Origin of the sequence: Limosilactobacillus alvi, from assembly GCF_016900115.1 — a bacterium.
GTDB lineage: Bacteria > Bacillota > Bacilli > Lactobacillales > Lactobacillaceae > Limosilactobacillus > Limosilactobacillus alvi.
In genome coordinates, this window is the sequence record NZ_JACJJQ010000012.1 from 1 (window position 1) to 47,278 (window position 47,278).

Genomic DNA, 47,278 nt, shown 5'->3' on the forward strand with positions numbered 1-47,278 from the left:
AAGTAAGGTAGCACTATTAATTACTACTCTAGGAACTAATGACCTAGGTACCATTCTAATTAACAATTGCAGCGCAGTTCTTGAATATAAACAGATGCCAGCTGAAATGAGCGGTACTAATGCTAGCGATAAGCTTGAAGGCTACTACAATTTGCCGATAATTAAAATTAATGGTGAATTGGCTGGTATGAACAAAGACAATGCCAAGCAAGTAACCTATGAGTATCGTAATGGTAATACTGTATTAACTGGTAGCGCAAAGCTTAAATGGCAGGGAAATAGCTCGACTGCATGGAATAAGAAAGGGTATAGGTTGCAACCGTTCACGGATAATACTTTTACTAAAAAAGAAAAAGTGCAGTTTATTCCTTCTTGGTCTCCAACCAGTAAGATTAATCTTAAAGCATACTATACAGATGGACTATTATCTCGTGATGTTGTCAATGCTAATATTGGCGCAAATATTGCTTCTACTAATTTTTCATTACCAAACGATCTAAAACAAGAAGATAATTTTGGCTTTATTGATGGTTTTCCAATCGTGTTAATCTTTAACAACGAATTTGAAGGAATTTATTCTTTTAATACTGCAAGATCAGATTTCGACTACGTTAAGTACGGAATCATGGGAAACGGTTATACAAATGTCACGCACTTTACTTCTACTAACAAGACTGATGTGAAGTTAGACGGTTCGGACTTTGAGAGTCTTAATCCGGAAACCGTCACAGATGATGAAAAGAGCGCAGTGGGCGATCTAGTCACATGGGTAGCTACCAGTACCGATGAAAACTTCAAGGCTGACTTTGAGAAGCATTTAGACCTAAAAACAACGATAGATTACTTCATTCTAGGCAATCTCTTAGCTAGCGTTGATAGTTTTGGCAAAAATCAAATTTATCTTAGCTGGGACGGTCAGAAGTGGTTTATGCAAGCATATGATCTGGACACTACTTTCGGCATTAGCTGGGAAGGCAAGGAGCAAAGCCTCCCGACTGGATTAATTGGTACGGAAAATAATCTGTTTAACCGTTTATCTAAATTGTTTAGTGCAGAAATATCAGCTCGGTATGCAGAGTTGAGGATTTGGTTAACGCCAGCTTATGTGCTTGATAAATATAAGAAGCGTATTAACACAATTGGAGTAGGTAACTACAAGCTAGAGTTTGCAAAGTGGCAAAATCCAAGTAAAGATTTTGCTACTTATAAGCAACTCAAAGGTGCGGTTAACCATCAATTTAGTCTTTTAGACCAGTTTTGGTTGAAAAAATAGCTAAGTCAAATACAGTTTCCAGTCGCCTAAGAAATACACAGTACATAAATAAGCCTCACTCAAACGAGCGGGGCTTTTGTTATGGGCGGCTGTTAATAACTGAAAAAATAGTATACTTTATTTACAAATCTTTAGTAAATAAGGTGAATAATAATGATTGTTAGTGGTACGAATGTATTGTTTCTAGGATTAGAAATAGGTAGTTGGGCTGAATGGGTTGGCTCTTTTATGACATTCGTTGCAGTGTGTGTTTCATTAGCATTAGCTAGTAGAAAGCCAAGCTTAAATTTGAAATTTGAAATAGAAATTGACACTGGCTGGATACTTATTAATTTGAAAAATTATTCGGTAATGCCAGTTTTCTTGGAAGTCTTAGATGAAAAAGGAGTCATTCCTGTAAGTCCAGTTATTAAGGGGAGATCTGGAACAGAAATAAGTAAAGGAGACATTGCAATTAAAGGAGACCTTGTAATTAATGGAGATGAATCTAAGGGAAGGTTTAAAATAACAGTACGTGATTTAATTAGTAAACGCAAATTAACTCTTTTGTTAAAGAAAAAATGTAATACGCTTGTTTTATATAAGACTTTTTGGGGTATTAATATCAGAAAATTAGCTTCTTTGAATTTAAATAAAGATTAAATTAATTATTAAGCGTCCTTCGGGGCGTTTTTCTTTTGCACAAATTTAGGGGGTGAGCAAAGAATGCAATTATTATCTGCACCACCAGTTCCATATCATCAGTTGTACTTAATGCATTTCCAAAACATGGAAGATAATCGTTTGATTTGGCTATTTGTTTGGGCGGTCATTGTTGATATCATTACTGGATTCGCAAAGAGCCTAGTTACTAAGCGAACAACATCAACTAAGGGGACTACGGGGTTAATCAAACACGGTGTTTTAATCTTAGTTATTTTGACACTATATCCAATGCTTGATGTAAATGGTATGGAAAGTGCTGGTGATGCATTTGTATCGTTTTACGTATTGTATTATGCTGTTTCAATTTTAGAAAACTGGGGACAAATGGGATTACCACTTCCCAGGTGGGTTAAACCCTATATCTATAAATTGAGTGATGATTACAAGAAAGGAAAAAATCACGATGAACGAAATTATTAACGCAGTTCCATCATATTTAATTACGGTTACCGCTTCGGTAGCCTTTTTTGTTGCACTGAAAATTATGCATAACTTTGTTGAACATAAGATTGTGACTGCAAAGACGCAACAAGCCAAGGAACGTTGGATTTACGTTCAACAGTTAGCTGATACAGCGGTTAACTCGCTGGTTGGCAAAGATATTGCCGGTCATGAAAAGTTTGTTCAAGCAACCGCAATTGTTCAATCAGCCCTGGAAAAGCAAGGTATCAAGAATGTTGATTTGAAAGCCATTGAAGCAGCTATTCAATCAGCTTACGAAAAGTCACCACTGACGCCTAGCACAATTTCAGTAACTAATCCGGACAGCTTGGGACAAAAAGTACCCGAAGTTGTCCAAAAAGATAACGTAAACAATACTCAACCAGGAGGTAATAACTAATGACATTAAAAGTAGTAGATGTTTATTCCGGTTCACCTCGTTCATATGCAACAGACCCGAATGCTGATGCAATTATTGTTAAGGCTACCCAAGGAACTGGGTATGTAAACCCGTTCTGTGATATTGACTACCAAGCAGCTAAGAAAGCTGGCAAGTTGCTTGGCGTATATCACTATGCCGCTGGTGGTGACCCAATTTCAGAAGCTAATTATTTCTTGAAGAACGTTAAAGGATATATCCATGAAGCTATTCTTGGCCTTGATTGGGAATCAGCACAAAATACTTCATGGGAAAATACAAACTGGTGTCGGCAATTCGTTAATGAAGTCCACCGACAAACTGGTGTCTGGCCAATTATTTATGTGCAGTTCTCTGCCGTTTGGCAAGTAGCCAATTGTGCTAGTGATTGTGGACTTTGGGGTGCTGGTTATCCTTGGTACACTAATTCTTGGACTATTCCACCATTCTTAGCTAGTTATCACTTTGCCCCTTGGAAGGCTCTTACTGGTTGGCAATTTACCGGAAATACTGAAGACCGTTCTTTATTCTACGTTGACGCTAATGGTTGGCGTGCAATTGCCAAGGGTGATAGTTCAGCGGTTACCCATGTTGCTCAACCAGCACCACAAAATGAAGAGAAAACTTCTAACGTTCCATCGTATGCCGGCACAACTTGGCAAGATTCCCTTGGTGTAACTTGGCACGCTGAGAACGGTAAGTTTACCGCTAACACTGACTTACACCTTCGCTGGGGTGCTACACCATCAAGTTCTGTAATTGCTGTATTACACGCTGGAGATGTAGTGAAGTACGATGCCTGGGCACGGACTAACGGTTTCGTCTATGTTCGTCAACCACGTGACAATGGTCAGTATGGCTACGTAGCTGTCCGCAACGCCTACACGCACGAGGCCTACGGGTCTTTTAAATAACTAATTCTTCTGATATAATAACTGTGCTATAGTCTTGCACCCTCACTTCGGTGGGGGTGTTTTTTTACATAAAAAGCCCCGGCACGGGGCAGGAGCTTAATTCAAATCTGGTAGTAAGTTGGCAGTGTCACTTAGTAGCTTGCATAGTGACGGACGACTGCTAAACTTGAAGCTTAATTCTTGCATGTGGTCAAAGTCGAAAGGTACCACATGCTGCTCAAAGTCGGGGTCAGCAGTTTCAAGGACGTAAGCGAACCCGGTATCGTATGATTCCAAGTCCTTAAGAATTTCTTTTAAGTCCTCATCATCCCCGGTAAGCGTACGCTCGCCTTCGGATGATTGCAGGTCGTCAATCACGATGGCACGAAGTTCCCTGACGGGGTAGATCTTACTTAACATGACGCCATCAGCACTCCCACTTTCGATGAAGCGGATAGCTTTTCCCATTTCATCGTAGAAGTACTTTTGAGCCACCTTAGAAAGCTTCTCGGCCATTTTAAGGCTCATTGATTCGACTTCGATCATTCCATTCCGATAGTTCCCAAGTAACTGCTGAGATACCCCAGAATCCTTTGAGATGCGGTAGGCAGTGATATTTCTATTGTTTAGCATCCATTCAATTTTATTTACATCAATTATCATTGATTTTCCCTCTATTAAGTTTTACACTAGTCTTAGTTCCTCACGTTAGTGGGGGTGTTGCGGATAGCGTTTTCAGAAATGCGCAACCTTTATATTCTTCCCTACGTCAGTGGGGGTAAGGTGCCATTGCTTGGCGCCTTTTTTTATTTTGCTGAAGCCAGCTCATTGACCTTAGCTTCTTGGTTTTTAAGATAGTCAATGTCAAGCCCCTTTAGCAAGCCATCTTCAATCGCCTGCTTAATTGTCGAGTTATTTACCATCAGCTTGGGGTAGCCATCTTGATCGTAAATCGCCTTGAACCGCATTGGATAACCAAGGTACTTTGCATTAATCTCACTGACAATTGCAGTGATTAATACATAATTTTTAGTTGATACTGAAACCTTAAAATAAGTCTTGGTAAGTGGTGCTACTAGATCAAGGATCGCTTTTCCACTAGCAGTGTTAGCAATTTGACAGAAAAGATCACGTGCTTTCTTGAGTTCCGCTTCCTCGTCTTCATCAAACATTACTTCTTCTGCGTAATCTTCGATAAGTGCATCACTTCCGATTACATCAAATACAGGGACAAACTTTTCTTTCCCGTATGCGTAGATAAAGAGATCAGTATCCTTAGTATCGGTAACTGCTTTACCGGTTGCTTCAAACTCTTCCTTAAGATCAGAGCTCATCATCTCAACATCTTGCTTTGTCAAGATGATTTCGGAAACCCCCATCTTTTGCTTCAAGTTTTCCTTCGCGAGTACCATTGCGCCGTATTTCAATTCATTTTTCATGATTAAATTCCTCCTTCATTTGATTACATGTTTATAGTACTACTAAATTATAGTTTAGTAAAGTGTAATTTAGTATCTTCTGAAAAAAGATTGCCTTATTTTTTTGATGCACACAAACTGCACACAAGATGTTCTAAAACATTGATATATCAATGTTTTAAACGCCGTATGTGGGGGTGTTGGTGAAACCTAAAGTTCTGGAAGCAAAAACTAAAAGGGTATAGAGGGGGAACGATAATGAAGGTTAAAGTATTAGATCGGTTCGATTTAGGAACTGACCATTTTTTAATTTTGCAAGGGAATTCATTTTATGGGAAAGCATCTCTAAAGAATGACCAAGGCGATCGAACAAATGTAATTTTCAAAACTATGGCTTCTGTTGAAGGAGAGAAGAAGAAAATTAAAACCGTCAAAGTCGATACCCCTATTTTGGGTCAAGAACTGGAACTTGTAAATTAGATGGTATTATGAGCAACAATGATTTTTTCGCGGTGGCATCCAAAATTCTCAGTTACCAGAATGGTGCTATGAAAATGGTAAGCAACCGGATCCAGACATGCTGAATTCAAATTAGACATTTTACCCACCAGTTATTCTCCATAATTATTAAATTTTGCAATCGTTTTACTAGCTTTATTGGTACCTTTTAGGCGATAATTTAAACATACAAAATCTTCTAATGAGGTATTTCAAATGCGTAACCATTACAAGGAACACTATAAGTTATACAAATCGGGAAAACTATGGGTAACAGCGATGCTTGCGACCGGGGCACTGGTTACTACCACCACCGTCGCTAAGGCTGACACCATAACGAACTCACAAGCCGCCCAAACTCCAAACGCTGCGGTTGTGAGTTCAGATACTAATCGCGATGGCAAAACTTCAGCTACTAGTAATTATGCCCTTAGTGCTAGTGCGGCATCAGCCAATGATGAATCAAATGTTCAAACTGAAAAAGCCACACCTAGTGACGGTACCACCACGGCCCTGAGTAGTAATCAGGTTCCTCAGTCTGAAAGTCAGGCTTCAGCAACGCCAAATACGCTTGCGAGCGCTCAACCCAGTCAAGCCTTGAAGGCCACCGCAAGCAACCATGCTCCCCAAGCTTTAAGTAGTGACTTAGAGCAAAAACTACTAGCCGTTACCACAAATGACTTACAAACGAAGTACCCCGTAAACACCGGAACCAATGTGGTCTTGAGCGATAACTGGTCCCAAATGAGTAATGACCAAAAAGTAGCCTTGGCCCAAGCGTTTTTAGGCAGTGATAACAGCATTGATCAGACAACGATTGATCCGACCGATTTAGCGATGACGCTGAATTACTTTGATCGCCTATACAACTTTACCATTGGGAGTGTCAACGTTCGGGATCTTATCTTGCGTGATCGGCGAAAAATTGGCAGTACCGCCACAGCTGCGGACCTGCTGGCAGCAATTCAATCCCAGGCCAATCAGACCAGCAAGCAATTACTTAGTGGGAACAATAGTGCCACCTTCTTTAACCAAAAGTTAGCGCCACTCTTGAATACCAAAGATTTACCAACCACGATTGAAGCATGGATTGACCAATTTGATCCCCAATATCAAGGGAAATATAATCAGTGGTTTGCTGACACCTTTGCGGGTGTGGTGGTTGATACCGCCCCAATCGAATCATTAGCCGGGTTGGATTTTTCAGCCTGGGCGAATGCTAAACGGGTTAATAACGGCAATATTATTTTACCCCTGTTAACCAAGGGCAATGAACACACGTATCTCGCTGGGATTCCAATGCAACTGGTAGTTGGTTCAATGGCTAATTACACGAGTGACTTTAGTGCGGAGAGTAAAGCAAAATTTAAGCAAAAAATTCAAAATTGGGCGAGCGGAATGCGATCCTATTTCAATACCTGGACTAAGATCAACCCGCCATCTGTGAGTGCAATTAAGAGTAAAATTGGGATGTCAGTTGATTCTAACGGGAGCCAGACCGCCACAACCGCCACTGATCCCACAATTCGGAATTTTTATAATCTGGCAAACATTATTGTGCAAAGTAGTGCTTCGGCCTTTTTAATGGGCGGGATCTGTTCATCGTAAAGGCCCATCTTCTGGATAGCGGTCGTTTATATAGCCATGAATACACCCATGTGATTGACCAATCGGTCCTGATGAACGGCTTAGGCCGGCGGGCCAATGCCGGAGCTGAAACTTTTGCGATTGGGATGTTCGAGCAGTACTTTACGGATGGAAATTTAGATGTTAACTTGAGCACCAACTTTGATAAAAGTAAATTAATCTCCACAAATTGGACCCCTGAACGGGTTAACTCACCCGAAAAATTCCAAGACTTTTATCATAAGCTATTCCAAGTTCTGGATCTGCTTGATTACTTACAAGGGCAAGCCTTCCTCAAGCTTGATCAAACAACGCAAAGTTTTGTTGGCCGCCTTAATTCTGGAAATACACCGAGTTATGATCCTAATTATCCGGGGAAGGTTCGGGTCTTTGAACGGTTATCACCAGCGAAGTACGCGGGGATAATTCAGCAACCAACCTCGCTGGCCGATTTGATCAATGATAAATTGGGGATGTATCCAGGAGAAGATCGGATAACGGCCGTTAAGCGCAATGACTACTCATCACCAAGTATTTATGATGCCAACTGGTATGAAGGTCATTACGACGCGGGAGTTGCTGATTCATTGGCCGTGCAGTATATGGCCTTTCAAATGGCGGGTGAAGCCGGTTATCAAGATGGGATGTTAAAGGTTATCACCGGTAACCGCACTGATTTAGAATTACTGCGGGAAATTACTGGTGACCCGACCATGACCTTCGCCAAGTTTAAGGAACAACGTTATCAGGCTACGCAGGCGATGCTTGATAATCCATCCTTGGGCTTGGACGAGGAAGTGCTGATTAATAAATTTGTTCAAGCAATGCAGAATGATAAAAACAACCGGCAATTTAACAACCTGCCGGAAACTAATCAGCTCCGCCGGAATCTCTACTACATGCTTAAGCGGGTTACTAACGACTTTACCGGGGACTTAGTTAATAATTCATATCAAGTGACTGTTAATACGGCTCAAGAATTAATTAACGCCATTAATCAAGATCCCTATGCCGATATCGTGATCAATCAAGATCTCGATTTTAGCCAAGTTAAGCCAAATTCGTCGGTTTATACAACTCTAGGGACTTTTAGTGGCCGCTTGGATGGACAAAACCATACCATTATCAATTTGAGTAAACCACTATTCAATAAATTGAGTTTGGCTTATGTGAAAAATCTAAACATTAATGATGGAAAAAGCGATGGTCAAGACGCATCGGCAAAATTAGTGGCGCAAGCAAAGCCAAGTGCTATTTTTGCCAACGTTTTATCGACTACCCAGACGCCAACGACCCAGCAAACATTTACGCTGAATTATGTTGATGTCGATAATGATAATCAAGTGGTGCATACGACAACAGTCCGCGGCAAAGTTGGTGAAAAAGTCACTGTCCCAAATGAGGTACCAACGGGCTATGTGGCGCTAGACCAAGTCCCAGCTGAGTATACCTTTACCAGTGATAATCAGTCAGTTACGGTGCGGTTAAAACATGATACGAAGCAAAGTACTGATCAGCAGGACATCACCCGCAAGATTAACATTACTAATCCACAGACGGGTGAGGTGACCACGGAGCAACAGACCGTAACCTTGACCCGGCAGGGCACCACCGATTTAGTAACCGGTCACACGACATACGGCGATTGGAGTACCGGCAGGCTGGCGGCTTTCCAGGTACCAGCCTTCGTTGGCTATACGCCGGTAATTATGGTGAATGGACAAGTAGTTAAGGCGATTGATGAAGTTGCTGTTGATTACACCACCGCACCAATCACGGTGGCTGTGACTTACACGGCAATTGCTCAAGAAACTCCGCAAACAACGGAAATTCGTTATCTTGACGATGACCAAAATGGCCAACTGGTAAAAGTAACATCCTTGAAAGGGAAAGTTGATGAAACGGTTGCGGTGACAATTGATGTACCGACTAATTATCAATTAGTGGGCAACGTGCCAACCTCATACACTTTTAAAGCCACCGATAATCAACCGTTAGCGATCCACTTAATCCACAAGCACCAACAAGCGCAAGCAACTAAAACGATAACGCGCCAGCTGGAATTGCTAGATCCGCGGACGAATACCAAGACCCAGCAACAACAAAAGGCTACCTTAACCTTAACTAAGGATACTGACTTGGTAACGGGCAAGACTACTGAGGCTTGGACGACCGGAGAATGGCCGGCCTACCAAGTTCCCAAGCTTGATGGTTATACGGCTAACTTAGATCAAGTAGTAGCTTCAACGGTCGACCATACCATGGAAGATCAGACAGTTTTGATCAGGTATGAAGCTAATCCGCAGACGAGTTACATTGAGTACATCGATAATGATCAAAGTGCACCGGCTAAGCCGGTTGTTTTGACGCTTCCTTTGTCAGGCGTAACAGGGCAAACCGTTGAAGTTCACTATCAGACGCTGACTAACTACATTGTCGAAAATCCGGCAGCTGCCGTTCCAACCTATACCTTTAGTACGCACAACCTCCCAATTAGGATTTACTTGAAACATCAAATTAGCGAAATTGTAAAGACAAAAGCGGTTACGCGGACCATTAACATTGCAATGCCCGACCAACAGCAACGGGTGGTTAAGCAAACCGTTACGTTTAAGCGAACTGATCATCAAGACTTAGTGACCAAAGTAACTACGGAAGGTGATTGGCAGGTTGATCAAGTAGCCGCATGGTCAGCTTACACCATTCCCGAAATCCCAGGCTATGAAGCCAACTTAACTTCGCTACCAGCGGTTGTGGTAACGCCGACGACTGCCGATCAGACGGTTAACGTGGCTTATCAGCTTAAGCAACAAACCGTTGAAGTTTGGTATCAAGATATTGATAATGATAATTCAGTGGTGCGAGTAAATACCCTTCAAGGAACGATGGGTGAGACGGTTAAAGTTCCAATTAGTGTCCCAGCACACTTTGATTTGGTTGGAACCGTTCCAGGTACCTACACGTTTAAGCTTGAAAATAATGACCCAATTCGGATTCAGGTTAAGCACCACAAGCGGATTAAGCAAGTAGTCGGTGAAGCGACCCGGACAATTTATGTGAACTATCCGGATGGGCATCGTGATACGATCACTCAAGTTACGAATCCAAAGTGGACCGAAGTTTATGATGAAGCAACGGGACGCACAACGCAGGAGGACCGGCAAAATGGGGAATGGGCGGCCTTTCAAGCTCCTGAAATTCCAGGTTATGTTGCCTCCACGCCATTAATTCCGCAAGTGGCGGTCTTCCCCCAAGAAGGTGATGTCGTGGCAACTATCACTTACACGGCCGCCCCGCAGAGCGTCACCTTGGTTTACGTTGATGATCAAACTGGCAAGACCGTGCAGACCGAAAACTTGGCCAGTCAGACCGGGCAAGTAGTGGCAGTCAAAGTTAACATTCCAGAAAATTATCGTTACCAGGGTGGGGTACCGGATACCTATCTTTTAAAGGTGGAGAATAATGCGCCGATTATTATTCATTTACAACACCAAACGAAAGTTATTTTAGAAACACACGTTGCCAACCGGACAATTACGATTGTCTTCCCAGACGGGACAACGCACACGATGCAAGATCAACAGACAATTCAGCGGGAGAATGTTCAAGATCTGGTTACCGGAAAAGTTACGCCCGGACACTGGAGTAAAGCTAATTGGGCAGCTGTCACCATTCCCGTAGTAGCTGACTACACGGCTTCCCAAACAACAGTGCCGAGTGAAGCAATCTTGCCGACGACGCCGGATCAAGAAATTACCATTACCTACACGGCTAATCAAAAACCACTTACGCACCAAGTGGTTACTGTCCAGTATCAAGATACGGTTACTGGAAAGCTCATCAAAACGGCAGAACTCACAGGAAAAGTTGGGGAGACCGTTGCCATCTCCATTAATCTGCCACAAGGTTATCTAGTTCAAGGAACGGTGCCAACTAGTTATACCTTTACTGATCAAAATGAAGTGATCGTTATCAAGCTTGGTCACCAAACCCAGGCTAGTGCCGAGACTAAAACCGTTACCCGGACGATTAAGCTGACTTTACCGGATCACCGTGAGCAAGTAGTCCCGCAAGTCGTCACCTTAACGCGGATCAAAACCACGGACCAGGTAACTGGTGAAGAAACGTTTGGACCGTGGAGTACGGCAACATGGACGGCCTACCAAATTCCAACAATACCTGGTTTTGAGGCTAGTTTGACCCAAGCACCAAAACAAGTGGTTACTGCGCTAACTGATAATCAAACCTTATCAGTAACTTACCAAGCTATCCCGCAAGCAACAATCATCCAATATATTGATCAAACTACGGGAGCGGTAATTGCGACGACTAGCTTAAACGGAAAGACTGGGGAAACGGTTGCGATTATGCCAGTCGCCCCAACGGGTTATCAGCTCGTTGGGACGGTGCCGGCCACTTACACTTTTAATGCTGCGGATAACCCAGCGGTAATGATCAAGGTAGCAGCTAAGGACCAGTCAGCAACCACTAATCCGAATGGTCAAGCCACCCCAACTGATAATGCAACTACATCGGAACCAACGAAGCCAAATCAAGATGGGATGGTGCATCAGTCAGGGGTTGACCAAAAACAATCCGCAACGGTCAAGGGAGCTAACCAAATTGCGCAGAGCACAGGGCAACCAGTTATGGATACCACCCCAGAGATAACGGGACTTGGAGTAAGTGATAATCATGTAGCTGATCAGACTGGTAATTCAAAGCCAGATAACGGCTTACCACAAACGGGCAACAATCCCCAGGTTAAGCTTACCGTAGTTGGTTTGATCTTCGCCTCGCTGAGTGTGCTTCTTGGCTTCGGAAGAAAGCTAACCCGAAAACACTAACTAAAGTCACACGCTGTTAAGAACGACGCTACAATATTGGGTACTGATAGGGTTAAAATCCTAGCAGTACCTTTTATTTTAGGTTGAAATGAAAAAACAAATGAGATGCAGATGGAACGGGCTACAAATTGTCCTTTCCATAAATCTATGTGAATTGGAATAATTCATTTGCTGTATTTTGTGTTCTTTACAACTATGGTGAGTTCAGTTGTCATTGCAATCTGTTGGGCAATATCTCACCGGTAAAATAAAAAAGCCTTGCAATAGCAAGACACAGCCAAAATGCACAACAATGCAAAACCAATACTGAGAGAGGTTGGGAAAAAAGCTCCTTGACGGCCTGGTTGGGATAAGAAGGACGAAGGTTGATTCATTAGAATCGGCCTTTCGTTCGCACTTATCCGCTAAGGCCGTGCTTTTTGGCCTTAGTTACTGAGTAACATTCGGAAATGAAAGAGGGGCTGGGAAGAAACGTGAGTTTCTTCCCAGCCCCTTTTTCTGTAAATACGATAGCGGCATTCTGAAATCAATTGTTTCACAATTAATGATTATATTATGTATCAATATAAATAGCTAAAAGCGTTGATATATCTACGAAAATAAACTAAGAGTTACGATCATTACATGATAATTCAAGCTGAACATCATTTTGAAAAGATTCATCGTAAGAAAACGAATAATAGCGAACGGAAAAAACTGTCAAATCAAGGGTTAATGAGCAAAATTATAAAGATGAGTAGAGATCACTATAGATCTTTATATGTTAATAAGGTATAATATACGGCGTAGATGAGATGAGGAGTCGCGACCTTATCAATAAGCTACAGCGTTCCGGAAGTGATTCCCTAAATCCGGAAAGGGGATGATCTGATGGATAATGAGAATCTCCGGAAAGTGGTTGCCGATTATCGCACTGACAATTTGGCTATTGTCGGTAGCTGCGATTAACTTCGCAAAAGCTTACGCGATAATAAAAAAAGCTAATCGCAAGTAGCGACTAGCTGGCAAATCTATTTCCGGAACGCAAAGGGACGAGAGGTTAGAGGCTCTTGTCCTTTTGCATATACAGTATACCATATTAACAAAGAAAGGTCGATAATCTTGGTTAGCAATGCACAGAAGCGAGCAAAGAAGAAGTGGGACGATAAGAATAAGGATAAGAACCGTATATATCGTTACCGCTCATACGCTCGTAAATTTATCCGTGACTTAGCTACTGATGACGACTTAAAAGAGCTACGCAAGATGATTGATGAAAGACTGAGCTAAATGATATTTCTTCCTTAATTCACTTGACTGTAATACGATAAAGTAGTATTATGATAAGCGAAAGGAGGATATGGATATGTCAAAGCATAAGAAAAAGGAAAGGCAAAACAACAAAACAGAAGCTACCAAATGGGCGGCAATAGCCGCTTGGGCAGTACCTGCTTATCCGATTGCTGAAACAATCAAAATAGTTGTTAAGCATTTCCTGAAGTAAACTAATAACAAAGGGTTAAGGTGAAAGCCTTGCCCGCTTTGTCATATTCTATTTTATCATGAGTAGAGAAGAAAAAAAGTATCGTAAGAGTATCAAGCTTGCATTGGTTACTGGAGTTGTTGCTTGGGTAGTTTATGGAGTAGTAAAAGCATGGTTAGGATAGATTTAAATGATCCTAACATTATGGATGCGAAAGAAGCTTCAAAAATATGGGGGCACGCAGAAAACTACGTTCGTTTGTTCATTAAGCAGAATCCAAATAAATTTCCTGAAGGGACGATCCGCAAGTTTGGGAAGCAATGGGTTGTGACTACAGAAGGAATGGAAGCTATTACTGGGGTTCCTGATCCTAGAAAAAATAAAGATAATTAAGGCGATGGCATAACGGTCACCGCCTTTTATTATGCAGTAAATACATATACAAAACTAAATGGAGGTGGGTGAGATGATGTGAAATTAACAACTAAGCAACGGTTATTCGCCGATGAATATATTAAGAGTGGCAACGCCACAGAAGCCTATATAAAAGCTGGTTATAGTGTTAAAACTAATAGTTCTGCAAAAGCGGCTTCTAGCAGATTGTTAACTAATGTTAACCTCAAACATTATATTGACGCTAAAATGGCTGAAATTGAGTCGCATAAAATTGCAGACGCAAAGGAAGTCTTGCAGTTCTACGCTCGAGTCCTTCGTGAAGAAGAAACTGAGGAAGTAGCATTACCAGTTGGTGATGGTGTAGTAACGGTTGAAAAGAAGCTGAGCCTGAAAGATCGCATAACTGTAGCCAAAGAGATTCTTAAACGTTATCCCCTTGCTGATCCATGAGCTGAAGCCGAAGTTAAGAAGCTGATGGCTGAAGCTAAGGTAGCAGAATGGAAAGCCGGCGAGCTGACGGGTAAAAATAAAGCACAAGATCAAACAGTGCTGATCGATGATATTGGAGGTGATGAGAGTGGCCAAAAGACAGATTAAGTTGTCGAGAATGGTTAATCCTCATTTTTTCCCAATGTGGCGCACTAATAAGCCTTATATCATCGCTAAGGGTGGTCGTGGCTCGTTTAAATCATCGGTAATCTCATTAAAGCTGGTAACGATGATGAAGCAATGGACTCAGTTAAACAAGCGTGTGAATATCATTGCGATTCGAGAGAACGCCAGTTATTTGCATGATAGTGTCTATAATCAGATCATGTGGGCTTTAAACATGTTGGACTTGAATACTGAATTTAATTACTTCAAATCGCCACTAAGGATTGTCCATAAGCGCACGGGATCGACCTTTTATTTTTATGGTGGTGACGATCCAATGAAACTCAAATCCAATATCGTTGATAATGTGATTGCCGTTTGGTACGAAGAAGCAGCTAACTTTAAAAGTTACGATGTTTTTGATCAAGCAAACCCAACTTTTATTCGGCAGAAGCCATCATTTTTGGATCACGTAACGGTGTTTTACAGTTACAATCCACCCAAGAATCCCTATGACTGGATTAACGAGTGGATTTCACAACAAGAAGCTGATCCCGATTGTTTTGTTGATACCTCAACCTATCTTGATGATAAGTGGGGGTTCACGACTGACCAACAGCTTAGGATGATTGAACGCTATAAGCAGAATGACCCTGACTATTATCGATGGTTGTATTTAGGTGAAGTTGTTGGGCTTGGCACGAATATCTATAACATGGAACTGTTTAAATCGCTTAAAGAACTTCCTGGGGATGACTACATTACCAATGTTTATTATGCAGTCGATACAGGACATGAAGTATCAGCTACGACTTGTGGAGCTTACGGTTTAACTAAAAAGGGTAATTTAATCTTGCTTGATACCTATTACTATTCACCACAAGGTAAAAGTCATAAAAAGCCACCTTCGGAATTAAGTCGTGACTTAAAGCAGTTTATCGATAAGATAACCGATTGGCTTAATATGGAACCAACAAAGATGACCATCGATTCGGTTGAAGGGGCTTTGGATAATCAGTTTTACAATGATTACGGTGTTCACTGGCATAAGGTAGCCAAGCTAAAGAAAGTTGATATGATCGACCGCGTGCAGGACTTACTAGCGCAAGGTCGTTTTTATTATCTCAAAAAACCAAGTAATGAGATCTTCATTGAAGAACACCGTAAGTACCAGTGGGACGAAAAGACATTGGAAAGTGCCGATCCTAAGGTTATCAAAGTAGACGACCATACGTGTGATCAGCTGCAATATCTGGTCCACGATAATGAACGTGATCTGGGATTGCGTTACTAGGAGGTGATGAGATGGGTTTGCTAACAACAATTCGTAATTGGTTTTGGAAAGGAGGGGTAAAGCTAGGCATGACTAAAAGTTTGACTAATATCACAGATGATTCACGGGTAGCAATTGATCCATCTGAATATGACCGGATTCAAATTGCTAAGAGTTACTACAAGGATGATTTACCGGCTGTCTGGTTTCGGAACAGTTATGGACAACGGCATCATCGGCCATTAAGTAGTTTAAACGTCACTAAGTTAGCAGCTAAGCGCATGGCTTCGATTATTTACAATGAACAGTCAGAACTATCGGTTGATGATAATCAATTAAATGAACTGGTTAACCAAGTGATTGAAACTAACCATTTTAATCTTCAATTTGAACAACATCTGGAAACTCGGATTGCTTTAGGTGGTTTAGCGGCGCGTCCTTATGTTGATGACCAGAATCAAATTCGAATTGCATGGGCTAACGCGGATCAGTTTTATCCTCTACAAAACAATACCGATAATATTAGTGAATGTGTCTTTGCTAGTCGGTCCACTAAGATTGAAAATGATCGTCCTATCTATTACACGCTACTTGAATTTCATCAATGGTCTGATTCAACCACATATGAAATCACTAATGAATTGTATCGATCAGATAATCGGGATCGAGTTGGTGATCAAGTGCCATTATCAATCTTGTATCCGAATATGAATGAGAAAGTTACCTTTAACGGGACTTTAAAGCGACCACTCTTTGCTTATTTCCGCGCACCAGGTGCTAATAATAAGGATCTCGATAGCCCACTTGGTGTGGGATTAGTTGATAGCTCTCGTAATATCATTGATGCCATTAATCACACTCACGATGAATTCGTTCATGAAATCAAAATGGGAAAACGGCGGATTGCGGTGCCACGGGAGATGTTACGGCCGGGTAATAACTTTGGTACGAACATCAACCGAGATGAAGTACATCCACCAATGTTCGATACAGATATGGACGTTTATGAAGCCTTCTACGGCTCTGATGAAATGAAAATCACAGACTTAACTTCTGATATTAGAACGGATCAGTACAAAGCCGCGATTGATTACTTCTTACGTGAATTTGAAGAGCAAACTGGTTTTTCTGCTGGCACCTTCTCATTTGATGGCCAAGGTGTTAAGACTGCTACGGAAGTTGTATCTGAAAACTCAACTACTTATCAGACTCGATCAAGCTATTTAACTCAGGTCGAACTTTTTCTTAATCAGCTCGTGTTTGCCATTCTAGAAGTCGCAAGTACACCTGAATTCTTCAGTGATGGTAAAGCCCGTTGTTCATTTGATGTTGAAAAAGGCTTCGAACTGTCAGTTCACTTTGATGATGGGGTGTTTGTTGATAAAGATAAGCAACAGGCCGATGAATTAGCATTGGTATCTGCAGGTGTCATGCCAAAGAAACAGTTCCTCATCCGTAACTTTGGATTGAGTGAAGAGGAAGCCGAGGAATGGTTAAACCAAGTTGCTGAGGAGCAACCGGAAATGTCGACAGGTGGCTTTGAGGAAACTTCTGATCCGAATGATTTCGGGGATGATGAAGTAGGAGCTGATTAATCATGGGTACTAGAGAGCAGTTTCAAAGAGCTGCTGGATCAATTGCGAATACTTATTCTGCCTTAGAGCAACAGATTTACCGCTTAATCATCAACATTTTAAAAGATGGTGACTATGAGCACGTTGATCAAAGTGACGTCGTAATGTGGCAAGTGCAACAATTGCGAAAGATTGGACAATTAAATCAAGAAGCGGTCAAATTAATGGCACAAGCTGATGGATTAAGCGAACAGGCCATTACTGATATGATTAAATTCCATGGAATGCAAATTGTTAATGAGGTTGATCAAGAGCTTCAAGATCTCACAGGAAGCTATCAGAACGTTTCTGACGAGGTTAACTTAATGATGATGGGAATTGCCCATCAAACATGGACTGACCTTCAAAACAACGTTAACGAGTCGCTAGTGAGTCGTAATTATCAGCACTCAGCAGTTACGAAAGCTTATCGTCAAGTACTAACTGAATCGACGATTGCAACCGTATCTGGTTATATGACCCACGACAATGCCGTTAAGAGCGCTATGTATCGGTTAGTGGATCGCGGCTTGCCAACAAAGCTAACTGATAAGGCAGGGCGGAATTGGAGCATTGAAGGTTATACGCGGATGGTAGTTAATACAACGGTCCATCGAACCTATAACGAAGTTCGTTTGCAAAGAATGCATGATTTTGGTGTTAATCTAGCGTTAATGAGTAGCCACCCGAACAGTCGCGAAGCTTGTGCTTGGATTCAAGGGCACGTGGTAAACTTAGTTCCACCAGACAGTCCAAACTACAATGAAAAGTACGACAGCATTTACAATCACGGTTATGGGACACCGGCAGGAACTCAAGGCATTAATTGCTCTCACGTTTTGTGGCCTTTTGACCCAGACAAGAATAGCAACCACCAACCGCAATATGACCCCAAAGAAGCAATCAAGAATGGCAAGCTGGTTCAACAGCAACGGGCAAGAGAGCGAGCCATTCGGGACGCTAAGAAGCGATTGAAAGTGGCTGAAGAACTTGGCGACCAAGAAATGGTTTCCAAGACCAAGACGTTAATTGCGGCACGCCAGAAGAAACTACGTGAATTCATTAAGGCAAGTAATACTGACAAGTCACATCCGGTGTTAGTCCGAGATTATGCACGGGAACAGGTGGTTACTGGTAGTAGTAAACAACGGCAATACATTAATAATTACCGAGAAAAGGAACTCGAAAGTTTGAAAAAGAAGTACGGTCATTATGGGTTTCCTAAAACACCCCAAGAGTATCGACGTTTGTTGTATAATAATGACACCGGACAAGCCATGCATGCTTACGTACAAGCGCGAAAGTATCACACAGTGGAGCCTGTTGTTAATTACAAGGATTATATTCATGCAAAACAGCGTCTTGACAAAGAAGTTGTTGGTACGACAACATCCAGCGGCCAAGTGATTAAATCATATTCAGATCATTCTTTTGATCGTATTTATGGTGTTCGCAAAGATTCACACGGCAAACGGCGAATTGGTGTTTCGATTGATCAAATCAAGACTGCATTGCAATCCTCGAGGTACCTTAAAAGTAAGAAGCGCAATAGTGAAACGTATATTACCAACCACGTTCGTGTAATTGTAAATAAAAAAGGTAATATAGTGACGCTGATTCCAAGAAGGGAGAAATAAGAAATGGCCAGACCTTTGAAATTTAAACTTAAAGACTATGATTTTATTTCTCATAAATTCCCAAAGTATCACGATTTGTTAGTTTCTAGAGCTTTTCAGCACGGTAATGAAATGTGGATAGAAATAAAAAACGAGTCAGATTATGATAGCCTGCTAGATAATTTGTGTTTAGAATTGGGTGATGCTCTTAATGATAATGGTGAGCTGAATGCTGATGGTCTACGTTTTGAAGAAGCGTGGGATTATGCGGATCGAGAGGGTGTTCCATTTGGCGAAAAATGATTATTTTGTTGTAATGTATCGTCTTATGATGTACTTGTATAATTGTTTAAAGAATGATCAGCAGGTAGACCTCAGTAAAATAACATCTTCGTATTTAGGAATTAATGAAAGATATTTTCAATATATTTTGACTAATCTAGTTAATGACGGATATCTAATGGCCGATTCAACATATGAAGACATGAATGGTTTACATGTTATGGAATCTATAATGATTAGCCCTAAGGGAATTGCCTATTTACATGAGAATAGCACTATCGCTAAGGTGAAAAGTTCTGTTAAAGGTTTATCAGACATTATTGGAAATGTTACACCACTATAAGCACTAGCTAACAGCTGGTGCTTTTTTAGTACAAATGATTCGACCCGGACACGTCGTAAAACTGTCTTTTTGTTATGCAATCAATTCTCGGGGTTCGTGACCCCGTCAACAAATAACGTAAGGAGAGATCGCAATGAAGCGTGAAGATTTAAAAGAACTCGGACTTAACGATGACCAGATTTCAAGTGTCATGGCGAACTATGGTAAGAGTATCAACGAATACAAAGAACAGGTTGCCAACCTTACTAGTGAACGTGACGCATTGAAGGGACAGATTACCGATCGTGATGGCCAATTGGAAACCTTGAAGAAATCTGCTGGTAAAGATAATGACGATCTCAAACAGCAGATTAAAGATCTTCAAGATGCCAATAAGGCCAACAAGGAAAAGTATCAACAGCAAATAGCATCCCAGGCGAAGTCATTCAAGATTGAAGGGGCTTTGCGTGATGCAAAAGCTAGAAATGTTAAGACTGTGCTTGCGCTAATTGACACTGATAAGGTTAGCGTTGGAGATGACGGTAAGTTAGTCGGTCTAAATGATCAAATTGAAGCTGCTAAGAGGTCGGATGGCTATCTATTTGCTGAAACATCAAAGCCGAAGGTTGAAATTAATAATGGTTTCAAATTGAGTTTATTAAAGAGATGATGCCGGGAAGCCACATCAATTGCGGGCATGTGATGATGCAAGGGAATAAATAGTTAGAACGAATATAAGTACTGAGGAAAAGGGATTTATTTAGCATGCCTACAATAAGGTTCTAAGAAACAACAGCAACATATTTACAGTTCAATAAACTCGGTGGTCGTTATCAGTATGCTGATCTTAATCGTCCGGTGGGATATTATCTTAGTAAGAGTGGTACTGTAAAAGGCAGAACATCTCGTATTAAGATCTATCAGAGCCAAAAAGGATATCATGCTGTACCAGCAAAGTCGAGGGAAATGTTGAAGAATGAAGATAAAACCCAAAGTAGTCTTACTGATGTTTTAAACGCTTATGAAAGATCGTGGGTAATTGTTCATATGAAAGATGGACGAGATTTACATCTCTATATTATTGACGTTGATGATGAGTATCAACGTAATGACGAAGGACCAGAATTATATGCCATTGTATACAACATGACTCGTAGTAATTCTTATGGAAATGGAATTCCGTTTGAAGATATTGATAGCATTGAATTATCAGATAAGCACTAGCATTTTGCTGGTACTTTTTTCTTAATGTCTTTAGACCTAGTTGAGTGCGTGAGCGGAGCGAGTGCACGAAACGAAAAATCACCTGCTATGTAGGTGGGCAAAGACCTCTTTTGCCTTAAGATGTAGGTGTTCAAGCCAAAATCAATAAGGGAAAAGAGGTAATAACAATATGGCTAATAAACTAAATAGTTTAGCCCTTACAAAATGGTTATGTAAGTACCATATCGTATTCATTCCAAAGTATAGACGGAAAATTATATATAATTAATATCGAAGGGATTTACGAGATTATATAAAACTTTTGTGTAAGTTTAAAGGTGTAACAATCATTGAAGGACATATGATGCCAGATCACGTCCATTTATTAGTGAGTATACCGCCAAAATTAAGTATTTCTCAGTTTATGGGATATTTAAAAGGGAAAAGCGCCTTAATGATGTTTGATCGCCATGCAAATTTAAAGTATAAATTTGGAAATCGACATTTCTGGGCAGAAGGATATTACGTAAGTACGGTTGGATTAAACGAATCCACAATTAAGAAGTATATCCGAGATCAAGAGAAACATGATATAGCTATCGATAAACTAACAAGTACAGAAATACTCAGACCCTTTTAAGGGTAAGCGAAGTAATACAAACACTGCTTAAAGCAGTGGCAAAGTAGTTAGAGCATTTTAGCTTGAGCAAAGTGAAAGCCAGCGCTTTGAGACGCTGGCTTTTCTAATCGGCTTATAGCCGATGTACAAACCACTCGTTTGACGGGTGGTTATGATTGTAGACTCATTTTTATTCTTGGACACGCCCTTGAGCTTTTAAAATAATGTGTTGGTGTTGGTAATAATTAAGTGCGGTTGGGTCAAGATGAAGTTTTGCCTCTAATTCCCGTTCGCTGAGCTTTGGCTGGGTTTCAAGAATGTAGTATACATAACTTTGAAAAAGAAAGCGGGGAGCTAGGCGCATCCCTAATTTTGCTTCAGCGGGTTTTAAAAATTTATGCAAGCCAGCGTTACTAAGGCGCGGCTGGGCTTGGTTGACGCGGAGCTTTAAAAAAGGATCGTGGCAAGCCTGCTTTTCAGCTAATGGTTGCCAAAAAGTTTTAAATGCAACTAAGAAGTCTCTTTCTGCTTTGGTCCGGCCAGCCAATTTGGCAAAGGTTTCGCCAAATCCCGGTTGTAAGAATTCACTAACTTGATAACCATGGGCGGTTAGCAAGAGGGTCAGCCGCACATAAAAATGGAGTTCATCATTGGCTAAGAGATCATCTAGATGTTTAATCCATCGAATTGTTAATGGTTGTTCAACTTTTGGTAAGGCTCCGTGGAGGGGAAGGGTTGGGTAAGTAGTAATCAACTGGTGCATTAGCAGGTAACGAAAGTAACGATTTAAATAAGAAAGAAGTTTGTTATAAGTACTGAGGGTAATGCCGATTTCGGCTTGAAGAGCATTGAAAAAAGCCCGTAAATCGGCTTCCGTAATTTCTTTGACGTTAGGTTCATCATCTTTTTGGTCGGCTAGAAAAGCAAAGAAGCGCGTTAAATTATCGTGATAACCCTGAATTGTGGAGGGCGCTAGTCCTTGCTCACGTAAATTAGCTTCAAAGGCAGTTTGGTAAGGGTAATCCATCATTATCATTCCTTTATTTGGTAGTTATCAAATATTTACTTTAACTTTATCACAACATAAAAACTAAACCAAGAAATTTAAGCAAACCAGCCAAATATGTTGATAAAATTTGGTAAAATGAAACAGATACGAAAAAGAAGGATGATTAAAATGCCAAGTGAAAGTTTTCGGGTTCAACATTTACCAGCGATTTTTGAACCAGCCCGTCCAATCTTAGCAACGATTGAAAAGGCTGGCTTTGAAGCTTATTTTGTTGGTGGATGTGTGCGCGATACCATCTTAAATGATCCAATTCACGATATTGATATTGCCACTTCAGCATATCCAGCAGAAGTAAAACAGCTTTTTAAACGGACAGTTGATACCGGAATCGAGCACGGAACGGTGATGATTCTAGATCATGGGACTGGTTATGAAACGACAACTTTTCGAACAGAATCAGGATACCAAGATTATCGGCGTCCAGATTCAGTAACTTTTGTTCGTTCGCTCGAAGAAGATCTGAAACGGCGGGACTTCACAATAAATGCTTTAGCAATGAAAGAAAATGGGGCGGTTGTTGACTTATTCGATGGTCAAGGTGATTTAAAACGGCATTTGATCCGAGCAGTCGGTGATCCCAATGAGCGTTTCTTAGAAGATGCTCTTCGGATGATGCGGGCAGTTCGTTTTGCTAGTAAATTAGATTTTACAATTGATCCGCAAACGCTTGCTGGGATTAAGGATCATGCTCCGCTATTAGCGAAGATTGCCGTTGAACGGGTCCAAGTGGAATTTGAAAAACTGCTATTGGGGCAAAATCCAGCTCGGGGGTTAGCCGGGTTAATTTCAACCGGCCTTTATCAATATTGTCCGGGATTGAAAGATCACCAAATAGCCTTGGAAAAACTTGAAGCCGCTAATTGGCCACTGAAATCGAGTGCCGGGGCATGGACTGTTTTAACTTGGACCCTTGGCTTAAATTCTCAAACGGTAGGTAAATTTTTAAAGGCTTGGAAACTCTCTAATCAAATGATTAAGGCTGTTCAAAAAAGCCTGAAACTCTTAGCGGCGATTGCCGGTGATCAAGTTGATAATTTGGCTTTGTTCAATGCCGGTAAAGCAGCACTTGATACCGCGCTGGAAGTTGCGCAGGTCTTAGAAATTCCAGTTGATGCAGTTCAACTTCAAAAAGAGTATCAAACCCTACCAATTCAAGACTCCCACCAATTAGCGATTAACGGTAAGATGCTAATCGAGGCTGGGGTAGTTAAACCTGGACCGACGATGGGAAAATTATTACAGCGGCTTCAAACGGCGGTTATTATGGGAACGGTTGAAAATAATTTAGCTGATTTAACATCAGCAACTAAGAAATTTACAGAAGAAATGGAGTAACGTTATACCAATGCGAACTTTTCGAGCAGATAACTTAACGAGTACTTATGGTGAAAAAACGCTCTTTAAGGACATTTCCTTAATGATCAATGAACATGATCGAATTGGTTTGATTGGGACCAACGGGAGTGGAAAAACTAGTTTATTAAATGTTTTAGCTGGTTTAACCAGTGCTGACCATGGAGAAATCACTAAGCCAAATGATTATACAATTGGCTATTTGAAACAAACACCAGAATTAGATGATAATAAGCAAATTATTGAGGCGGTTTTAAGTGGGGAACAACCAATGTTTCAGACCATTCGCCAGTACGAACAAGCTTTGGCAACTTATAGTCAACATCCCGAAGACCCCCAAGCCGCTGATCGATTTACCAAACTACAAGGAATCATGGACACCCAAGACCTTTGGGAGGCGGATAGCCAAGTCAAGACGATTTTGACGAAGTTAATGATTGACGATTGGAGTCAAAAGATTGGGCAGCTTTCTGGAGGTCAAAAGAAACGGGTTGGCCTAGCCCAGATTTTAATTCAACAACCAGACTTATTAATGCTTGATGAACCTACCAACCACTTGGATCTTTCTTCAATTGTGTGGTTGCAAGATTACTTATCATCATACAAAGGAGCTGTTCTCGTGGTTACTCACGATCGCTACTTTCTCGATAACGTCACTAACCATATTTGGGAACTTTCCTTTGGCCGGCTTTTCCATTACGACGGGAATTATCAAGCCTTTGTTCAACAAAAAGCAGAACGGGTTGAATTAGAAGGTGAAGCTGAGAAAAAACGGCAATCTTTATACAAACATGAACTTGAATGGATGCGTCATGGTGCCAAGGCCCGGAGTACAAAACAAAAGGGGCGGATTAACCGTTTCAACGAACTAAAGGATTCAATTGGGAAGGTCCACGTTGATCAGGATGTTAATATTTCGCTTGGTGCCGCCCGGTTAGGGAAAGATGTGCTTGAAATTAAAGATGGTAGTTTAGCATACGACGATCATCAGATTCTGAGAAACTTTAATTGGTTAATCCAAGGTGGTGATCGGATTGGAATTACTGGTCAAAATGGGGCCGGGAAAACGAGCCTTTTGAATGTTTTAGCTGGTCGCCAAAAACTAGATCAGGGAATTTTGAAGGTTGGGGAAACTGTTAAAATTGGTTATTATACTCAACAGACTGAAGGAATCGACCAAGATAAAAGGGTCATTAATTACCTAAGTGAAGTTGCTGAGTCAGTGGTTAACCAAGCTGGGGAACGGATTAGTGTTGCTAATTTATTGGAACAATTTCTTTTTCCTCGGTTTATGCATGGAACCTTAATCCGTAAACTTTCTGGTGGTGAACAACGGCGGCTTTACCTTTTGAAGATTCTGATGCAATCGCCAAATGTGCTTTTACTCGACGAACCCACCAACGATCTTGATATCTCAACTTTAACGGTTCTCGAAAATTATCTTGATCAATTTCCTGGAACGGTGATTACCGTTTCTCACGACCGTTACTTCTTAAATCGGGTTGCTGATCAACTCTTGATTTTCAAGGGAAATGCCGCCATTGAACGGTATACGGGAAAATTTACGGATTATCTTGATCAAGAAGCGGCAAAAGCGCATTCTGAAAGTTCAAAGCCAAAGGAAAGTAAATCAGCTAGTTCCAAGGAGCAAGACCAAGCACCGGCTGAAAAGAAAAAGTTAACCTACGCCGAACAACTCGAGTGGGAGAAGATCGATGGTGAGCTAGAAGCTTTAGACGAAAAACGGCAAGCGATCGAAAGTGAAATGAATACCAGTGGCGATAATTACGAAAAATTAGCAAAGTTACAAAAGCAATTAAATGAAGTTAATACGCAATATGACGAAAAGACAGCCCGTTGGGAATATCTCAGTAATTATGTTGACTAGGAGGAAGAAAAAATGGTAGTAAACGAAAATGAACAACAATATCTTGATTTAGCTCGCTATGTTCTGGAGCATGGTCATGAAAAGGGAGACCGGACGGGGACCGGGACGCGCTCGGTTTTTGGTTACCAAATGCGTTTCGACTTACAAAAGGGTTTTCCAATTTTAACTACCAAAAAGGTTGCTTTTGGGTTGGTTAAGAGTGAACTTCTTTGGTTCCTTCGTGGTGATACTAATATTCGCTTCCTTCTGCAACACAAAAACCACATCTGGGATGAATGGGCTTTTAAAAAGTGGGTTGAAAGTGACGAATATCATGGTCCCGACATGACTGATTTTGGTCACCGGTGGTTAGTTGATTCAGAATTTAAGAAGCTTTACCTAGCTGAAAAGAAGGCTTTTTGCGAACGGATTCTTAATGATGATGAATTTGCGCAAAAGTACGGAGACCTTGGTAATGTTTACGGGGGTCAATGGCGACATTGGCAAACTCGGCAGGGAGAAACCATCGACCAAATTAAGCACGTGATCGAAGCCATCAAGACAACGCCGAATTCACGGCGGTTGATTGTGACAGCTTGGAATCCAGAAGACGTTCCTTCAGCAGCATTGCCCCCATGTCACACCTTATTCCAGTTTTATGTAAATGATGGGAAGCTTTCTTGTCAGCTCTATCAACGAAGTGCTGATATTTTTCTTGGAGTACCATTTAACATTGCTTCTTACGCCCTTTTAACCCACTTAATCGCTAAGGAATGTAACCTTGAAGTTGGGGAATTTGTGCATACTTTGGGGGATGCTCATATTTACTCCAACCACTTTGAACAAGTTAAGGAACAACTTAGTCGACCAATTCATGCGGCACCAAAATTGGTTTTGCCTCTCAAAACAAAACCACTGGAAGAGTATGATCCTGCCGATATTAAGTTAGCGGATTACGAACACGAAGGAACAATTAAGGCACCAGTTGCTGTATAGAGGGAAAATAAATGAAACTTTCATTAATTTGGGCCGAAGATGAAATGGGATGGATCGGTAAAGATCAAACGATGCCCTGGCATCTTTCGGCGGATCTTAAGCATTTTAAGCAAGTGACGATGGGTCATCCGATCATCATGGGAAGAACAACCTTTGCTTCTCTTGGTGACCGGCCCCTTCCAAGACGGACTAACGTTGTTTTGACTCATCAGGAGCTTAGCGTACCTGGCGTAGTGGTTGTCCATTCACTCGAAGCTCTTAAAGAATGGCTAGCAAAGCAAACGGATGAGGAGGCGTTTGTTATTGGTGGGGCCCGGATTTATGACCAGTTAATGCCATTAGCGGACCGCCTGTATCGAACGGTCATTAAAGGGGATCATCAAGGTGATACCAAGATGGCCTTAGTTGATTATAAAAAATTCGATTGTATTGAAAAAACGGCTCCTCAAATAGAAGGGGAAACCGTTTATTGGTTTGAAATTTGGCAACGTCATTAAACGTACAGCAAAATAGTAAAATAGATGCATGCTGAGCCAGCGATGACAAAGAAATGCCAGATGAAATGGGCGGAGGAGATTTTAAAGAGGTAAACTCCTGCGCCCAGGGTGTAAATAATCCCGCCAGTAAGTAAGAGGTAAAAACCGGGGTGAGGAAGAGCGGGCCATAAAATTGGAAAACAGGTGACGCAAACCCAACCCATTAAAACGTAGACAATGGTGGACCACACACTTTTCTGTTTTAACCAAATACTCTTATAAACCACACCGGCAATTGCCAGTGCCCATTCAAAGCCAAAAAGCGTCCAGCCTTGCCATCCGCCGATGGTAACCAAGCTAATTGGAGTGTATGAAGCCGCAATGAGCAAAAAGATCATCGCATGGTCAAATACCCTAAAAACATGCCGGGCGCGTGTATAAATTAGTGAATGAAATAAAGTTGAAGATAAGAAAAAGAGGACTAAAATACTACCGTAAATAGCATCGGTTACGATTCGCATTGCTTGGCCAAGGTGAGCGGCATGAACCATTAACACAACAAGTCCAGCGATTGCAAGTCCAGTTGCTACCCCATGTGAAATGGCATTGCCAATCTCCATCGGTAACGAAAGTTCTGTTTCCTCAGTTTTCACTATCGGAACCCTCCTTGATAAAATTAAAATGAATTTTGAACTCAGATTTGATATACTAGAATCAACTCGCGGTATGATTGAATTTGATAAATGGTTCCAAAGAATCTAAGATCTAGTTTTGAAAACTATATTCATTATACCAAAATCTGGAGGAAGTGTGGTATCTTCTTATGGCAAAGATTAAAATTGCTTGTGATTCATCAGCTGGTTTGACTGATGAGGAGATTCAAAAATACGGGATTACAATTATTCCGCTTTCAGTAATGATTGATGGGACAGTTTATGTCGAACGAGAAACAATTACGAATGAGCAGTTCCCTGAAATGATGAAAAACGCAAAGTCACTCCCAAAAACTTCGCAACCACCAATTGGCAAATTTGTTGATACTTTTGATGAATTGGGGGCTGACGGGAGTGAAGTTCTCTGCGTTACCATGATGGAATCAATTTCCGGAACGGTCCATGCAGCTGAACAAGCTACGCAGATGACAAAAACGAAGGTGACGGTGGTTGATTGTCACACAACCGATCGGTGTATGGCCTTTCAAATTTTAGCAGCTGCGAAGGTAATTGAAAACGGTGGAACCGTTGAAGATGCAGTTGCAAAGATGAAAGAAGTTTATGATCATTCCAAGCTTTACCTAGCAATTGATAATTTGGATAATTTAGTTGCAGGGGGGCGCATTAACAAGTTTGCTGGTACCCTTTCAAGTCTTCTAAATATTAAGTTGATGCTTGAAGTTTATGGCGGTGAAATTCACGTTGCAATGAAGGGACGGGGAATTAAAGCCATCCATAAAGAGTGGGCCAAGATTCTTGACCAGATGAAGGGTAAGAAAGTTAAGGGAATCGGGATTTCGCATGTCCAAGCTGATAGTGAGGTTAACCGTCTCCTAGGGCAGCTAAAGGAATTATTCCCCAATGTCCCAGTTGTAGTCCGGGAAACGGTGCCGATTATTGCAACTCATACTGGAATGGGAGCTTGTTGCCTGCTTTACTATACTGAAGATTAATGTATTTCTAAAAGCCGTTCATGGTTAGGAGTGATCCTAATTGAGAACGGCTTTAGTTCGCTTAATGACTTATGTTAGAATAAAAACCATTACAAATGCGGAGGGTACAATTGTGCTGAAAAAACAATGGTGGTTAATTGTTTTTCTGATCATCGGTATTTTAGGGGCCCTAACGGCTTGTAGTCAGCAAACTAATTCCAAGCCAGCTCCTCGAGTTCCCAAAAAGACGCTTCATTTGGTGGCCCTTGGAGATTCTTTAACTTATGGGGTTGGTGATCAACAAAATAACGGTGGTTACGTTGGACAAATCAAAACACGGCTTCAAATTCATCTTCATAACCAAGTAGTAACCAGTAACTACGGGGTTAGTGGCGATCGTTCGGACCAAATCCTCCGGCGACTAGATCAACAAACTCAATTTCAAAAGGATGTAAAGCAAGCGGACGTAATTGTCATGACGGTCGGGGGGAATGATTTACTTCAAACTTTGGAAAAGGAACTGTTAGTCAATTCCCAGCCGAAGTTGCAGACTGCAATTGATCAAGCAGGAAATACCTACCAAACTAAATTAATTAAGTTGCTCCGGACAATTCGGCAAAATAACCCCCAAGCCCCATTATTTGTCTTTAGCATTTACGATCCGGTTTATACCTATTTTCCAACGGTAACCGCAATTAATGATTCAATCGAAAAGTGGAATCAAATTACTAAGACAACGCTTGCAAAGTACCCCCAAACCTACTTTGTAGATATTAATCATCAACTATCATACGGTCAGTATCAAACGAAAGCTAGCCGCCAAAAACTAGTGAAAGCCGCTAATCAAGCTAATCGAAGTTCGATCAGTCAGGCGGAAGTGGTGAAAATCATGGATGGTAAAGGGAAAAATTTGAATCGTTATATTTCAACGGCTGATAACTTTCACCCAAATCACGCAGGGTACCGGTTGATGACAAAGGCCCTTTACCAAAAAATGTTAAAACATAATGATTTTATGTACCAAGAGAGGAAATAATTGATGAATAAGTGGAAAGTAGCCTTTTTTACACTATTAGCGCTAATTGTCGTTAGCTTTGGTAGCCTATATGTCAAAGCAACAGCGCCAACGAACGTCTCAACAGAGCTGAAAGCTCCAACAACAAAAGCGCCGACTTTAGATGTTACGATGAACCGCGCTCAAGTAAATGCACTTTCAGCCAATTACTTGAACCGGTTTTTAAAAAATAGCCGGATTAAGTACCGCTTTGTGGTGGGAGCAAAGTATGCTACGGTAATTGGAACAACCAAAGTTCTTGGGGCCAAAGTTCAGTTTGCAATGAATTTTGTGCCGGAAAAAACGGATGCTGGAAATATTTTGCTAAGAGCAAAGGGGTTATCCGTTGGGCGATTAAATTTACCACTAAAGTTTGTCTTGGCCTACGTTAAAAAGAACTACGATTTACCGAAGTGGGTTTCGATTAATCAAAAGAAGCAAACGATTTTACTTGATTTAAACCGTTATAGTCAGCACCAAAGTGTGCGGTACACGGCTCAAAAACTCAACATGCAAGCAGGAAAATTTGTTTTCCGGATCACAATCCCAAAGGGGGATAAATAATGTATCGAGAAAGTTTTTATCAGTTTTTAATGACCCAACGAAACCCAGATGGTGCGGATGAGGTCGAACAATTTGCTAACAATGCTTTTTTTGACTCGGCCTTTCCCAAACAATCGCAAGATTTTGAAGAGCTTTCCCATTACTTAGAGGAAAACGCCGACTACTTGCCAGCGATGACGATTTTTGATACTGCTTGGCAACGCTATCTAGAAAAAATGAATTAGGAGGTTTGAAATGGCTACTATTCAATGGTTTCCGGGTCATATGGCAAAGGCGCTTCGTCAAATCAAAGAACAACTTCCATTAGTTGATATTGTCTTTGAGTTAGTTGATGCAAGGGTACCATACTCATCGCAAAATCCGGAAGTTCACCGATTGGCAGGGAATAAACCGCGTCTGTTAATCATGACGAAGACAGATCTGGCCGATCCTAAAGTGGTTACCCAATGGCAAAGTTTTTTTGCAAAGCGGGGCCAAGTAGTTTTAGCTCTTGATTCACGTGAACGCCAAGTTGCTAAAAAGGTGACAAATGCGGCAAAAGAAATTTTAAAGGATCAATTGGCGACAGAAGCTGAAAAGGGATTGAAAAAGCGGGCTATTCGAGCAATGTGTGTTGGGGTTCCCAATGTTGGGAAATCAACCTTGCTTAATCATTTAGTGAAGAAAAATGTTGCTCAAACAGGGAATCGTCCTGGAGTAACGACTGGGCAACAATGGCTCCGTTCTTCTGCAGAATTGGAACTTTTGGATACACCAGGCGTTTTATGGCCAAAGTTTGCGAGTCAAAAGCAAGGGACGATGCTAGCGCTTTCAGGGGCAATTAAAGATAGCCTTTATCCTAAAGATGATGTAGCTTTATTTGCCTTAGCATACCTTAAGGAAGAACGATCAGCAGAACTAAAGGCCCGTTATCGACTTTCAGATGATGACTTGGCCCAACCAAACCCAGAGTTATTGCTTATCATCACCCAAAAGCTGGGTTTCCGGGATGATTATGATCGGGCGAGTGAACGAATCATTTTTGACTTACGGAAAGGAAAGTTAGGGTTAATTTCGCTTGAAAAGCCAGCCGATTTAAATGCGGAGGGAATCAATGAGTAAACAGTCGGTTGCTGAAATTAAAGTTAACTTGAAAAACGTTAAGTCAATGGACGATCCCTATATCATCAGCCTAAAAAACGATCCACGAAAAGGGGTTCAAAACGCCATTAAGCAAAGAGAGAAGCAACTTGCTCGTTTAGTCGCGGCCAAAGTTGCCTTTGAAAAACGGTTTAAGTTTGAACGTCCTTTATGGCAAGCTGGACATCAATATGTAGCAGGGATTGATGAGGTAGGGAGGGGACCACTAGCTGGTCCCGTTGTAACCTGTGCGGTTATCCTGAAGCCCGACTTTGATTTAATCGGGGTGACTGATTCTAAGCAATTAACTCGCAAAGAACGGGAAGAATTGTATTTGCATATTGTCGATGAAGCACTCGAAGTCAGTATTGCGGTTAATTCAGCGCGACGGATTGATGAGACGAATATTTATCAAGCTACCCAAGAAGCGATGATTAGAGCGGTGAAAACGCTGATTCATCAACCAACTCATTTAATCGTTGATGCGGTTCCCTTAGCGATCCCAATTCCGCAAACTACCCTAATTAAAGGGGATCAAAAGAGCATTAGTGTGGCTGCAGCAAGTATAGTTGCAAAAGAATACCGGGATCATTTAATGGCTGAGTATGCTCAGCTTTATCCAGGATATGGTTTTGCGGAAAATATGGGATATGGAACGGCCGGGCATATAACAGGGTTACAAAAATTCGGTCCATGTCCCATTCATCGCTTAACTTTTAATCCGGTCTCAAAATATCAAAAATAATTTAGATGTCTAGACCGCTGGAAAACACTATTCTGACGCGGTTTAGACATTTTATTTTTAAAAAGCTTAAAAAATTTAAGTGCGTCACTAATTTTGAGCAAATTTTTACGTATATATATATTTAGAAAGCAAAAATTAGGAGGAAAAATTAATGGAAGCACGCGAATTTTTATATCGGTTAAGTTTAGTTCGGGGCATTGGCCTTGTTACCAAAAGGTCCATCTGGAAGGCTGCTCAAGCTAGTCAGCGCTATGATGATTTAGCGGTTTTAGTAAGTGAAGTCGGCCTTAGCATGGATCATACAGCTGATTTGATTGCTAATTTCTATGGAAGTGAATTAGACCAACAGTTAACCACAAATACGAAGGTCCCAAGTATTTGTATTCTTGACGACGAATATCCAGATCAGTTAAAAGAGATTGCTCATCCGCCACTAGTTCTTTACTACCAGGGTGATATCAGTCTACTAAAGAAACGGAGCTTAGCTGTTGTTGGAACGCGGAAGCAAATTCAGTATGGTCGGATGGCATCCAACTTATTGTTACCGGAGGTTGTAAAGCAGGGGTACCACTATTATTAGTGGTTTAGCTAGGGGGATGGACACAATTGCTCATCAGTTTACCTTGGAAAACGGGGGGAAGACGATTGGGGTTATCGGAACGGGATTAGATCGGTTTTATCCCCTTGAAAACCAAGAATTACACCGCCAAGTTGCTGAAAAGGGAGTTTTAATTACTGAATATCCGCTGGGAAGTGAACCATTGCCTTACCATTTTCCAGAAAGAAATCGAATTATTGCTGGCTTATGCACGGCTTGCTTAGTATTGATGGCAAAAGAAAAGAGCGGTAGTTTGATTACAGCTAACCTTGCTTTACAAGAAAATCGAAATGTATTAGCGGTTCCGGGGTTAGTTACGGTGTCATATTCTGCTGGATGTAATCAATTAATTGCAGCGGGTGCTCGGTCAGCATTATCAAGTAAAGACATCTTAGAGGAATTGGCCACGCCGATTGCTGACAGATAGGTGTTTTTCTAGTAGAAAAAAAGTTATTGTTCAAAACATCGCCCTTGACACTTTTAACTTCTTGCTTTAATAATAATTGGAGAAGTAAAACAGCAAATATAAATGATAGGAGCCGATGATTTGGCAACTAAAACGACAACTAAAAAGAAAACTACTAGAAAACGGACAACTAGCAACAAAAAGAAACTTGTGATTGTGGAATCACCTTCAAAAGCGAAAACAATTGGTAAGTATCTTGGGCGGACTTATAAAGTTGTGGCGAGTCTTGGCCATGTTCGTGACCTCCCGAAAAGTCGGATGGGGGTTGACATTGAGAATAATTATCAACCAGATTACATCTCAATTCGTGGAAAGGGTGACGTAATTAAAGAATTACGTAAAGATGCTAAGCAAGCTAAAGCAGTTTATTTGGCATCTGATCCGGATCGGGAAGGGGAAGCGATTGCTTGGCACGTTGCTAACCTTTTAAAGATGGATCCGGCCGAAAAGAATCGGGTTACCTTCAATGAAATTACTAAAGATGCGGTCAAGGAAGCTTTCAAAGAGCCTCGGACAATTAATATGGATCTAGTGGATGCCCAACAAGCCCGGCGGGTTTTAGATCGACTAGTTGGTTATTCAATCTCACCAATTCTCTGGAAAAAAGTTAAGAAGGGGCTTTCTGCTGGTCGGGTACAATCAGTTGCCCTCAACCTAATCATCAAGCGAGAAGAAGAAATTCGAAACTTTAAACCTGAAGAATACTGGACGATTGATGGAACCTTTCGAAAAGGGAAAACTGAATTTGAGGCAGCCTTCTATGGTCTAAATGGCAAGAAAGAAAAACTTCCTAATCAAGCATCAGTCCAAAAGATTTTAGCTTTAATTAATCGTAAACGACCTTTTGAAGTCGCTGATGTGACAAAAAAGGAACGGAAACGCCAACCCCAACCACCATTTACGACTTCAACCATGCAACAGGACGCCAACCGCCGGTTAAACTTCCGGACGCGTAAGACGATGATGGCGGCCCAACAATTGTACGAAGGAATTAACATTGGCGAAGGGGCAGCGGTTGGGCTAATTACTTATATGCGGACCGACTCAACCCGAATTGCAGCAATTGCAAAGCATGAAGCTTCGCAATTTATTCATGATGAATATGGGGTAAATTATGCGGCCACAAAGCCAGTAAAAGGAAAACTTCAAGAAGGGGCCCAGGACGCGCATGAAGCTATCCGGCCAACTTCAATCTTCCGGACACCAGCAAAGATGAAGCAGTATCTAACAAATGATCAATATAAGCTTTATAACTTAATTTGGTGCCGATTTGTTGCAAGTCAAATGACGCCCCAAGTAATTGATACCGTAGCCGCTACATTAACTCAAAATGGGGTTGATTTCCGGGCCAATGGTTCGAAAGTTAAGTTTCCAGGATTTACTAAGGTTTACAAACGAGGGCAAGAAAAGGATAATTTATTACCAGAATTAGTTGTCGGGGATGCAGTCCAGTTAGTTGCTGATAATCCTGCTCAGCACTTTACCCAACCACCGGCCCGGTATACCGAAGCCGCTTTAGTTAAGACTTTGGAAGAAAACGGGGTTGGACGGCCATCGACGTATGCACCAACTTTGGATACAATCCAACGGCGGTATTATGTTCGTTTAGAAGCGCGTCACTTTGAGCCAACTGAGTTAGGGGAAATTGTTAACCGCATTATCGTTGATCAATTCCCAGAAATTGTAAATGTTAAGTTTACCGCTGAAGTCGAAGGTAATCTTGACCAAATCGAAGAGGGGAAGAAGCAGTGGGTAAAGGTGGTTGATGATTTCTTCCGCCCATTTGAAAAAGAAGTTAAGACTGCAGAAGAACAGGTCGCAAAAATTGAGATGAAAGATCAGCTTGCAGGGATTAACTGTGACGTTTGTGGGGCCCCAATGGTCATCAAAATGAGCCGTTATGGTAAATTTTATGCCTGTTCGCGTTTCCCCGATTGTCGTAATACCCAAACAATTGTTAAGGATACTGGGATTACATGTCCAACATGTCACCAAGGAACTGTGATCGAACGAAAATCAAAGAAAAATCGAACTTTCTATGGTTGTTCCCGTTACCCAGAATGCGATTTTGTTTCATGGGATAAACCGGTTGGGCGGGACTGCCCAAAGGATGGCCACTTCTTAGTTGAAAAAAAGGTTAAAGGTGGTAAACAGATCGTTTGTCCAAATGGTGATTACGAAGAGCCAGTTCAAAAATAGAGCAGGGGTGAAAAGATGATCGTATTAAAAAATGATCAACTTCAAGTTAAAATCGCTGAGCATGGTGCTGAATTTCAAAGTATTTCCGATGGAAAACGCGAATATCTTTGGCAAGCTGATCCAGCTAGTTGGCACCGTAAAGCACCGGTCCTTTTCCCTTTTGTTGGCCGACTGAAGGATAATCACTATACTTTTGCTGGTCAACAATTTGAACAAAAACAACATGGATTTGCCCGGGATATGGAATTTAAAGTCCTTAAGGCTTCACAAACTAAAGTTACCTTGCAGTTAAAAGATAGTCTAGCTACCCGGAAGCATTATCCGTTTGCGTTTGTGCTTGAAGTTACCTATTCGCTCCAAGGAAAGCGGTTAGTAGTTGATTATCAAGTCAAAAATCCTAGTGCTGAGCAAACTTTACTTTATTCATTAGGTGCTCATCCGGGCTTTAAGATAGTGGACCTCCAAAAAACTAGTTTGATAATTAGTCCGGCCAAAAATTATGGTCGAATTAAGCTGGATGGACCATTCAGCGATCTTGTTCATTGGGAAAATCAAGATTTTACCCGGCCAATCAAGTTGAATCGCGACTTATTTAAAAATGATGCCATCATCTTAGCTACTGAACGTCAAGGGGTAACTGTAACCTTAAAAGAAACTGATAATCATGGGGTGCAATTAATTCAACCAGATGCACCTTTTGTGGCAATCTGGTCATCCTATCCCGCTCAAGGAGATTTTGTTTGCTTGGAAAGTTGGTGGGGAATTGCTGATTCCCTAACGAGTACTGGTAACCTAGAAAATAAGGCGGAAATTATGCGACTTGCACCTGGACATGACCGGCACCATCGATATGAAGTTGAGGTTTTTTGAGTCGACACAATTAAGTTAAAATAGAGAGAGGCCGGGAAGAAACTAATGTTTCTTCCCGGCCTCTTGTCATCTCCGAATGTTACTCAGTAACTAAGGTCAAAAAGCACGGCCTTAGTGGATAAGTGCGAACGAAAGGTCGATTCTAATGAACCAACCTTCGTCCTTCTTATCCCAACCAGGCCGTCAAGGAGCTTTTTTCCCAACCTCTCTATTTTATTTTGCATCGTTTTTTTTACTAATATGATATACCAATCCGAAATGGACGAGGGATTCTTTACCATGAATGATGCGGACAATATTTTCGCGATGGAGGTAAAAGACGGCCACCGTTAAGATTCCAGCAACCGTTGCCAAAATCCAGTCGTGAATATAAAGGGCAATGACAAAAATGGTCGTCATCCCGATCATGCTTGCCATACTTGCCATTGAGGTAATTAAAAGTACCCCGATAAAGGTTGAAGCAGCTACTAAAAATAGTCCTGGATTATAAGCAAGCAAAATTCCGGCGCTGGTGGCAACGGCTTTTCCACCATGAAAATGGTCAAAGATTGAAACGGCATGTCCAATCGATGCGAATAATCCGATTAAAAGAGGATTAACGTGGGGTTGGTGAAAAAGATACGGTTGACTAGCTGCTAATGTCCCTTTAAGGATATCCATGAAAAGAACAACTATCCCAGCCTTAAAACCAAGAACCCGGAAGGTGTTAGTAGTTCCAATGTTGCCGCTACCTTCCTTAGTAATATCTTTATGATAAAAAACCTTACCAATCCAAAGACCCGAGGGAATTGAACCGAGTAGGTAGGCAATAATAATCATTAAAATAATTAGCATTTCAAAACTCCTTTTTTACATGCCTTGTTAATATACCACGCTTTGCTAAAACTGACCAGCAGGGCACAAATGTTTGATTTTCGTTTGCAATCGGTCACGTTTTTGCGTATCCTAGTAATTGTTATTTTATAGTTTGGGCTCAGGAGGGAACCTTCTTCCTGACTCAAACTTAGAGGAGGAAGTTGACATTTATGGCAACACAAAAATATGATGAGTCCTCAATCAAAATTTTAAAGGGCTTAGAAGCGGTCCGTAAACGGCCCGGGATGTATATCGGTTCAACTGATACGCATGGACTCCATCACTTGGTCTATGAAATTTTAGATAATGCAGTTGACGAAGCCTTATCGGGCTTTGGTGATGAGATTGCAGTAACCATTGAAAAAGATAACTCAATTACGGTTCAAGACCACGGACGGGGGATGCCAGTTGGAATGCACCCGAGTGGTAAACCAACTCCTGAAGTTATCATGACGGTTTTGCATGCTGGGGGGAAGTTTGGCCAAGCTGATGGATATAAAACCTCTGGTGGGCTCCACGGGGTCGGAGCTTCGGTTGTAAATGCTCTTTCAACCTCGCTAACCTTAACAATTGTGCGAGATCACGTTCGGTACCAGGAAAAGTTTAAAGATGGCGGTCACCCTGTTGGTACTCTTGAAAAAATCGGAAAAACTCGTGAAGGCAATGGGACAACGGTGACTTTTAAGCCGGATCCAACGATTTTTACGACGACGATTTATGATTACAACACGATCGCAATTCGCCTGCGAGAAGCAGCCTTTTTATTAAAGGGTGTTAAATTGACCTTAACTGACAAGCGGGAAGGTCAAGAACGTGCAGACACCTTTCAATATGAACATGGTCTTGAGGACTTTGTCACTTACTTAAACGAAGGAAAAGATACTTTAGGGCAGGTACTTTCCTTTAGTGGTAAGGTTGATGGCGTTGAAGTGGATGTCGCTGCTCAATATAATGATGGCTATACCGAAAATATTCTTTCCTTTGTTAACAACGTGCGGACGCCAGGCGGAGGGACCCACGAAGCTGGTTTCCGTAGTGCATGGACGAAATCTTTTAATGAATTTGCCCGGAAGGTTAATTTATTGAAGGAAAAAGATAAAAATCTTGAAGGAAGCGACGTTCGGGAAGGCTTAACAGCTGTTATTTCGGTTCGAGTACCAGAACGATTATTGCAATTTGAAGGTCAAACTAAAGGCAAACTCGGTACCCCAGAGGCTCGGAAAATAGTTGATATCGTTGTTAGCGAACAACTAGGTTATGCCTTGATGGAAAAAGGTGAGTTTGCTCAAGAGCTAATCAAAAAAGCAATTAAGGCGCGGCAGGCCCGGGAAGCAGCCCGGAAAGCCCGGGATCTTTCTCGAAATGGCAAACGCCGGAGTAAAAAAGAACGGAATTTATCCGGCAAGTTAACTCCTGCCCAATCAAAGAATGCCAAGAAAAATGAGCTTTTCTTGGTTGAAGGTGATTCAGCTGGGGGAAGTGCTAAGCAGGGACGAGATCGAAAGTTCCAAGCAATCCTACCACTCCGGGGAAAAGTCTTAAACACTGAAAAAGCCAAGTTAGACGATGTTTTAAAAAACGAAGAATTGAATACGATCATTTACACTGTTGGTGCTGGGGCAGGGAGTGATTTTGATGTTGCGGATTCAAATTACGATAAGATTATTATCATGACCGATGCTGACGATGATGGGGCCCATATTCAGATTTTGCTACTAACTTTCTTCTATAAGTACATGCGGCCAATGATCGAAGCCGGTAAAATCTACATTGCTTTACCACCACTATACCGCTATCAATCTGGTCGTGGTGCCAAGACAAAAGTTGAATATGCTTGGACTAACGAAGAATTAACTCAGTTAACAAAGCATCATCGTGGCGGTTCTCTCCAACGCTTTAAGGGGCTTGGTGAAATGAATGCGGACCAACTTTGGGAAACGACTATGAATCCAGAAACACGGACTTTAATTCGAGTTCGGATTGAAGACGCGGCGTTAGCGGAGAAACGGGTGACAACCTTGATGGGAAATAAGGTTGAACCACGGCGGGAATGGATTGAAGATAATGTTCAATTTACAGTTGCTGATGACCAAGCTTCTGATCAATTAGTTGAATCCCAAGGACTGGGAAAAAAGTAGAAAGGAAGTAGCTTGTGGAAACACGAATTGAAGAACGTACATTAGAAGATTTAATGGGCGATCGCTTTGGTCGCTACTCAAAATCAATTATTCAGGAACGAGCCCTTCCGGATATTCGTGATGGTTTGAAGCCAGTTCAACGGCGGATCCTTTTCGCCATGAACAAGGATGGTAATACTTTTGATAAGGGATTTCGAAAATCAGCTAAGTCGGTTGGGAATGTCATGGGGAATTTTCACCCTCATGGAGATTCGTCAATTTATGAAGCCTTAGTTCGGTTAAGTCAGGATTGGAAAATACGGGAACCATTAGTTGAAATGCACGGAAATAATGGTTCGATGGATGGGGATCCAGCAGCGGCCATGCGGTATACTGAAGCGCGGTTAAGTAAAATCAGTAATTTGATGTTGCAAGATATCGATAAAGATACTGTTCCAATGACGTTGAATTTTGATGATACTGAAAAGGAACCGATTGTTTTACCAGCACGGATGCCAAACCTATTTGTCAATGGAGCAACCGGGATTTCAGCGGGGTATGCGACTGAAATTCCACCCCACAACCTTGGTGAATTAATTGATGCCTTAATTTACTTATTAGGTCATCCGCAAGCTACAACGGCTGATTTGATGGAATTTGTTCCCGGACCCGATTTTCCAACGGGTGGGATTGTCCAAGGAATCGAAGGGATTCAAAAAGCCTACGAAACCGGGCGGGGACGGATCGTTGTCCGGGCAAAGACTGCAATTGAAGAATTACGAGGTGGTCGGCAACAAATCGTCGTGACTGAAATTCCATACGAAGTGAATAAGGCCCAGTTGGTTAAGCGGATTAATGATTTACGGTTAGCAAAAAAAGTTGAAGGAATTGCTGATGCCCGGGATGAGACTGACCGGAGCGGTTTGCGAATTGCCATTGAATTAAAGAAAAATGCAGATGCTACTGGAATTTTAAATTATTTGTTAATGAATACCGATCTGCAGATTAATTACAACTTTAACATGGTCGCAATCGATGATCATCGGCCAGTTCGGGTTGGCTTGAAGCATTACTTAGGTGCTTACCTAGCTTTCCAACAATCAGTAATTACCAAACGAACTGAGTACAAGCAAAAAAAGGCTCAGGAACGATTGCACATTGTTGAAGGATTGATCAAAGCCCTGTCAATCCTCGACCAAGTAATTAAAACGATTCGGGCAAGTAAAAATAAGGCTGATGCCCAAGCTAATTTAGTAAGGGAGTATGGTTTCACAGATACTCAAGCAGGCGCAATTGTAGCTTTGCAATTGTACCGGTTAACCAATACTGATGTAACGGCCTTAAATGATGAAGCTGATCGTTTACAAAAATCATTAGCCGAATATCACTTGATCTTAAACGATGCTAAAGAACTTAATAAGGTTCTTCGGCAAGAATTACGAGCAGTTAAAAAGGAATTTGCAACTCCCCGGCAGACCCAAATTGAGGCCCATGTTGAAAAACTTACCGTTGATACAAAGGTTACGGTGGCAGATGAAGATGTGATTGTTCTTGTATCAGCAGCTGGTTACATCAAACGGACTAGTCTCCGGAGTTTTAATGCCTCTCCGCTAGACGAGAACGGTCTTAAAGAGGATGATTATCCGCTGTTGATTCAACAAACTAATACCTTAGCTCATCTCTTTGTTTTTACTAGCCATGGGCATCTAATTTACCGGCCAGTGCATGAACTATTTGATGCAAAATGGAAAGAGACGGGGGAACACCTTTCCCAAACGATTGGGCTCCAAGATGATGAGAAAATCGTTAGTGCAATGCTTTTTGAGAGTTTAGATCAAGCTGGAACGGTGATTTTGGCTTCAAGTGATGGTCAAATTAAGCAAACCGCCTTTAAAGAAATTGTCCCTGGTTCCCGTTATAAGAGTCATGCAAGTCAAATTATGAAACTTCATTCAGATGCTGAACGGTTAATAAATGCAATCTACTGTGATCCAACTTATGCTAATCAAAGTATTGTCACAATTAGTCGAACTGGCTATGCTTTACGGTTTGCAGTCGATGAAGTGCCAGTGCAAAGTACTCGAACAGCGGGTGTTCGGGCAATTAACTTAAAGGAAAATGATACGTTAGCCAACATCGCTTTAGTTAGTGATGAATCACGGTTAGCGATCATAACGCAACGGGGAGCTTACAAGGCAATGGCCGTTAGTGAACTTGAAGTTGGTACGCGGGCAAGACGGGGAAACCTAATTCTTCATCGCTTGAAGAATGCCCACTTAGTGGTTGACTTTTTGGCTTATCCAGCTGATTTTACTGGTTCACTAGAAATTATTACTAACCGGCCAGTCATTCAGGACGTGCAAGTTACTGATCATCACCTTGGCGCGCCAAAATCAAATGGTAGTTTTGTAATTGATGATGAAAGCCAAGGCCAACCAGTCCGGATTCAGTTCAAGCAAGTGGTTGCTCAAGGAGAGCAAAGCTTAGTTTAACCGCTTAATTTTTTTGATTAGCCCCTGTTGAATAACACGAGCTCGTGATATTATTAAAGTATCGAGTGCAAATCGCACCAAAATTGGAGGAGGAATCCGCAAAATGAGTAAAGAATTAGTCTTCGGTCACCAAAAGCCAGATACAGATACGATTGCTGCTGCAATGGCTTACTCTTACTACCAAAACCAACTAGGCTATGAAACAGAAGCTGTTGCTTTGGGCGAACCAAATGATGAAACTAAGTACGCCTTAAAAGCCTTTGATCTGGTTGCGCCACGTATTATTACCACGGCGGCAAATGAGGTTGCAAAGGTAATGTTGGTTGACCATAACGAACCACAACAAAGTGTTTCTGACATTGATAAGGTTCAGGTAACCCACGTTATTGATCACCACCGGATTAATGGTTTTAATACGGCTGCACCGCTTTACATGAATGTTCGGCCATATGGATGTGTAAGTACGGTTCTTTATGAAATGTTTATGGATAAGCACATTGATATTCCTGCTAACTTGGCGGGAATGATGCTTTCAGCCATCATTTCTGATACCTTACTTCTGAAGTCTCCAACGACGACTGATCACGATAAGGAAGCCGTGTACGCCTTGGCTAAGTTGGCTGGGGTTGACTACGAAGAATACGGTTTGGAAATGCTAAAGGCCGGAACAAACCTCGCTGCAAAGTCTGATAACGAGATTGTTGATGGGGATGCAAAGACCTTTGAAATGGGCGATTTGACTTTACGAATTGGTCAAGTTAATACCGTTGATTTAAACGATGTTTTTGCTCGCCAAGCAGATCTTGAAAAGGCAATGCAAACTTTAATGGATGCTAACGGTTATGACACATTTGTTTTGATTGTTACTAACATTCTTAACAGTGATTCCGATCTCTTAGTATTGGGTAAGGATACTGACAAAGTTGCCCAAGCCTTTGGTAAGGAATTGGATGCTAACCACCGGATTAACTTACCTGGGGTAGTTTCCCGAAAGAAGCAAGTGGTTCCACCATTGACGGAAGTATTGGGATAAGCTAATCGTAGTTTAATAACAAATTAAAGCGAGCGGTGAGTGGGGATTGAGTTTCTCACTCACCGCTTTTTTGTAGGAAAAGAAATATGATTAACCTTGCAATTTTAGTTGCTGAACAAGTGGGTTTAGTGATTTTATTAGCCTTTTTCTTAGTTAATATCCCCTTATTTCGGCGGATGCTCCTAAATCTAAATTGGCGAAATAAAATTGGTTTATACGTAATCTTTGCTTTTTTTGCCATCCTTTCAAATATGATTGGAGTTTTAATCTCACCTAGTAATGAAATTATTCGCCGAACCTTGCTAATCACGATTCCACATGGCTATTCAGTAGCAAATGTTCGGATCATTACCGTTACCGTGGCTGGAATTGTCGGGGGTCCCTATGTTGGGGGAGCGGTTGGCCTTACTGCGGGTGGTTTTCGGGCCCTTCAAGAGGGCTTTAGTCCCGAGGCGCTTTTCTATATTCCGAGTTCCTTTATTATTGGAATTATTTCCGGATTGTTTTATGATCAACGCCAACAACGTTATTCACCTTTGCGTGCGCGGAATGGTTTTTTTATTGGTTTGATAATGGAATGCATTCAAATGTCATTTGTCCTTTTGTGCAGTCCGACGGGGTGGACTTTAGTTAAGTTTATCGCTTTACCAATGATTTTAATCTCATCAATCGGGACAACTGTGTTTTTAACGATTATTCGCTTTTTTTTCCAACAAGAATTGGCTGCTCAGGCTGCGCAAACGCGGACGGTTTTAAATCTAGCGCTTAGTACGCTACCGCTTTTTAAAAGGGGCTTTACGGCTGAGGCGGCCCAAACAGCAGTCCATCTGATCTATCAATATACAAGTTTTGATGCTGTTAGTATTACCGATCGACATCAGATTTTAGCCTTTGAAGGAGCGGGAAGTGACCATCATTTAGTTGACCAAGACTTGGCAACTGACATTAGTTTAACAGCAATGAACGAGGGAATTGTCGAAGTTGCTAATACAGAAGAACGAATTGGTTGTAAGAATCCAAATTGCCCGTTGAAGTCAGCGGTGATCGTTCCCTTGAGCTTGGGGGATGAAATTATTGGAACCCTTAAGCTTTACTATGTGCAACGATGGCGGCTAACCCCTGTGGAGATTCAATTAGGGACGGGGATTGGTCAGATCTTATCAACTCAAATTATGTTGGGAAGGGCAAGTTACCAAAGTGAATTACTTCGCGACGTTGAAATTAAATCCCTCCAGTCACAAGTAAATCCACACTTTTTCTTTAATGCGATTAACACGATCATGGCAGTAATGCGCCGAGACCCGAAGCAAGCACGAAAACTACTTTTATCGTTAAGTACCTACTTCCGGGATAATTTAATGGGAGCTAGGGAAACTTTAATTCCCCTTGCTCAAGAGTATGAACATGTTCAAGCGTACTTAACCTTAGCCCAAGCCCGCTTCCCTGGTAAATATCAAGTCACCTTTTCTGATTATCCAACAGCCGCTTTGATCCCACCATTTTCAATTCAAGTTTTGGTTGAAAATGCCCTTCGCCATGCCTTTGGTCAGCGTAAAAAAGGTAATCGGGTAGAAGTTACCATTAAACAGTGTGAAACTGAACTTGAGATTACTGTTGCCGATAATGGCCATGGAATTGATCCGGATAAGCTACCTGAATTAGGGAAAAAGGTTGTTGCTTCAAAAGAAGGGAGTGGGACCGCCCTTCAAAACCTGAACGAGCGTCTGCATGGCCTTTATGATCCTCATACAGGATTGAAAATTAAGAGTAGTCCGGCGGGGACGACTGTTAAGATGGAAATTCCATACCAAACACGCAAAACAGAAAGGACTGAACAACAGGCATGAAAGTTTTAATCGTCGATGATGAACCCCTTGCCCGCGAAGAGTTACATTACTTAGTTGCGGATCATCCAGCTGTTGAGGAAGTTTTGGAAGCTGATGGCGTTGCAGAAGCTAATACTACGGTCAATAATCAAAAGCCGGATCTTGTTTTCTTAGATATTAAGTTGGGAGATGGCAATGGCATGGCGTTAGCAAAACGTTGGAAACGCGCATCCTATCAACCAGCGGTAATCTTTGCAACGGCCTATGATCAATACGCCCTTGATGCTTTTGAAGCTGATGCGTTAGATTACATTTTAAAGCCCTTTGATGAAGACCGAGTTCAAGAAGCAATTGATCGGGTTTTGCGAGTTCATGGTCAAAAGCAAGTTGACGAGTCTGTCAACCGACTAAGTTCTCAGGAAAATCCTCGTTTATCAGTTATGGCTGAGGATCTGACTATTGTAATTTCAAAAGAAGAGTTGTGTTATTTGGAAGCTCAGAGTGGAAACGTTTATCTCCACTTGATAAATGGAAAAGAGGTTGTTAGTCGGCAAACCTTAACTAGCCTAACCGAGCAATTATCAACCGAGCAGTTCTTACAAGTTCACCGGTCATACGTAGTGAATCTAAATCAAATTAGCATTCTCCAACCAGCAACTAATCATACGTACGAATTAACAATGAATAATGGTGATAAGGTACCAGTTAGTAGATCTTTCGTTGGTAAATTGAAAGTTGCGCTAGGTTTACAATGATTGCTGTCTTATATACAAACTTTGATAAACGTTAAAATTCAAGAGTTGATTGCAAACTTTAAATTGTGATCGCTCTTTTTTACTCTTGATTGATCATTGATGAACAATCGGCAATGGCATTTTACTTTGCTTTATGGCAACTCGCCAAGCTAAGAGGGCATTTTACCATTGATTTGGGTCGTTCTATGCTAAAGTTAATGCAAAGTAATGAAACTTGATTATAATAGAATTGTTATCTGAGCGAAACAATTAAATTGATTTGGTTTGGAAAATGGTTCTGTGATTAGTTTTATGCTATTATTTTCGCTCGGACAGAACCGCTTGTTGAGAGGAGGAAAATATCATGGAAAAGAAGCAACCAGAAAAGAAGGCTGCCCCAATTTTGGTTCAAATGGGTATTTTTGCAACAATTCTTTTCGTTTCCGCTTTAATTTCCAGTTTATTCCCAAAGAGTTTTGTTGTTCCTACTCCATTAATTGGGATGGTTATTCTTTACATCTTGTTAGCAACTCACATCGTTAAGTTGGAACAAGTTGAAAAGTTTGGGGACTTCATGATTAGTTTGATTGCTTTCATGTTCGTCCCATCTGGTGTTCAATTAGCTGGTAGTTTGGATTTGATGAAGGCTGAAGGTCTCCAAGATATTATCGTTTCCATCATCGCTACGATTATTATCTTAGTTGTAATTGCCTACGTTGGTGCTTTAGTTATCAAGATCCACCAAAAGATTACTGGCCGGACTGATGAAGAGGAGGAGGACTAGTTATGGCTGCAACATTAGCATTACCATTTACGGGGATTTTTATTTCCATTATCGTTTACCTAATTGGGATGTGGCTGTTTGACAAGACGAATGGTTTCTTCCTTTTCACGCCATTACTTGTGGGGATGGTCCTGGGGATCTTAATCTTAATATGCTGGGCTAAGATCGCTGGTACCACAACCGCTAAGATCTACACGACTTACTACAAGCCGGGTGGTGACATTATTTTCTGGTTCTTGAATCCAGCTACGATGGCTTTCGCTATTCCACTTTATCGTCGGAATGATGTCTTTAAGAAGTACTGGCTCGACTGTGTAATTGCTTTGTTTGTTGGTGGTTTTATCTCCCTCTTTGGGATTCACATGGTTGCAAAGCTCTTTGGCCTTTCAGCAACATCCACAGCTGCGATGTTGCCACAAGCCGCAACGACGGCCGTTGCTATGCCAGTTGCCGCTGGTATCGGTGGTGACCCTGCCGTTACTGCGATGGCATGTATCTTGAATGCCGTTGTTATCTACGCCTTGGCAGAATTCTTGATTAAGATCTTCCGCTTGAAGCAAATCCCAAAGGTTGGGACTGGGCTTGGTCTCGGTGCTGCCGGCCACACGGTTGGTTCAGCCAAGGCTGTTCAACTTGGCTCAGTTCAAGGGGCCATGGCATCAGTTGCTGTCTTTGTTATCGCAGTTGCAATGGACATCTTAGTACCTGTTTACTACAACTTGTTCATGCATTAAAATTAACAGCGGCTTAGATAATAATACAAAGTTAAGAGGAGGCTGGGAATTAACTATTAATTTTTGCCCCTCTAACATTAAAATCCGGACTATAATTTTTGCCTTGGGCTATAATGCCCTCTAAGTATACAGATGAAATAGAAAATTCATCTTATGCTTGGAGGGTATTTTTATGTCTAGAAA

46 protein-coding genes and 1 pseudogene are annotated in these 47,278 nt (G+C 41.4%); 42 read left to right on the forward strand and 5 right to left on the reverse strand.

The window, feature by feature from the left end:
* The 5 genes from H5993_RS03665 to H5993_RS03685 form a co-directional block, all read left to right on the forward strand.
* A partial coding sequence (locus tag H5993_RS03665; protein ID WP_204776258.1) for a CotH kinase family protein occupies positions 1-1,273 on the forward strand: 1,273 nt, incomplete at its 5' end.
* A gap of 153 nt (positions 1,274-1,426) precedes the next feature.
* Positions 1,427-1,915: a hypothetical protein gene (locus H5993_RS03670; protein WP_204776259.1), complete on the forward strand. Its 489-nt coding sequence runs from the start codon at positions 1,427-1,429 to the stop codon at positions 1,913-1,915.
* A 63-nt stretch (positions 1,916-1,978) separates the two neighbouring features.
* Positions 1,979-2,398: a phage holin family protein gene (locus H5993_RS03675; protein WP_204776260.1), complete on the forward strand. Its 420-nt coding sequence runs from the start codon at positions 1,979-1,981 to the stop codon at positions 2,396-2,398.
* A complete protein-coding gene (locus H5993_RS03680) occupies positions 2,382-2,819 on the forward strand; it encodes a phage holin family protein (RefSeq protein WP_204776261.1) in 438 nt (145 codons plus the stop codon). Before H5993_RS03675 ends, H5993_RS03680 begins: the two co-directional genes overlap by 17 nt.
* Entirely contained in the window at positions 2,819-3,751 is a 933-nt protein-coding gene (locus tag H5993_RS03685; RefSeq protein WP_204776262.1) for a GH25 family lysozyme, read from the forward strand. The genes H5993_RS03680 and H5993_RS03685 overlap by 1 nt, the downstream gene beginning before the upstream one ends.
* A gap of 96 nt (positions 3,752-3,847) precedes the next feature.
* Here H5993_RS03685 and H5993_RS03690 read toward each other — a convergent pair whose 3' ends face one another.
* Complete coding sequence (locus H5993_RS03690; RefSeq protein ID WP_204776263.1) at positions 3,848-4,393, reverse strand: hypothetical protein; 546 nt, start codon at positions 4,391-4,393, stop codon at positions 3,848-3,850.
* Between the two features lie 143 nt (positions 4,394-4,536).
* A complete protein-coding gene (locus H5993_RS03695; RefSeq protein ID WP_204776264.1) occupies positions 4,537-5,169 on the reverse strand; it encodes a hypothetical protein in 633 nt (210 codons plus the stop codon).
* Positions 5,170-5,406: 237 nt separating this feature from the next.
* Here H5993_RS03695 and H5993_RS03700 point away from each other — a divergent pair, with 237 nt between their 5' ends.
* The 16 genes and pseudogenes from H5993_RS03700 (at position 5,407) to tnpA (ending at position 21,551) form a co-directional block, all read left to right on the forward strand.
* A complete protein-coding gene (locus tag H5993_RS03700; RefSeq protein ID WP_204776265.1) occupies positions 5,407-5,628 on the forward strand; it encodes a hypothetical protein in 222 nt (73 codons plus the stop codon).
* A 234-nt stretch (positions 5,629-5,862) separates the two neighbouring features.
* Positions 5,863-7,254, forward strand: a complete 1,392-nt coding sequence (locus H5993_RS03705) for a ZmpA/ZmpB/ZmpC family metallo-endopeptidase (RefSeq protein ID WP_204776266.1) — start codon at positions 5,863-5,865, stop codon at positions 7,252-7,254.
* A gap of 50 nt (positions 7,255-7,304) precedes the next feature.
* Complete coding sequence (locus H5993_RS03710) at positions 7,305-12,119, forward strand: mucin-binding protein (RefSeq protein ID WP_204776267.1); 4,815 nt, start codon at positions 7,305-7,307, stop codon at positions 12,117-12,119.
* 1,101 nt (positions 12,120-13,220) lie between these two features.
* Positions 13,221-13,388: a hypothetical protein gene (locus H5993_RS03715; protein ID WP_180869601.1), complete on the forward strand. Its 168-nt coding sequence runs from the start codon at positions 13,221-13,223 to the stop codon at positions 13,386-13,388.
* A 76-nt stretch (positions 13,389-13,464) separates the two neighbouring features.
* Positions 13,465-13,602: a hypothetical protein gene (locus H5993_RS03720; RefSeq protein ID WP_204776268.1), complete on the forward strand. Its 138-nt coding sequence runs from the start codon at positions 13,465-13,467 to the stop codon at positions 13,600-13,602.
* A gap of 150 nt (positions 13,603-13,752) precedes the next feature.
* Positions 13,753-13,974 (forward strand): helix-turn-helix domain-containing protein, encoded by a 222-nt coding sequence (locus tag H5993_RS03725; RefSeq protein WP_204776269.1) that lies wholly within the window; start codon positions 13,753-13,755, stop codon positions 13,972-13,974.
* A 78-nt stretch (positions 13,975-14,052) separates the two neighbouring features.
* Entirely contained in the window at positions 14,053-14,427 is a 375-nt protein-coding gene (locus H5993_RS03730; RefSeq protein WP_204776270.1) for a terminase small subunit, read from the forward strand.
* A gap of 24 nt (positions 14,428-14,451) precedes the next feature.
* Positions 14,452-14,574: a hypothetical protein gene (locus tag H5993_RS09570; RefSeq protein WP_275086997.1), complete on the forward strand. Its 123-nt coding sequence runs from the start codon at positions 14,452-14,454 to the stop codon at positions 14,572-14,574.
* Positions 14,549-15,865: a PBSX family phage terminase large subunit gene (locus H5993_RS03735; protein WP_239457968.1), complete on the forward strand. Its 1,317-nt coding sequence runs from the start codon at positions 14,549-14,551 to the stop codon at positions 15,863-15,865. Before H5993_RS09570 ends, H5993_RS03735 begins: the two co-directional genes overlap by 26 nt.
* A 68-nt stretch (positions 15,866-15,933) precedes the next feature.
* Positions 15,934-17,439: a phage portal protein gene (locus tag H5993_RS03740; protein ID WP_239457969.1), complete on the forward strand. Its 1,506-nt coding sequence runs from the start codon at positions 15,934-15,936 to the stop codon at positions 17,437-17,439.
* Positions 17,440-17,441: 2 nt separating this feature from the next.
* Positions 17,442-19,094: a phage minor capsid protein gene (locus tag H5993_RS03745; protein WP_204776273.1), complete on the forward strand. Its 1,653-nt coding sequence runs from the start codon at positions 17,442-17,444 to the stop codon at positions 19,092-19,094.
* A 3-nt stretch (positions 19,095-19,097) separates the two neighbouring features.
* Positions 19,098-19,376, forward strand: coding sequence for a P-loop NTPase family protein (locus H5993_RS03750; protein ID WP_204776274.1), 279 nt, complete (start codon positions 19,098-19,100; stop codon positions 19,374-19,376).
* The gene (locus tag H5993_RS03755) at positions 19,354-19,698 is read left to right on the forward strand and encodes a YjcQ family protein (protein WP_338033125.1); all 345 of its coding nucleotides are present in this window, start codon (positions 19,354-19,356) and stop codon (positions 19,696-19,698) included. Before H5993_RS03750 ends, H5993_RS03755 begins: the two co-directional genes overlap by 23 nt.
* Positions 19,699-19,831: 133 nt before the next feature.
* Positions 19,832-20,347, forward strand: coding sequence for a phage scaffolding protein (locus H5993_RS03760; protein WP_204776276.1), 516 nt, complete (start codon positions 19,832-19,834; stop codon positions 20,345-20,347).
* Between the two features lie 296 nt (positions 20,348-20,643).
* Positions 20,644-20,901 carry a hypothetical protein gene (locus H5993_RS03765; protein WP_204776277.1) on the forward strand — a complete coding sequence of 86 codons (258 nt, stop codon included), beginning with the start codon at positions 20,644-20,646 and terminating at the stop codon, positions 20,899-20,901.
* 169 nt (positions 20,902-21,070) lie between these two features.
* Positions 21,071-21,551: pseudogene (gene tnpA / locus H5993_RS03770) on the forward strand (IS200/IS605 family transposase).
* A gap of 138 nt (positions 21,552-21,689) precedes the next feature.
* On the opposite strand, the gene H5993_RS03775 reads toward tnpA, so the two are convergent.
* Positions 21,690-22,529 (reverse strand): phage integrase N-terminal SAM-like domain-containing protein, encoded by an 840-nt coding sequence (locus H5993_RS03775; protein WP_204776278.1) that lies wholly within the window; start codon positions 22,527-22,529, stop codon positions 21,690-21,692.
* A 147-nt stretch (positions 22,530-22,676) separates the two neighbouring features.
* On the opposite strand from H5993_RS03775, the gene H5993_RS03780 reads away from it, so the two are divergent.
* The 4 genes from H5993_RS03780 to H5993_RS03795 are packed head-to-tail and all read left to right on the forward strand — an operon-like array spanning position 22,677 to position 27,281.
* Positions 22,677-23,903 (forward strand): CCA tRNA nucleotidyltransferase, encoded by a 1,227-nt coding sequence (locus H5993_RS03780; RefSeq protein WP_204776279.1) that lies wholly within the window; start codon positions 22,677-22,679, stop codon positions 23,901-23,903.
* Between the two features lie 10 nt (positions 23,904-23,913).
* Positions 23,914-25,809 carry an ABC-F family ATP-binding cassette domain-containing protein gene (locus H5993_RS03785; RefSeq protein WP_204776280.1) on the forward strand — a complete coding sequence of 632 codons (1,896 nt, stop codon included), beginning with the start codon at positions 23,914-23,916 and terminating at the stop codon, positions 25,807-25,809.
* Positions 25,810-25,821: 12 nt separating this feature from the next.
* On the forward strand, positions 25,822-26,784 hold the full coding sequence (locus H5993_RS03790; protein WP_204776281.1) for a thymidylate synthase: 963 nt from the start codon (positions 25,822-25,824) through the stop codon (positions 26,782-26,784).
* Positions 26,785-26,795: 11 nt separating this feature from the next.
* A complete protein-coding gene (locus H5993_RS03795) occupies positions 26,796-27,281 on the forward strand; it encodes a dihydrofolate reductase (protein WP_204776282.1) in 486 nt (161 codons plus the stop codon).
* Here the strand turns inward: H5993_RS03795 and trhA are convergent.
* Positions 27,278-27,880 carry a PAQR family membrane homeostasis protein TrhA gene (gene trhA, locus H5993_RS03800; RefSeq protein WP_204776295.1) on the reverse strand — a complete coding sequence of 201 codons (603 nt, stop codon included), beginning with the start codon at positions 27,878-27,880 and terminating at the stop codon, positions 27,278-27,280. The genes H5993_RS03795 and trhA overlap by 4 nt on opposite strands.
* A 203-nt stretch (positions 27,881-28,083) precedes the next feature.
* Between trhA and H5993_RS03805 the strand changes: the two genes are divergently transcribed.
* The 10 genes from H5993_RS03805 (at position 28,084) to H5993_RS03845 (ending at position 36,520) form a co-directional block, all read left to right on the forward strand.
* Positions 28,084-28,926, forward strand: coding sequence for a DegV family protein (locus H5993_RS03805; RefSeq protein ID WP_204776283.1), 843 nt, complete (start codon positions 28,084-28,086; stop codon positions 28,924-28,926).
* A 112-nt stretch (positions 28,927-29,038) separates the two neighbouring features.
* On the forward strand, positions 29,039-29,941 hold the full coding sequence (locus H5993_RS03810; protein WP_338033123.1) for an SGNH/GDSL hydrolase family protein: 903 nt from the start codon (positions 29,039-29,041) through the stop codon (positions 29,939-29,941).
* Positions 29,942-29,944: 3 nt separating this feature from the next.
* The gene (locus H5993_RS03815) at positions 29,945-30,523 is read left to right on the forward strand and encodes a YpmS family protein (protein WP_204776284.1); all 579 of its coding nucleotides are present in this window, start codon (positions 29,945-29,947) and stop codon (positions 30,521-30,523) included.
* Complete coding sequence (locus H5993_RS03820; protein WP_204776285.1) at positions 30,523-30,747, forward strand: YozE family protein; 225 nt, start codon at positions 30,523-30,525, stop codon at positions 30,745-30,747. The genes H5993_RS03815 and H5993_RS03820 overlap by 1 nt, the downstream gene beginning before the upstream one ends.
* A gap of 10 nt (positions 30,748-30,757) precedes the next feature.
* A complete protein-coding gene (gene ylqF, locus H5993_RS03825; RefSeq protein WP_204776286.1) occupies positions 30,758-31,624 on the forward strand; it encodes a ribosome biogenesis GTPase YlqF in 867 nt (288 codons plus the stop codon).
* Positions 31,617-32,387 carry a ribonuclease HII gene (gene rnhB / locus H5993_RS03830; RefSeq protein WP_204776287.1) on the forward strand — a complete coding sequence of 257 codons (771 nt, stop codon included), beginning with the start codon at positions 31,617-31,619 and terminating at the stop codon, positions 32,385-32,387. The genes ylqF and rnhB overlap by 8 nt, the downstream gene beginning before the upstream one ends.
* A 151-nt stretch (positions 32,388-32,538) precedes the next feature.
* The gene (locus tag H5993_RS09575) at positions 32,539-32,967 is read left to right on the forward strand and encodes a DNA-processing protein DprA (RefSeq protein ID WP_275086998.1); all 429 of its coding nucleotides are present in this window, start codon (positions 32,539-32,541) and stop codon (positions 32,965-32,967) included.
* A 16-nt stretch (positions 32,968-32,983) separates the two neighbouring features.
* A complete protein-coding gene (locus tag H5993_RS09580) occupies positions 32,984-33,412 on the forward strand; it encodes a DNA-processing protein DprA (protein WP_275086999.1) in 429 nt (142 codons plus the stop codon).
* Between the two features lie 102 nt (positions 33,413-33,514).
* Positions 33,515-35,650 carry a type I DNA topoisomerase gene (topA, locus tag H5993_RS03840; RefSeq protein ID WP_204776288.1) on the forward strand — a complete coding sequence of 712 codons (2,136 nt, stop codon included), beginning with the start codon at positions 33,515-33,517 and terminating at the stop codon, positions 35,648-35,650.
* Positions 35,651-35,665: 15 nt separating this feature from the next.
* Positions 35,666-36,520 (forward strand): aldose 1-epimerase family protein, encoded by an 855-nt coding sequence (locus H5993_RS03845; protein WP_204776289.1) that lies wholly within the window; start codon positions 35,666-35,668, stop codon positions 36,518-36,520.
* A 213-nt stretch (positions 36,521-36,733) separates the two neighbouring features.
* Here H5993_RS03845 and plsY read toward each other — a convergent pair whose 3' ends face one another.
* Positions 36,734-37,354, reverse strand: coding sequence for a glycerol-3-phosphate 1-O-acyltransferase PlsY (gene plsY / locus H5993_RS03850; RefSeq protein WP_180869576.1), 621 nt, complete (start codon positions 37,352-37,354; stop codon positions 36,734-36,736).
* Between the two features lie 191 nt (positions 37,355-37,545).
* Here plsY and parE point away from each other — a divergent pair, with 191 nt between their 5' ends.
* The 7 genes from parE (at position 37,546) to H5993_RS03885 (ending at position 47,095) form a co-directional block, all read left to right on the forward strand.
* Positions 37,546-39,513 carry a DNA topoisomerase IV subunit B gene (gene parE, locus H5993_RS03855; protein WP_204776290.1) on the forward strand — a complete coding sequence of 656 codons (1,968 nt, stop codon included), beginning with the start codon at positions 37,546-37,548 and terminating at the stop codon, positions 39,511-39,513.
* Between the two features lie 53 nt (positions 39,514-39,566).
* On the forward strand, positions 39,567-41,984 hold the full coding sequence (gene parC, locus H5993_RS03860) for a DNA topoisomerase IV subunit A (RefSeq protein ID WP_204776297.1): 2,418 nt from the start codon (positions 39,567-39,569) through the stop codon (positions 41,982-41,984).
* Between the two features lie 103 nt (positions 41,985-42,087).
* A complete protein-coding gene (locus H5993_RS03865; RefSeq protein ID WP_204776291.1) occupies positions 42,088-43,017 on the forward strand; it encodes a manganese-dependent inorganic pyrophosphatase in 930 nt (309 codons plus the stop codon).
* A gap of 86 nt (positions 43,018-43,103) precedes the next feature.
* Positions 43,104-44,864 (forward strand): LytS/YhcK type 5TM receptor domain-containing protein, encoded by a 1,761-nt coding sequence (locus H5993_RS03870; RefSeq protein WP_204776292.1) that lies wholly within the window; start codon positions 43,104-43,106, stop codon positions 44,862-44,864.
* Positions 44,861-45,598: a LytR/AlgR family response regulator transcription factor gene (locus H5993_RS03875; protein WP_204776293.1), complete on the forward strand. Its 738-nt coding sequence runs from the start codon at positions 44,861-44,863 to the stop codon at positions 45,596-45,598. Before H5993_RS03870 ends, H5993_RS03875 begins: the two co-directional genes overlap by 4 nt.
* Before the next feature lie 343 nt (positions 45,599-45,941).
* Positions 45,942-46,361, forward strand: a complete 420-nt coding sequence (locus H5993_RS03880) for a CidA/LrgA family protein (protein ID WP_180869568.1) — start codon at positions 45,942-45,944, stop codon at positions 46,359-46,361.
* Positions 46,362-46,363: 2 nt separating this feature from the next.
* Positions 46,364-47,095, forward strand: coding sequence for an LrgB family protein (locus H5993_RS03885; RefSeq protein WP_204776294.1), 732 nt, complete (start codon positions 46,364-46,366; stop codon positions 47,093-47,095).
* Positions 47,096-47,278: the final 183 nt, after the last annotated feature.

Bases quoted from the DNA above. Each gene is read 5' to 3' on its own strand.
- H5993_RS03670 (WP_204776259.1), top strand. From the start codon at position 1,427: ATGATTGTTAGTGGTACGAATGTATTGTTTCTAGGATTAGAAATAGGT.
- H5993_RS03675 (WP_204776260.1), top strand. From the start codon at position 1,979: ATGCAATTATTATCTGCACCACCAGTTCCATATCATCAGTTGTACTTA.
- H5993_RS03680 (WP_204776261.1), top strand. From the start codon at position 2,382: ATGAACGAAATTATTAACGCAGTTCCATCATATTTAATTACGGTTACC.
- H5993_RS03685 (WP_204776262.1), top strand. From the start codon at position 2,819: ATGACATTAAAAGTAGTAGATGTTTATTCCGGTTCACCTCGTTCATAT.
- H5993_RS03690 (WP_204776263.1), bottom strand. From the start codon at position 4,393: ATGATAATTGATGTAAATAAAATTGAATGGATGCTAAACAATAGAAAT.
- H5993_RS03695 (WP_204776264.1), bottom strand. From the start codon at position 5,169: ATGAAAAATGAATTGAAATACGGCGCAATGGTACTCGCGAAGGAAAAC.
- H5993_RS03700 (WP_204776265.1), top strand. From the start codon at position 5,407: ATGAAGGTTAAAGTATTAGATCGGTTCGATTTAGGAACTGACCATTTT.
- H5993_RS03705 (WP_204776266.1), top strand. From the start codon at position 5,863: ATGCGTAACCATTACAAGGAACACTATAAGTTATACAAATCGGGAAAA.
- H5993_RS03720 (WP_204776268.1), top strand. From the start codon at position 13,465: ATGTCAAAGCATAAGAAAAAGGAAAGGCAAAACAACAAAACAGAAGCT.
- H5993_RS03725 (WP_204776269.1), top strand. From the start codon at position 13,753: ATGGTTAGGATAGATTTAAATGATCCTAACATTATGGATGCGAAAGAA.
- H5993_RS09570 (WP_275086997.1), top strand. From the start codon at position 14,452: ATGGCTGAAGCTAAGGTAGCAGAATGGAAAGCCGGCGAGCTGACGGGT.
- H5993_RS03735 (WP_239457968.1), top strand. From the start codon at position 14,549: ATGAGAGTGGCCAAAAGACAGATTAAGTTGTCGAGAATGGTTAATCCT.
- H5993_RS03740 (WP_239457969.1), top strand. From the start codon at position 15,934: ATGACTAAAAGTTTGACTAATATCACAGATGATTCACGGGTAGCAATT.
- H5993_RS03745 (WP_204776273.1), top strand. From the start codon at position 17,442: ATGGGTACTAGAGAGCAGTTTCAAAGAGCTGCTGGATCAATTGCGAAT.
- H5993_RS03750 (WP_204776274.1), top strand. From the start codon at position 19,098: ATGGCCAGACCTTTGAAATTTAAACTTAAAGACTATGATTTTATTTCT.
- H5993_RS03760 (WP_204776276.1), top strand. From the start codon at position 19,832: ATGAAGCGTGAAGATTTAAAAGAACTCGGACTTAACGATGACCAGATT.
- H5993_RS03765 (WP_204776277.1), top strand. From the start codon at position 20,644: ATGTTGAAGAATGAAGATAAAACCCAAAGTAGTCTTACTGATGTTTTA.
- H5993_RS03775 (WP_204776278.1), bottom strand. From the start codon at position 22,529: ATGATGGATTACCCTTACCAAACTGCCTTTGAAGCTAATTTACGTGAG.
- H5993_RS03780 (WP_204776279.1), top strand. From the start codon at position 22,677: ATGCCAAGTGAAAGTTTTCGGGTTCAACATTTACCAGCGATTTTTGAA.
- H5993_RS03785 (WP_204776280.1), top strand. From the start codon at position 23,914: ATGCGAACTTTTCGAGCAGATAACTTAACGAGTACTTATGGTGAAAAA.
- H5993_RS03790 (WP_204776281.1), top strand. From the start codon at position 25,822: ATGGTAGTAAACGAAAATGAACAACAATATCTTGATTTAGCTCGCTAT.
- H5993_RS03795 (WP_204776282.1), top strand. From the start codon at position 26,796: ATGAAACTTTCATTAATTTGGGCCGAAGATGAAATGGGATGGATCGGT.
- trhA (WP_204776295.1), bottom strand. From the start codon at position 27,880: ATGGAGATTGGCAATGCCATTTCACATGGGGTAGCAACTGGACTTGCA.
- H5993_RS03805 (WP_204776283.1), top strand. From the start codon at position 28,084: ATGGCAAAGATTAAAATTGCTTGTGATTCATCAGCTGGTTTGACTGAT.
- H5993_RS03815 (WP_204776284.1), top strand. From the start codon at position 29,945: ATGAATAAGTGGAAAGTAGCCTTTTTTACACTATTAGCGCTAATTGTC.
- H5993_RS03820 (WP_204776285.1), top strand. From the start codon at position 30,523: ATGTATCGAGAAAGTTTTTATCAGTTTTTAATGACCCAACGAAACCCA.
- ylqF (WP_204776286.1), top strand. From the start codon at position 30,758: ATGGCTACTATTCAATGGTTTCCGGGTCATATGGCAAAGGCGCTTCGT.
- rnhB (WP_204776287.1), top strand. From the start codon at position 31,617: ATGAGTAAACAGTCGGTTGCTGAAATTAAAGTTAACTTGAAAAACGTT.
- H5993_RS09575 (WP_275086998.1), top strand. From the start codon at position 32,539: ATGGAAGCACGCGAATTTTTATATCGGTTAAGTTTAGTTCGGGGCATT.
- H5993_RS09580 (WP_275086999.1), top strand. From the start codon at position 32,984: ATGGACACAATTGCTCATCAGTTTACCTTGGAAAACGGGGGGAAGACG.
- topA (WP_204776288.1), top strand. From the start codon at position 33,515: ATGATAGGAGCCGATGATTTGGCAACTAAAACGACAACTAAAAAGAAA.
- H5993_RS03845 (WP_204776289.1), top strand. From the start codon at position 35,666: ATGATCGTATTAAAAAATGATCAACTTCAAGTTAAAATCGCTGAGCAT.
- plsY (WP_180869576.1), bottom strand. From the start codon at position 37,354: ATGCTAATTATTTTAATGATTATTATTGCCTACCTACTCGGTTCAATT.
- parE (WP_204776290.1), top strand. From the start codon at position 37,546: ATGGCAACACAAAAATATGATGAGTCCTCAATCAAAATTTTAAAGGGC.
- parC (WP_204776297.1), top strand. From the start codon at position 39,567: ATGGGCGATCGCTTTGGTCGCTACTCAAAATCAATTATTCAGGAACGA.
- H5993_RS03865 (WP_204776291.1), top strand. From the start codon at position 42,088: ATGAGTAAAGAATTAGTCTTCGGTCACCAAAAGCCAGATACAGATACG.
- H5993_RS03870 (WP_204776292.1), top strand. From the start codon at position 43,104: ATGATTAACCTTGCAATTTTAGTTGCTGAACAAGTGGGTTTAGTGATT.
- H5993_RS03875 (WP_204776293.1), top strand. From the start codon at position 44,861: ATGAAAGTTTTAATCGTCGATGATGAACCCCTTGCCCGCGAAGAGTTA.
- H5993_RS03880 (WP_180869568.1), top strand. From the start codon at position 45,942: ATGGAAAAGAAGCAACCAGAAAAGAAGGCTGCCCCAATTTTGGTTCAA.
- H5993_RS03885 (WP_204776294.1), top strand. From the start codon at position 46,364: ATGGCTGCAACATTAGCATTACCATTTACGGGGATTTTTATTTCCATT.